Origin of the sequence: Pseudarthrobacter sp. CCNWLW217 (assembly GCF_037203985.1) — a bacterium.
GTDB lineage: Bacteria > Actinomycetota > Actinomycetes > Actinomycetales > Micrococcaceae > Arthrobacter.
This window is the reverse complement of the sequence record NZ_JBBCBT010000006.1, coordinates 55,750-110,720: the sequence shown is the minus strand read 5'-3', so window position 1 is coordinate 110,720 and position 54,971 is coordinate 55,750. Positions and strand designations below refer to the sequence as shown.

Genomic DNA, 54,971 nt, shown 5'->3' with positions numbered 1-54,971 from the left:
GACGCCACGGGATACGAACGGGGCACCATTACTCCGCTGGGCAGCACCAAGGCGTGGCCGGTTTACGCCGACCAGACGATTGCCGGGCGCCGGATCTCCATGGGCGCCGGGCAGCATGGTTTCAGCGCCTTTGTTGACGCCGACGCCCTGACTGCTGCCCTGGGCGCGACCGTCGCGGACATCTCCGATCCCAACCCCATGTAGGTAGCAGCAGATGTCGTTATGAGCCCCCATAACGACATTAGCTGCTACCTAGTTGGGTTTAACGCAGGAAGCCCCGCCCACCGGAGTGGACGGGGCTTCCTGTTGGAAAAGCGAGTGTTACTTGAGGGTAACGGTGGCGCCGGCAGCCTCGAGCTGCTCCTTGGCCTTCTCGGCAGCTTCCTTGGTTGCACCTTCGAGGACAGCCTTCGGAGCACTGTCAACCAGGTCCTTGGCTTCCTTCAGGCCCAGGGAAGTGATGGCGCGAACTTCCTTGATCACTGCGATCTTCTTGTCGCCAGCAGCCTCGAGAACGACGTCGAAGTCGGTCTTCTCTTCGGCTTCTTCAGCAGCAGCGGCGGGGCCGGCAACGGCAACAGCAGCAGCAGTAACTTCGAAGGTCTCTTCGAAGAGCTTGACGAACTCGGAGAGCTCGATGATGGTCAGTTCCTTGAAAGCTTCAATGAGCTCTTCGTTGGTGAGCTTCGCCATGGTGTGGCGTCCTTCCTATAGGTGGTGCTTGGCGGCCAGGGCCGTTGCCTTCACACCGGAGTCTGGTTTGAAAGAGAGTTAGTTCTCTTCGGTGGCTGCGGCCTCGGCCGGAGCTTCGGTCTCTGCTGCTTCTGCGGCCGGGGCTTCTTCAGCGGCGGGCGCTTCGGCTGCTGCCGGTGCACCGTTCTCTTCTTCAAGCTTGAGGCGCAGGGCGTCAATGATGCGTGCAGCAGCGGCAGCAGGAGCCTTGAGGATCCCTGCAACCTTGGCGAGCTGCAGCTCGCGGGACTCGAGTGCTGCCAGGGCAGCAACTTCGCTGGCGTTCAGTGCCTTGCCCTCGAAGTAACCGGTCTTGATAACCAGCTGCTTGTTGGTCTTGGCAAAATCCGTCAGGCTCTTGGCCGCTGCAACTGCGTCACCCTTGATGAACGCGATTGCAGTGGGGCCGGCGAGCTGGCCGTCGAATGCTTCGACACCAGCTTCCTTGGCTGCAATGGCGGTCAGGGTGTTCTTGACGACCGAGAACTTGGTGTCCTGGCCGAGAGAAACACGCAGCTGCTTGAGCTGTGCAACAGTGAGCCCACGGTATTCGGTCAGGACAGCGGCGTTCGATTCCTTGAAATCGTTAGTGATCTCAGCTACTGCTGAAACCTTTGCAGGCGTTGCCATAACCCTCCTTCCGGGGATAGTGCCGGTATTCGACGGTCCCCGCTCAAGGTGAGCTAAAACTAAAAACGCCCCGCGCAGATGCACGGGGCTTGGCTCAAACACAGTTTCACACCGTGGAGCTTTGCTTCGTTCACCTGCGCCGGCCGCCCTACGTTCAGGGTCCTTCGTCCAGAAAACCACTTGATCTCCAGCGCACAAACTACAGAGTTGAGCTGTGTTCAGGAGAGTGGATTTCCAACAACCGACGGTCTTTGGTAGTTCAAGCTTACGGGACGCGGCGTCCCTCTACCAAATCGTGCAAAGCGAAGGCTCAGCTCTTGCTGGCGCCCAACTGCGGGAGTTCCTTTTGCCAGATGCCCGTCACCCCCGCCGTAGTGAACCCCAGCTGCTTGTTGACGGTCAGCAGGTATCTGTTCTCCGGGGCGTTCCAGGTATAAATGACCCTCGCGTCCGGGAACTGCTCGGTGAGGCGTTCCATGTTGGCCACCTTGATCAGCAGCCCCAGCTTATTCCCGCGGTGTTCCTGGAGCACGAGGGTGTCGTCCTGGAACACCACGTCGGCGCGGTGGGCCAGGACGCTGATAGTGGTCAGGCCCACCAAAGCGCCCGTGGCAAGATGCTCAACAGCCGTAACCACCGTCCGGCGACCCTGGGCAATGGTGGCCTCTTCCGCCTCACGCAGGATGCCGCCGTCGAACACCATGTCCTGCTCGACAGGGGTCTGCAGCGATGGGTCAACGTCGGCGCCCGCCTGGTTCTCCAACACGGCCACCGCCTCCAGCCACTCGTCCGGGCAGCGGTCCGTCCAGTGATGCAGGCGGTACCGGCCGTTGTTGGCGGCGTCCGCCTCCGCCTGGAGGTCGGCCACGAGCTTGGTGTCCAGGGGCAGGGCGCAGGAACTGAACTGCTCAATGTGCTGCAGCGTATACCCGGTCTTGCGGGCAAACTCGACTTCGCGGCTCTCCAGTGGAACAAAGCCCTGGCCCGATCCGGGGACCAGCTGGGCTTTCTCGAACTCGTGCAGTGAAGCACCCGGGTGGTTGGTATCCACCAGGATCATGGTCCGGCCCTCAGCCCGCGCCAGGTGTTCGGCGGCGAGCAATAGTTTCCGGCCAACGCCCTGGCGCTGGAATTCGGGCAGGATGTCCAGCGTGAACTCGGCCAGGTCCAGGTTATCGGCCAGTGGAAGGGCGATATCAACGGTACCTACGATCTCACCGTCGACCTTTGCCACCAGGATGATCTGGCGTTCGTAGGGGTCCTCAAGCTCCAGGAGTTTCTCCAGCGGCGCATACGCCAGATCATCAGTGCCCCAGGTCTGCATCCGGACCTTGCGGCCCACCTCGACGGCGGCCAGGAAGTCCGCCGCGTCCGGTGCGTCCAGCGAATCCGGGATCCACAGCTGCTCGATCTTCACGTCGTTTGCCATAAGGGGCATCATCCCAGCCGTTTCTGCCACTCACCTTCATAGCCAGCAGGCTTGAATCCAAGCGAAATATTTATCGCCAGCATATGCTGGTTTTCGCTGGCATTCCACGTAAGGACCGACCGCGCGGCGGGCCAGCGCTGCTGTGCCAGACGCAAGTTCGCGAGCTTGACCAGCATTCCCAAGCGGTGTCCCCGGTGTTCTGCAGACACCAACGTGTCCTGTTGGATGATCGTCGCAGGAACCTCCGGGCGCCAATTCAGGACGGTATAGGCCGCCAGCCTGCCGGATGTGCTGTGCATCGCGGCGGCCACCAGGGCCTGTACACCACTGCGGACCAGCGTTTCTTCCTCTTCCCGTACCCGGGCCGCGTCCCAGTCCTCGGGGCCCCAGTCCAACCCGGCCGTGGGCACATCGGTGCTCAATCGGGCCTTCAGGGCTGAGTATTCAACGACGAACTCCTCCGGACAGGACTCCGTCCAGGTGAGAACCTTGTAGTCCAGTGCGTGGGCGGACGCCTCGGTCTCGAGCATTTCCAGGCGCTCTGCAGGAACGGGTAAGGAGAGCCGGCTGGACCGCTCCACCTGCTCCAGCTCATACCCGGCATCGGCGGCAAAGGCAGTTGAAGCCTCGTCCCGCGGGAGCCCACCTGCGCCTGATTTGGCCGGCAGCAAGGTTCCTGGGCGTTCTGCCAGCTCCAGCGGGATCTCGCAGTAGGCGTCCAGCGACGTCCTGCCCCGCGTCGCCGCAACGGACTCGGCGTACTCCAGCAGGCGCCTTCCCCACCCGCAGCGCCGGTAGGCCGGGGCCACCAGGACATCAATCCCGGCACTGGCCGTGTTCTCCCGCAGGGGCAGCGTGACCGAGCACAGGCCCACCAGCTCTCCGCCGAGCCGTGCGGCAAAGAGGTGCCGTTCCTCGTACTCGTTGCCGCGCCAGAACTCCATGGCCTCGGCTGGAGTAAGGCAGCGGTCAAGGTTGCCCCATTTCTCCTGCTCGTGCGCTTCACGAAGGGCCTGACAGGCACGGAAGTCCGCGGCACCGTCCGGACTTCCCTCTGCAGCCGGGGTGCCGCCGTCGGGCGTTGGCGGGATCTGAACAGCGGTGATGGCCAGGGCGGTCATGCCCCCAGCCTAGCCATCCGCAGGATTTAGTCGAGGGTGCGGGCTTAAGCAAAGAGACCGCCCGGCGCGATGCCGGGCGGTCTCTCTGTGTGCCGGACAGGTCCGGCAGCAGGCGCTGTTGAGGATTAGACCTCGGTCAGGACCTTGGTGACGTTGGGGTCAACGGAGATGCCCGGACCGAACGTGGTGGCCACAGTGGCCTTCTGGATGTAGCGGCCCTTGGAAGCGGACGGCTTCAGGCGAAGCACCTCTTCCAGTGCTGCGGCGTAGTTTTCGGCCAGCTTGATGGCGTCGAACGAAACCTTGCCGATGATGAAGTGCAGGTTCGAGTGCTTGTCGACGCGGAAGTCGATCTTGCCGCCCTTGATGTCGTTGACAGCCTTCGCGACATCCGGGGTGACGGTGCCGGTCTTCGGGTTCGGCATCAGGTTACGGGGACCCAGCACCTTACCAAGACGGCCAACCTTGCCCATAAGGTCAGGGGTGGCTACGGCTGCATCGAAGTCGGTCCAGCCGGCGGCGATCTTTTCGATCAGGTCATCGGAACCAACGAAGTCGGCGCCGGCTGCGATTGCTGCCTCAGCCTTGTCGCCCGTTGCGAAAACGAGGACGCGGGAGACCTTACCGGTGCCGTGGGGCAGGTTGACGGTGCCGCGGACCATCTGGTCAGCCTTGCGGGGGTCAACGCCGAGGCGGAAAGCGACCTCAACGGTGGCGTCGAACTTGGACGGGTTGGTGTCCTTGGCGAGCGTTACTGCCTCGAACGGCGCGTAGAACTTCTCCGCGTCGATCTTGGCGGCTGCTGCCTCATATGCTTTGCTGCGCTTTGCCATGCTGCTTATTTCTCCTTGTGCAGTTGTGGTCTGCGGACCGCGCTGGGCCCTGCCACAGTTGGTGATCCGGCTGGTGTACGCGGATTCCAACATTACGGTTTGTGCCGGTTCTCCGGCAGTGGTGCCGGTTTCCCGGCGATGCTGCCCGCCGTCGTGATCGGTTTCCCGAACCCAACGCCCTGGCAGCGGAAGGGGATTAACCCTCGACGGTGATACCCATGGAGCGGGCGGTGCCGGCGATGATCTTCGCTGCGCCTTCGAGGCTCGTGGCGTTGAGGTCTTCCATCTTGGTGGTGGCGATCTCGTTGACCTGGGCCTGCGTCAGCTTGGCAACCTTGACGGTGTGCGGGGTGGGTGAACCCTTGGCAACGCCTGCAGCCTTCTTGATGAGTTCTGCAGCCGGCGGGGTCTTGGTGATGAACGTGAATGAACGGTCTTCGTAAACCGTGATTTCAACGGGGATGACGTTTCCGCGCTGGGCTTCTGTGGCAGCGTTGTACGCCTTGCAGAATTCCATGATGTTGACACCGTGCTGGCCAAGCGCAGGACCGATCGGCGGAGCCGGGTTAGCGGCACCTGCCTGGATCTGCAGCTTGATGAGGCCGGTGACCTTCTTCTTGGGAGCCAATGTAGGGTCCTTCTCTCAATAATGTCCTGGGACACAGGAGCGTGCCTCAGGTTTTTGGCCGCCATGGCGAGGCGGCCGGCCGTTCCGGACCTGCTAAGCGGGCAGCGCCGGAACGAATTCTGTAGTGGTGCTAGATCTTGGTGACCTGGTTGAACGCCAGGGTGACCGGGGTTTCGCGCTCGAAGATGGAGACGAGCACCACGAGGGTCTGGGATTCCACCTTGATTTCGGAGATCGTGGCCGGAAGGGTCTCGAACGGACCTTCCTTGACGATGACGGATTCGCCAACCTCGAAGTCAACGTCAACCGGGGCGGCAGCGTGCTTGACGGGCTTGCCCTTCTCGGCCTGCTCTTCTTCGAAGACCGGGGCGAGCATGGAGAAGACCTCATCGAGGCGCAGCGGCACGGGGTTGTGGGCGTTGCCCACAAAGCCGGTAACGCCGGGAGTGTGGCGGACGGCGCCCCAGGAGGCGTCCGTCAGGTCCATGCGAACCAGGACGTAGCCGGGGATGCGGACGCGGTTGATGACCTTGCGCTGGGCGTTCTTGATCTCAACGACTTCTTCCATCGGCACCTGGATTTCGAAGATGTAATCTTCCATGTCCAGGGTCTGGATGCGGGTCTCAAGGTTGGCCTTCACGCGGTTTTCGTAACCGGCGTAGGAGTGGATGACGTACCAGTCACCCTCCTGGCGGCGCAGTTTGGCCTTGAATTCCTCGGCGGGATCAACCTCGGCCTTGGCGGCCGCAGCGGCGAGGGCGTCTGCCTCCTCCGATTCGTCGTCGGAGTCGTCGCCGTCAACGTCTGCCTCTGAAGCGTCAGAGTGGTCGTCGGAATCATCAGCGTCGTCAGAATCGGCGAAGTCGGATTCGGACGCAGCGGACTCAACCTCGGACTCTTCACCGGCTCCTGCCGTGACGTCCGCGGACTCTTCCAGCTCAGTCTCGGTTACCTCGAGCTCCTGCTCAGACACTTGGTCTCCTGCTTCCTCATTGCCTAACATGCCTATTTAAATGGCTCAATTCCGCACACTGTCGTGGCTTCCTCCGGTTTACCCGGACCAGACCACGCAGCCTGCGGACGATTCGCCTTAGCGGTCCCCGGGAGCGATCCCGCCGAAGACCCAGCTGACAGCGGTTCCAAAACCGATGTCCAGCAGGCTGACGATGACCATCATGATGGCCACGAACACCAGCACCACCAGTGTGTAATTGATCAGTTCCTTGCGGGTTGGTGCAACAACCTTCTTCAATTCACCGATGACCTGGCGAACGAAAAGTGCAATGCGAGCGAAGAAGTTTGCCTTGGCGGCCTTCTTAGCTGGGCGGCCCTTGGAGCTGCTGGCAGCTGTTTCGGTCACCTGGTCCTCGCTCATCTTTGCAATGTTGGATTACCCGGCCCTGATCAGAACCATGGTTGCTGCGCTTGCTCCGGCTTGTCGCCGGAACAGCTTGCGCAGGGCAGACAGGACTCGAACCTGCAACCTGCGGTTTTGGAGACCGCTGCGCTACCAATTGCGCCACTACCCTATGGATCGAAAACGACCGTTTTGACGGACTTCCGCAGTTTGCACTGGGGCGCACGACATCATCTGTGTTTTCAACACCGGTGAACCAGTCTACGCAACAACTTCGCGTACGTCGAACCAGCCACATTCCGGACGCCCCTTCCGCTGGAATTGTTGATCTGACCTGCAGTCACAAAACCAATCCGGCAACCCGAACGATCCGGTGAACAGCATAGAGTAGATCACGTCGAATTCCACCATTCAGCCACCGAGCTGTAAGCGAAGAACGGACCCGCCATGTCTGCCGCCCGCGTTTCCCAGCGCATTTCCGCCATTGCCGAATCCGCAACCCTGGCCGTTGATGCCAAGGCCAAGGCGCTCAAGGCGGCCGGCCGGCCGGTTATTGGCTTCGGCGCAGGCGAACCTGATTTCCCTACGCCGGACTACATCGTCAAAGCGTCCATCGAAGCCGCTGGCCAGCCCAAGTACCACCGCTACTCCCCCGCCGGCGGCCTTCCTGAACTGAAGAAAGCCATCGCCGAGAAAACCCTCCGCGATTCTGGCTACGCGGTGGACGCGTCCCAGGTGCTGGTGACCAACGGCGGCAAGCAGGCTGTGTACAACACTTTCGCCACGCTGGTTGACCCGGGCGATGAGGTGATTGTCCCCACACCGTTCTGGACCACGTACCCGGAGGCCATCAGGCTCGCCGGCGGTGTCCCCGTTGAGGTCTTTGCGGGTCCGGAGCAGGAATACCTCGTCACCGTGGAGCAGCTTGAGGCCGCTGTCACGGACCGGACCAAGATCTTGTTGTTCGTTTCGCCGTCCAACCCCACGGGTTCGGTCTACTCCCCCGAGCAGGTCGCCGAGATCGGCAAATGGGCCGCTGCCAAGGGGCTGTGGGTGGTCACCGACGAAATCTACGAGCACCTGACCTACGACGGCGTCCCTTTCACCTCCATCGCCACCGCTGCCCCTGAACTGGGCGACAAAGTGGTCATCCTCAACGGTGTGGCAAAGACCTATGCCATGACGGGCTGGCGGGTTGGCTGGATGATCGGCCCGGCCGACGTCATCAAGGCAGCCACCAACCTGCAGTCCCACGCCACGTCCAACGTCTCCAACATCATGCAGATCGCGGCCCTCGCAGCCGTCTCCGGCCCGCTCACCGCCGTCGACGAAATGAAAGTCGCCTTTGACCGCCGCCGCAAGGCGATCGTCGCCGGACTGAACGCCATCGACGGCGTGGAATGCCCGACGCCGAAGGGCGCCTTCTACGTCTACGCGGACGTCCGCGCGCTGCTGGGGAAGGAATTTCCGACGGCGGCAGGCACCGCCACGCCGTCGACCTCCGCTGAACTGGCCGCGCTGATCCTGGACGAGGTCGAGGTGGCGGTGGTGCCGGGTGAGGCATTCGGCCCATCCGGCTACTTGCGCCTCTCCTACGCCTTGGGCGACGAGGACCTGGCGACCGGCGTTGCCCGGCTCCAGGACTTCCTCGGCAAGGCCAAGTAACGCTCCCCGACACCAGATGCGCTATCACTTGTGGTCCCTTATCAAGGCTTACAGGGACCACAAGTGATAGCGCATCTTTGGGTTAGAGGAGGCGGCGTTCGGCGGCCCATTTGGTGAGCTCGTGCCGGCTGGAGAGCTGGAGTTTGCGCAGCACGGCCGATACGTGCGTTTCCACGGTCTTGATGCTGATGAACAGTTCCTTAGCCACTTCCTTGTAGCTGTAGCCACGGGCAATCAGGCGCATGACTTCAAGTTCGCGGGCAGAAAGCCTGTCCAGTTCGTCGTCGGCAATGTCCGCCGGGGCGGTACCAAAGGCGTCCAGCACGAAACCTGCCAGCCGGGGCGAGAACACGGCGTCCCCGCCTGCCACCCGGAACACGGCGTCGGTGATCTCGGCACCGGAGATCGTCTTGGTGACGTACCCCCGCGCTCCCGCCCGGATGACAGCCACCACGTCTTCCGCGGCGTCCGAGACACTGAGGGCAAGGAACTTCGTGGTGCCCAGGAGCGCTGCTGAGCCGGCAATGACTTCACGCCCGCCGCCGCCAAGGCCGCCGGGCAGGTGCACGTCCAGCAGGACCACTTCCGGACGTTCCTGGGCGATCACCGCAATGGCCTGCTCCACTGTGGCGGCCTCACCCACCACCTGGATGCTCGCGTCAAGGTCTGCCTTGAGGCCTGAGCGGAAAATGGCGTGGTCATCCACGATCACTACGCGGACCGGCTGGGCGGGGCGAATGGGTCCGGTCGCCTGTGCGTTGTTCATGATTTCCCTTCCGCGTTGTCCGTTTGGAGCGCCGGCAGGCCGAGCCGCACTTCAGTACCGTCCGGTGTACTGATGATGGAGGCGGTCCCGCCATGGCGCTTCATGCGTCCGATGATCGATTCCCTGACTCCCAGCCTGTCCTCGGGCACATCGTTGAGTTCGAATCCGGGACCACGGTCCTTGACGAAGACTTCGGCACGGCCGTCAGAGACTTCAAGGTACACGGACACAGATCCGCCGCCGTGCCGGGAGGCGTTCAGCATCGCCTCCCGGCTGGCCTGGACGAGGGCCTCGTGGGCTTCGGTCATGGCCGTGTCCCCTACGCTCACCACTTCAACGGCGTTGCCCAGGAAGTCCTCCACCTCGGCCGCCGTTGCCTTGATCCGTTCAGAGAGCTGCCCTGCGTCCCGGCCGGGGTCCTGGAACAGCCAGCCCCGGAGTTCACGCTCCTGGGCCCGGGCGAGGCGGACTACATCGTGTTCGTTGCCGGCCCGGCGCTGGATCAGGGCGAGGGTCTGCAGTACGGAGTCGTGCAGGTGGGCCGCGATCTCTGCGCGTTCGGTTTCGCGGACCCTGCCGGCACGCTCCGATTCCAGGTCCCGCCAAAATTTGAGTGCCCAGGGAAGCAGCACCAGCACCACTCCGCCCAGTACCGCCACCGAAGCAAGCAGCGCCAGCCACGTCTGTTCCCATGATCCTGAACCGGACACCATCACCAGCACGCCGGCCACCACCAAGGCCAATCCTGCTGCCAGCCGTGCCCAGCCACCGGCCTGGTCGGCCTTGGTTTTGTCCAAGAGCCCCGCGCGGCGGGTCTCGTCGAGCTGCATCCAGGCGATGGCAGCGCCTCCCAGCACGGCCGCGGCAGGAATGAGCGTCCCGAGGGGTACGTCGACACCCAGGAGTTGCGCGATCAGGATGCCCGCCACCAGGAGGAGTCCCGCTCCCAGCAGGACCTCCTTGCCGTACCGCATGCTGCGGACCCGGAACCACGGCGGGCGCACAGCCGCACCGTAACCTGTCGTGGCCGGGCCGTAGCCGGGCAAAGGCTGGGCCGACCACGCTGCGCTGTAGGCAGCCGGACCATTGGCAGCGGCGCCGCCCGCGGCGGCGGGGGCGGAAGCTCCGGCATCGTGCGTTCCGCGCGGCGCAGCACCCGTGGCTGAGTGGCCGGCAGGCTGTGCCTGCGCCGTGGTCGGCCGGGCGCTGAAAGCCGGATCAAGACTCACCGCCGGGGCAATGGGCGACGCCGGACGCCTGGCGTTGCGCCGAGCGCTTTCGTCAGCAGTAGGGACCATGATCCAGAGCCACGCGTAGAAGGCCAGTCCGGCACCGCCGGCCAAGGTTGCGAGCGCCATGCCGATCCTGACGGTCTTCACCGGCCAGCCCAGATGCGCCGCGAGGCCGGAGCACACGCCCGCAATGATGCGGTCGCTGCTGCGGACCAGCGGAGGGCGGGTAAAGGCTGTGCTCATGTGTCAATCCAAACACGGATCAGGGTTCCCCGGACCCGATTCGGGCCCGAACCGGGGGTATCTCAGGGACGGCTCAGGGTGTTCCCCAGTAGAGCGGGGCGGCGCCGGACGGCAGGATCGAAGTATGAACTCGCAGACCCCCACCCCAGATGACGAACACCCTACCGAGCCACTCCCGCCCCGCGGAACCGAACACCCTACCGAGCCACTGATGCCTGGGACGGAAAGCACGCAGGATTCGCAGCCCTCCCCGTCACAGGACGCGCCGGAGCAACCACCTTACGGCGAGCAGTCCGGACCCTACGCAGGACCGTACGCCGGCCCCTACCAAGGCCAGCCGTCTGGCCAGTACACCGGCGTCAAACCACCTGCCCAGTCCACCGATTTCTTCCCCTGGATCCGGAGCCACGGCATCCAGCGCGGACGGGACCGCTGGATCGGCGGTGTCTCCAGCGGTATCGCCTACCGGATGGGCATCGACCCCCTGATTGTGCGAGGCATCTTCATCGTCCTCACGCTTTTCGCCGGAATCGGCGTCCTTCTCTACGGCCTCGCGTGGGCGTTCCTCCCCGAACCTGACGGCCGGATCCACGTCCAGGAAGCCGGTGCCGGCCGGTGGTCCACCGGCATGACCGGTGCCTTGATCACCACCGTTGTGGGCCTCACCGGGCTCGGCGGCGGCTTCTGGGGCTGGAGCCGCAACGGCTTCGGCGGATTCGTCTGGACGGTCTTCTGGGTAGGTGGCGCCATCTACCTCATTTACTACCTGACCCAACGCAACAAGGTCCGGAATGGAGCTCCCATGAACGCCACACCGCAGCCGGCCGGCGCCGAAGGGAATGCCGCCTTCGCGGCCGCATACCCCAGCGCCCCGTACACCTCGCCATACTCGACGACGGATACCGGTTCCGGTTCCGCCGGGACCCCTCCCTATACGCCGACACCACCTTCCGGCCCCACCCCGCCCTACGGCAGCGGCGGATTCCCCGGTGGAGGCAACTACGGTGGCGGCAATTATGGCGGCGGTTACCAGCAGCCCCAGGGACCGGCGCACCCGGCAAAGGTCCGTCCCGGCGGCCCAGGTGCACCTGCTGTGGCAATCACCGCCGGAACAGCATTGCTGGTCGGCGGCGGGCTCAAGGCCCTGGACGCCGGCAACGTGATCAACCTCGGCGACTCCGCGAACGCCATCGTCTGGGCCAGCGCCGCAGCGGTCCTCGGCCTGGGCATCCTCCTCGCCGGCCTGCGCGGGAGGACCTCAGGGATCCTCGGCTTCTTTGCCGTGGTTGCGCTGATCATCGGCGGCATCTTCAACGTGGTGGGCAACGGCGACAGGGTCCGCTTCACCCAGGTTGACTGGACACCCACCAGCATTGAACAGGCCAGGGACGGACTCGACGTCACCGCCGGCCGCGGGACTGTTGACCTCACTGACCTGGGCGTGGCTGCCCCACTGACATCCGACGTCGTTGTTCCCCTGGACATCACCGCCAGCAACGTCACTGTGGTTATCCCCGATGACGTCCCCGTGGATGTCAAGGCCGACATGACTATGGGCAACATCCACGACGGCGCCAACGACCGCAGCGGCATCACCACCCGTGAGAGCAGCTACAACACCGACTTGCCCGGCGCCCGCCTGGTGGTCGAGATTGACGGCACCTTCAGCAACGTCACCATCCAGGAAGGAAACTGACATGAGCAACGTTGATCCGGCACCGGATTCATACACCAAGGAAACGCCGACGGCGGAGTCCGCCCGGACAGAACCCGCTGCTCCCGCAACTACCAGGGTGGGAACCGTGGTCTGGGGCCTCGTGGTCCTGGCACTGGCCGTCCTGATCATCATCGCCCAACTGGGAGTCGTTACCCTGAACGGAACCTACGTGCTGATCGGCCTCATGATCGGAGCCGGTGCCGCGTTGGTGGTTGGCGGGCTGCTCTCGGCACGGAAACGTGACAACGAGCCCACAACAGGGAAGTCTTGAACCATGGACAAGTTTTTCAGCATCGTCAGGGGCTTCGGCCTGAAACGCGGTCCCGAGCGCTGGCTGGGCGGCGTGTGCGGAGGAATAGCGGCCAAGCTCAACGTGGATGTGGCCTTTGTCCGGATCGCGTTCCTGGTCTTCTGCCTCCTCCCCGGACCCGCCGTGGTCTTCTACGTCGCGGCGTGGCTCATCCTTCCGGACCAGCGGAATTCCATCCCGCTGCAGACCTTCCTGGACCGCCGGTCCATTAACGGATCCTGACCCTTCCAAACGGGCCCCCGTCCGCGAGCACCCACCATGGGAACTCCGCGGACGGGGGCCTTTTCGGTGCCGGCTGTACGTGCGATTCCTGCACACGCGATTCCCTGCCTGTGTCCACCGGCCGGTGGACACAGGATTCAACCGGCCGGACCTGTTGGCAGCTGGCCCCCGACTGCCACGCTGGAAGCATGAACTCTTCAACCGGCCCGGAGCGGCACTCCCCTGATGCCATCACCGTCCGCGGCCTCAACAAGTCGTACAGGTTGCCCAAAGGCGGCATCCTCACTGCAGTGGACCATCTGGACCTCGCCATCCGGACCGGCGAAACGTACGCCCTCCTAGGTCCGAACGGGGCGGGCAAGTCCACCACGATCGAGATGCTTGAAGGACACCGGAAACCGGACGGCGGCGAGGTGAGCGTCCTGGGCACGCGGCCATGGAAGGCCCACCCAGCTTTCCGCGCCCGGATCGGGATCGTCCTCCAGGAAGCTACCGATTCCGGGGAACTTCGGGTCTCTGAGGCACTGCGGTCCCTGGCTGCCTGTTTCCCCGCGCCCCGCAAGGTGGATGAGGTCATCGAAGCAGTGGGCCTCGGGGGCAAAGGCGGCGTCCGGATCTCCACCCTGTCGGGCGGTCAGCGACGACGCCTTGATGTTGCCCTCGGGATTATCGGCAACCCCGAAGTCCTGTTCCTGGATGAACCCACCACAGGATTCGATCCCGAGGCCCGGAGGCAGTTTTGGGATCTTATCCGCCGGCTGAGCAAGGGTGGCACCACCATTGTGCTCACCACCCATTACCTTGACGAGGCCGAGCAATTGGCGGACCGGATCGGCGTGATAAACCACGGCCGGATGATCGCCGAAGGCAGCCCGGCGGACATCGGAGGCCCCGGCCTCCGCGTGCCGCGGGTCCGTTGGCGGGATGCCTCGGGCCTGCGTGAAGTGGTGACCCAGCACCCCGCGGCGCTGGTCCACTCTCTGTCCGACGGCGGCGCAACCGAGCCGGCGGAGCTCGCCGTCGTCCGTCCCAGCCTCGAGGACATCTATCTCCAACTCATCGGCGCCGCCGATGAGGCCGGGCGTCCGGACCACACCGAACCTTCGCCAGACCAGGCGATACCGCCGGACAAGGCAACACACTCCAGGACAGGAGCCCTCCGATGAGCCACGCATTGCCGGCATCCGCCGGCCCAGTAGCCGGCCGCCCGGCCTGGCGTCCCTCAGTCCTGCGCCTGGGGGTTGGCCGGATCCTGCTGGAGATCAAGCTATTTAACCGGGATGTGCTGTCACTGGTCCTCGTGCTGTTTTTCCCGATCCTGATGATGTCCCTTTTTGGCACAGTGTTCGGTGATGAACCGGTCTTCGGGGCGGATCCGAACGGGCAGGGCGGCATCACCCCGGCGCACTATTACCTGCCAGGCATGCTGGCCCTGAGCACCATCCTCAGCGGCTTCCAGAACCTCAGCAGCTATGTGGCAACCGAGCGTTTCAACGGCACAGTGAAGAGGCTTGCAGGGACTCCGTTGCCGGCCGCCTCCTACTTCATCGGAAAGACGGGCCAGACGCTCTACCTGATCGTGGCCCAGACCGCCCTCCTGCTGCTGGCGGCCACAGTCCTGTTTGACGTGCCGCTCCCCCGGGAGGCAGGGCAGTGGGGCCTCGTGGCGCTGCTGATGGTTCTCGCCACGGCCGCCTGGGCCACCGTGGCGATAGCCTTCACGGCCCTGCCCAAGTCCGCCCAGAGCGCCTCGACGCTCGCGGTCCTGCCGGTACTGCTGCTGTCCTTCACCTCCGGGGTGTACTTCCCGTTCTCCCAGCTTCCGGACTGGCTGCAGTCCATCAGCAATTTCTTCCCCCTGCGGTGGACGGCGAGCGCCTTCCGGTCCGTCTTCCTGCCTGCCGGTTTTGAGGCCGTGGAGCCGGGAGCAACCTACAACCTCCCGCTGACGTTCCTCGTGCTGGGTGTCTGGGTGGCGGCCGGTGCGGTCCTGGCAAGGCTGGCGTTCAAGTGGCCGCCACAGAAGTAACCGGAACAGCGGCGGGAGCGATCTTGGTTGCCCGCCGTCGCGCCGATAGGGTGCACCCATGAGCTATATCAGCGGACGGACCGAGCGGCTGCTGCCCGCCCGCTCGGTATGGACCACTTCCATGCTCTGGTGGCACGCGGGTTTCTACGCCGCTCTGGCCAGCGTGTCCTACTTCGCGCTCTTTGGCGATGGGCGGGATTCAGCGACGCCGCTGGTGATTGGATCGCTGTTGCTGCTGGGCATTGCCTATCCGTTCCTCACCCGCACCAGGGATCTCCGGACGGCACGCCCCACCATTTATGTGGCGCTCCTCGTGACGGTGGTTGTGCTCCTCTCGTTCGTGTACGACGGCGCAGGCGTCCTGCTGTTTGTGGCTTTCCCCCAGGTCTGGATGTTTACAGGCACGCAGCGCCAGGGCGTGGCTGCCACTGCCCTGCTCTGCGTGGGCGTGGCCGTTGGGCAAGTCAGCCGCTGGGGGCTGAGCGGCACGGAGGTCTACGGCATTACGGCCCAGCTGGTGACGTCGTTCGTGGCCAGCTGCATGATTGGACTCTGGATCTCCAAAGTCATCGAACAGAGCGAACAGCGGGCCGAACTGCTGGCCGAACTTGACGCAACACGCCATGAGCTCGACGTTGCCGAGCAGGCACGCGGGGCACTGGCTGAGCGGGAACGGATGGCACGGGAAATCCACGACACCCTGGCACAGGGCTTTACCTCCATCGCCATGCTGTCCGAAGCCGCACAGGCCCAGCTCAGGACACAACCGCAGGATCCAACGGGACTGCTCCGGAGCCTCTCGGCCATCTCCCAGACCGCCCGGGAAAGCCTGGCCGAGGCCCGTGCCCTGGTGGCTTCGGGCGTCCCGTCCGACGTCCAGGGCGGCGACCTGCTGGCCGCACTGCGGCGCCTTCCGGACACCCTGCACCTGGACAGCATGCGGCTCAACGTGGCCCTGCCGGACCGCCTGCCGCCGCTCCCGTCCACGCAGCAGGTTGCCCTCCTTCGGACGGCCCAGGAAGCACTAAACAATGTCCGGAGGCATTCCGGAGCGACAACCGCGGAGCTGGTCGTGGACGTCCCGGCAGGAGATCCACCTTTGCTGCGGCTGACCGTGACGGACAACGGGCACGGATTTGACCCCTCGGCTGACCACGAAGGGTTCGGCCTGAGGTCCATGGCGGCCCGGCTGGCCGAAATCGGCGGCCGGCTGCAGGTGACTTCATCGTCCGGCGGCACCCGGCTGGTGGCAGTCGTCCCGACGGCGGGGCCAGCCGCCCTGGCAAGTGGACCCCGGCGTGATGACGCGGCGGCACAGGCGCCCAGCGACGCGGACCTGCGTCCACGGTCGCACACACCGGGAGCCGGGGCATGAACGCCGCCGGAACGGTCACGGTAGTCCTGGCCGACGACCACCCCGTGGTGCGGAGCGGCCTTGCCGCCCTTCTTGACACCGCTGCCGGCATTGACGTGGTGGCTGACGCCGCCAACGGGCAGGAGGCGGTGGACGCCGTCAGCCGCCTGCGGCCGGACGTTGTGCTGATGGACCTGCGGATGCCCGTCCTGGACGGCGCCGGCGCCACGGAACAGATCCGGGACCGATTCCCCGGCACCAAGGTGCTGGTCCTCACAACGTACGACGACGACTCCGACATCATGCGCGCAGTGGAGTCGGGCGCGGTGGGCTACCTGCTCAAGGACACGCCCGGGGACCGGATCATCGAGGCCGTCCGCGCCGCGGCGCGTGGTGAGACCGTCCTGGCGCCGCCGGTTGCGGCCAGGCTGGTCTCCCGGATGCGGTCCCCGGAACTGCCCCGGCTGACCGCCAGGGAGGTGGAGGTCCTCCGTTGCGTAGCCCAGGGGCTGAGCAACCCCGAGGTGGCCGCGCGGCTGCACATCGCCGAAGCGACGGTTAAGACCCACCTCCTGAGGGTCTTCAACAAACTGGACGTGGACGACAGGACCCGGGCTGTGGTCCTCGCCATGGAGCGGGGCCTTTTGTAACCAGTTTGTGTCGTACCCCACACCGCCCACTAGAATCTAGGGTGAGCTCAGCGTGGCGCTCTGCCTGTAAACCTTCACACCAGGATTTGAGCCGAGACATGAAAATTGGAATTCTTACCAGCGGTGGCGACTGCCCCGGATTGAACGCCGTTATCCGCGGAGCCGTCCTGAAGGGCATCGCCATCCACGGCCACGAATTCGTGGGATTCCTGGACGGCTGGCGCGGCGTCGTTGAAGGCGACATCATCGATATCCCCCGCACCATGGTCCGCGGCATCGCCAAGCAGGGCGGCACCATCCTGGGTACTTCCCGCACCAACCCGTTCGAGAACGGCGGAGGCCCGGAAGTCATCAAGGCCCACATGGACCGGATGGGCATCGATGCAATCATCGCCATCGGCGGTGAGGGAACGCTCGCTGCCGCCAAGCGCCTCACTGACGCCGGACTGAAGATCGTGGGTGTCCCCAAGACTGTCGACAACGACCTCGACGCCACCGACTACACCTTCGGATTTGATACCGCCGTCCAGATCGCCACCGAAGCCATCGACAGGCTGCGCACCACCGGCGAATCGCACCACCGCTGCATGATCGCCGAAGTGATGGGCCGCCACGTAGGGTGGATCGCCCTTCACGCCGGCATGGCAGCCGGTGCGCATGCCATCCTGATCCCGGAGCAGAAGGTCAGTATCGAACAGATCACCGAATGGGTGCAGGAGGCCCACGACCGTGGCCGTGCGCCCCTCGTGGTGGTGGCAGAGGGCTTCGTGCCGGACCACATGGAATCGCCCCACTCCGAACGCGGCCTTGATACCTTCGGACGGCCCCGGCTGGGCGGCATCGCGGACCAACTGGCGCCCGAGCTTGAGGCGCGCACCGGCATCGAGACCCGCGCCACGATCCTCGGCCACATCCAGCGCGGCGGTGTGCCGTCCGCCTTCGACCGCGTCCTGGCCACCCGGCTGGGCATGGCGGCCATCGACTCCGTGGTGGAAGGCTACTGGGGCACCATGGTGGCACTCAAGGGCACCGACATCCAGCACGTCGGCTTCGCCGAAGCGCTGGGCCAGTTGAAGACCGTACCGCAGAACCGCTACGACGAGGCCGCTGTCCTGTTCGGCTGAGCCAAGCGGCACGGACCAGCGCGGACGTACAGTTACCGCCCCCTTTCGACGCGGGGCCGTGACCGTACGTCCGCGCTTCACTGTGCTGGGTAGGCTGGGCACATGACTCTTGACCCCGGATCCGCTGCCATCATCCAGCTCGCGTGGGCCAGGCGCCTAGGGCTCGACGACGACGCGTTCACTGCGTCCCTTGCCTCCGGCGAGCGGATCGTCAGGGCCGACGACTCGGTCCGGACAGTGGAGTTCGTCCGGCTTTTCGGCAGCTCGGCGCTGGTGGGCCCGCAGTGGGTCATTGACGCAGCCGCCGGCATCCCGGACGAGGAAATGGCCCAGCATGTCACGCTGCTGACCCTGACCCGCTCCCATGGAGGCCACGGCCTCGGGGCCGCAGCCCTATTTTTCGCCGACGACCTGCCCCTGAAGCAACCTTCCGAAGATTTGACAGTGTCCCACGGCAACCCGGAGGCGATCGAGCTCGAGGGGCTGTGCCCGCCGGACGATGTCAACGAAGTGGGGCTCTCGGACCTGGAAAACCGGTACACGATCGTCCATGAGGTGGACGGCCGGCGGGTCCCGGTGGCGTGCGGCGCCTACTCGGAGTGGGAGGGCCTGCTGGGCCACCTCGGAGTGCTGGTGGATCCGGAATGGCGGCGCCGGGGGCTCGGGTCGCTGGCTGCCTCCATTGCAGCGCACGAGGCGCTCGCGGCAGGACTCACCGTCCAATGGCGTGCCGAAGTCAGCAACACCGGCTGCGTGGCCCTGGCCCGAAAGCTCGGGCTGTCCACCGGCGGAATCCAGACCAGCGTGCACCTGGGCTGATCCCGGCGCTGCCCGGCAAAGGGCTATGGCCGGCTTGCGCCCTCCGCCGCAGCGCCTGGCGTGTCCGCGGCAGCAGCCTGCGGCGTGCTCCAGCCGTGCACAGCCTTGGGTTTGGCGAAGAACAGGGCCACGGCCGCCCCGACGAGGATCACGGCTGCCGGCAGCAGGATGGACTGGCCCATCGCCGTCGAGAATCCCTCATGGAGGGATTCCGGGAGCCGGCCTGAGAATTCCATGTTGTCCGTCCCGGGTCCCCCGGCAGGAAGTTCCGCCGCGAGGCGCGCCTGGATCAGCACAGCGATGGCCGCGCTGCCCAGCACGGCCCCGATCTGGCGCGTGGTGTTGTAGACGCCCGAGCCCGCACCGGCCTGCCGCGGCGGAAGGTTCCGCGTCGCCGTCGAACTCAAGGGAGCCCAGATGCCGGCGTTGGCGAAACCCAGCACGGCACTGGGCAGGAGGAACAGCAGGACGGGCGTGTCCGGGTGCATCAGGACCGAGTTCCACGCCAAGGCAACGGCCATCAGGACCAAGCCGCCGGACGTGATGTATTTGGGATTGACGCGGTCGATGATCCGGCCAACCACCGGGGCGAGTCCGCCGGAAATCAGCGCCATGGGCACCATCATCAGGGCTGACTGGGTGGGCGTCATGCCCCGGACCATCTGGTAATAGAAGATCAGCGGCAAGCCGAAGGCGGTCACCGTGAACCCCACCGTGGTGATCCCGATGTTCGCCAACGAAAAGTTGCGGTCACGGAACAGGTCCAGCGGCAGGAGCGGCTCACCCTTGTTGTAGCGCTGCCAGGCGATGAAGCCGGCAAGCACCACCAGGCCGGAGATGATCAGGCCCCAGACGCTCACGGGTCCGGCGATGGTACCCCAGTTATAGGTCTCGCCCTCCTGGATGCCGAAGACAAGCAGGAAAAGTCCGACGGCGCTGAGCAGCACGCCGGGAATGTCGAACCGGTGCGGATGGGTACTGAGGGACGGGACGAAGCGCCAGGCGAGGATGAAGCCCACGATCCCGACCGGGACGTTGATGAAGAAGATCCACTCCCAGCCGAGGCTGTCCACGAGGACACCCCCGAGGATGGGGCCTACCAACGTGGCCATGCCGGCGGTGGCTCCCCAGAGCCCCATGGCTGCACCGCGGCGGTCAGGCGGGAAGATCCGGGTGATGACGGCCATGGTCTGCGGCGTCATCATGGCAGCGCCCAGGCCTTGCAGGACGCGGGCAGTAATGAGGGACTGGACATCGCCGGACAGTCCGCACCACAGGGATGCCATCGTGAAGACCACCAGGCCCAGGAGGTACAGCTTCTTGGGGCCGAACCGGTCACCCAGCCTGCCCGTGATCAGCAACGGCACGGCGTAGGCGAGAAGGTAGGCGCTGGTCACCCAGATGACGGCGTTGATGTCCGTTCCCAGCCCCTCCATGATGCTGGGGTTGGCCACCGAGACGATGGTGGTGTCGATCAGGATCATAAAGAACCCGATCACCAGCGACCACAGGGCTGGCCAGGGCCGTGCTACGTTTTCCAAGCGTCAGTTGCCCAGCAGGTCAAGGATCTCCGTGCGGGCGAACATCTGCGCTGCCGCCCGGGCCGACGGCGTGCCGGCGTCGGGATCGGCTCCTGCCTCCAGCAGGACCCGGGCGACGTCCGCGTAACCCTTGAACGCCGCACCGGCCAGCGGCGTCTGGCCGCGGTCATTGGCGGTGTCCGCCTCGGCCCCGTGCTCCAGGATCAGCTGTACTGTGTCCGCATGGCCGTGGTAAGCGGCAAGCATAAGCAGGGAATCCCCGGCGGCGTTGGTCATGGTGGCAGGCGCGCCCGCGCTCAGGTAGCCGCGCAGGAGCCCGGTGTCGCCCTCCCTGGCTGCCTGGAACAGCTTGTGCGCGAGCTCCAGCGTTTCGTCGTCAGGTGCGGCCGGGCCGGGTGCAGTGTTTTCTGTCATGAGCGGGTCCCCCTCAGGAATCCTGTCGGGCGCCCCACTACCTGGCCGGCGTCGGGGGCGACAATCACTTCCTGGGCGGCGGTGTACGGTTCCTCGCCGTCCATTACCGTCAGTATTTCATCGGGGGCAACGGACCGCTTAATGACGGCCAGTGCCACCGGGCCCATTTCATAGTGCTGGGCCACGGAGGTTACCGCGCCTACCTGCCGCTCGCCCAGCAGGACCTGGCTGCCGGGAGCGGGCATGGTGTGCTGCGACCCGTCCAGCTGGAGGAAGACCAGGCGGCGCGGCGGGTGGCCCAGGTTGTGCACGCGGGCGATGGTCTCCTGGCCCTTGTAGCAGCCCTTGGCCAGGTGCACCGCGGTGCGGAGGAGGTCCAGTTCGTGCGGAATGGTCTTGTCATCGGTTTCTGCGCCCAGCCGGGGACGCCAGGCCGCAATGCGGAGGGCTTCTGCTGCCAACACGCCCGCGAGCGGCCGGTCCCCCACCGTCTGCTCCAGCTCAGCGGCTGGCACAAGGTACTCGAACCAAGGGCGTTCCAGGCCGGGGTGCCTGTCTTCGGGAACCACCGCGTAGGAGTAACCGCCGACGCCTACCTGGGGCCAGGGATCCCGCCAGGCCTGCAGGCCTGACCATTCCTGCACTTCCTGCGTGGAGCCGAGTACTGCCCAGTCTGAAGAGACGTCGTTAATTTCTACGCGCAGCATGAACTTCATCCTGTTCAGCCATTCCGCCAGCGGCCCGGCCTCGGCGGCCTCAACGATCAGCCAGGTGGTCCCGCCGTCGTCCACCACCCGGGCGTCAAACTCAATCCGGCCCTGGACGCTCAGCAGGAGCAGTTCGCTTGAGTCCCCGGGCTGCAGGCCCGTGACCTGCTGCGAGGACAGGGTGTTCAGCCAGGACAGCCGGTCCGGGCCACTGACAGTCACCACGCCGCGGTGGGAGAGGTCGACGACGGCGGTGCCGGCTGCGAGGGCGCGCTGCTCGCGCAGGGGCTCACCGTAGTGGGCTGCGACGCCGGCGTCCGCGCCGGCGCCCTCGACGGCACCAGGGCGCGACAGCAGTGGGCTGGGAGTAGTCATACTGGGGCAACGTCCTTTGGTCAGTGAGTATTCCGGTGACGCTAGCGGTATTCCGGGTTTTCGAAATCGAAACGCGTTCCGGCTTTCCATTCTTCAGGAAGGTTGCCGTAGGCGGGAATTCCGCCGGCGTCCTTGAGCATCCGGGCGAAATGTAACAGGTTCCAGGTCATGAATGTTGTGTTCCGGTTGGTGAAGTCGGATTCGGGGCCGCCGGAGCCTTCGTCCAAGTAGCTCGGACCCGGGCCCACCGGACCGATCCAGCCGGCATCCGCCTGTGGCGGGATGGTGAAGCCGATGTGCTGCAGGCTGTAGAGGACGTTCATGGAGCAGTGCTTGATGCCGTCTTCGTTGCCGGTGATGAGGCAGCCACCGACTTTGGGATAGAAGGCCCACTGCCCCTTGCTGTTCAGTTGCCCCGAGTGGGCGTAGAGCCGTTCGATGAGTTTCTTCGTTTGCGAGGAGTTATCGCCCAGCCAGATGGGGCCCGCCACCACCACGATGTCGGCTTCCTGCACCGCAGGGTACAGCTCGGGCCACTCATCAGTGGGCCACCCGTACTCTGTCATGTCCGGGTACACGCCGCTCGCGATGTCATGGTCCACGGTCCGGATGATCCGGGTGCTGACACCCTGCTTTTCCATGATGAGGCGGCTGACGTTGATCAGGCCCTCGGTGTTGGATGTCTGCGGGGATCTTTTCAGCGTGCCATTAAAGAACAGTGCCTTCAGATCGCTGTAATCCGTGGCGTTCTGCTGTGCAGCCATAGTGCTCCCTGTGATTCACTCGCGGGTGAAGCCTAGGAAGCCAAGTGTACTGAGGGCCACGACCCCGCGGGCGTCATGAATAAGTCTCAGGAAACCTTTTTCAGGAAGGCGGAGGCATGCGCCTCAAGCCCCTTGCCCGGCTGCGATGTTCCACCGGTTGCGACGTCCCAGCGCCAGAGGAGGTTCCCGTCCACCAAGCCGAAAATCCGCGTGGCGGCACTGTAGTCCTTGGAGTGGCTGCCGCGCATCACCATGTCGGTAGTGAGCTGGATCTGGGGTCCCTTGATCTGTCCGTAATAGAGTTCGGAGATGCCACCGGGGTGGGCGATCGAGACAGAGATATCGAACCCGCCATCCTTGTTGCGCAGGGCTTCGACCTCGTCGGCGCTCTTGAGGGCCGGAACGATGTCCGCCGGGATCAGGCCCGGGCCGCCGTCGGCGTCGAGTTGCTTGCGCTCCAGTGCCCAAAAGCCTGTCTCAACGGTCAGGGGCCGCAGGCGCGTGCCGTCCTCGGCCGTTAACCAACTCTCCGCCCGGTACTGCAGGTACGGCAGACCGTTGTGCGTGAAGGACACGTGCTGGAAGAAGTGTTCCGAGTCCTCGTCGCCGCTGCCGAGCCGGCCGCTGCCTTCCCACTCACCAATGAGCCAGGAAAGGGGGACGAGTTCGGGGGTCAGATCTGTGGGAATCTCAATCGGCACAGCAATTACCTCGGGAAACGGCTAGCTTGTTGAACGGTCTACTTCTGGCCTTTGAAGAGGCGGTAGACGACGAATCCCGCAAACCAGGCCATGGCGAGGCTGGCGATACCGAGCAGGACGAGGAAGAAGATTTCAAATGCAAGTACGGACATGATGCCATCCTAACGCCTAGTAGATGAGTAGTTTGTCTATGAAGTACGCCAACGAACCCACGGCTGAGACGGGTGCAAGACCCATACTAAGAGCCGCCGGAATGTTAAGTGGAGCGCCCCGGAGTGTGACGAGCCGACGGAAACTGACCAGCACCGCACCCACTACCACCCCGAATACCGCGGCCGGCAGAACGGCGATGTCGGAAAAAACCAGGCCGGCAAGTGGCCCGGCCAGCCCAGCCATCACAATGCCGAGCGGGGCCACAATGCTGTCGGGCCAGCGGATAAGGCCAGCCAACAGGGCAACGGCGGCGCTGATGGCTGCGACCAGCATCATTTCCCGGACACCGTTGAAACGGGCCCCGGCAATCCAGCCCGCACCAAGGCAGGACAGCAGCACGCCGGCGCAGCAGCCCAAGGTGGATTCGAGCCGCTGGGCCTGGCCTGTGCCGCGGATGAGCTGCACCACAAACACGGCCATCATGCCCAGCGCCATGAACGCAGGTGTCCAGTCCAGGAAACCTGGGGCAGGGGCATAAGCTGCCGCGAGCGCCGATCCAACACCAGGCAGCGCAATGACAGCGGCCAGGGTCTTTTTCGCCGGAATACGGAGGAAGTGGGGCCAGCCGACGCCGACAGCGAGCGCCGCAACCACCGCGACAGCGAGCAATGCGTCCGGAGACGTGTACACCCCGGCAATAATGGCGGCCAGCCCGGCCATGCCAAAGGCGCCGATTGTCCACGAGGGCAGCGAACGGACCGGGGCTTGCAGATCCGCGCTCATGCGGGACCTGGCTCTGACGTGCGCGGCTTCAACTCTGCACCCAATTCGCGGCATTCCCATTCTGGCTGGCGACCGGGAGGCGGTTCAGCCCCCGGCAGGGCACAGTGCCCCTGTGTTCAATCCTGCCCTATGTGACCGCGATGTGTCGCAAAACGGACACGGAGGATGGCCCGATCAGTGTCTGTTAAGGGGCGGTTGGGTATACTCAAAGCTCAGCTACGCTTCCTGCTTCGGTTGCCGGCCGGATTTTCGATCGACGGCCCAGACCGCAGCAGTGAGACAGTACCGGCCGGTGAAAACCCGGTTCAGTCGCCCAAAGATGCGCGGACGGCCCTTGGAGGAATAATGTCGCACATCCTGTTATTGACGAACAGCACCGGCTCATCGGTGGACATCCTGCCTGCCCTTGAACTGCTGAACCACCGCGTGCACATTTTGGCCGCCGAACCCACCGCGCTGCTGGAGACTGATCCATGCGACATTGTGCTGCTGGATGCCCGTAAGGACCTGGTAGGTGCCCGTTCGCTGACCCAGCTCCTGAAAGCCACCGGCTTGAGCGCCCCGCTGGTCCTGATCCTGACCGAGGGCGGCATGGCTGCGGTTTCCTCTGCCTGGGCCGTGGACGACATCGTGCTGGACTCCGCCGGGCCCGCCGAGGTGGAGGCCCGCATCAGGCTGTCCGTGGCACGGGCCGTTCCGGACACCGACGACGCCCCCACCGAAATCCGGGCCGCCGGCGTGGTCATCGACGAAGCGAGCTACACGGCCCGCGTCAATGGCGCTCCCCTGAACCTGACTTTCAAGGAATTCGAACTCCTGAAGTACCTTGCACAGCATCCGGGACGCGTGTTCACCCGCCAACAGCTGCTGACCGAGGTCTGGGGTTACGACTACTACGGCGGCACGCGGACCGTCGACGTCCACGTCCGGCGCCTCCGGGCCAAGCTTGGCGCAGACCACGAGAACCTGATCAGCACCGTAAGGAACGTGGGTTACCGGCTTACTCTTGTAAGGCAGCAGGAAGACGAACTCACGGAAGCCTGAACCTGACCCAGTTCCATAACAGAACAGCCCCGGACTACTGTCCAGGGCTGTTCTGTTTTATGAGTCTTCGTTGTGGAGGACATACGGGTCGAACGTATCGAGGCCACCCCACTGGTGGATCCCCCTCGGATCCGGCGTTGTGCTGCTCCCCCGGATCGGATACCGACTATACGGTCAAGCCACGCACCTATCAAATCGGCAGAGCTACGGCCGGGGCGTATAGCCTAGCTTCATGACCCCAGCACATCCGGAGAAATGGCCCGTCCTCGTCGTCAGAGGCAGTGTGGATGACCAGTTACTGAAGGACTTCAGTGGCCTCCTGGCTGCGGCCGAGGAATCCGACGGCAATCCTTCGCTGTCCGAACAGACGGTGGTCACACTCCGCGCCGGCGATTCCGCTGAGCACTCCTTGCTGAGCCTGGCCCTGTACGCTCCGGACGAGGACTCGGATCCCGCAACGGGGCAGGACCTGGCCGGCTTCGCCGTGGTGGTGGAAGAGTCCGACGGCGGCGGGGTGCTGGAGATCGCAGTTCACCCGAGTTACCGCAACCAAGGCGTCGCCGATCGCCTCGTGGGTGCGCTGAAAACAACACGCGGCTTGGACGGCCTGAAGGCCTGGTCCCATGGCAATCACGAGGCAGCGGCGGATCTTGCCGCCCGCTACGGCTTCGGCCCGGTCCGGGAACTGTGGAAGATGCGGCTCGCGACTGCCTCCTCTGATCTTCCCGACGCCGGCCTTCCGGACGGGGTTTCACTGCGTGCTTTTGTGCCGGGTCAGGACGAGGACGCCTGGCTGGCAGCGAACCGTGAGGCATTCGCCCACCACCCTGAGCAGGGCGGAATGACCCGCGCCGACCTGGACGCCAGGATGGCCGAGGACTGGTTTGATCCGGCGGGGTTCCTCCTGGCCGTGGACGGGTCAGGCCGGCTGCTGGGCTACCACTGGACCAAGGTCCACCCCCGCCACGGTGACCACCCGGCGATCGGTGAGGTCTACGTCGTCGGCGTCTCCCCTGCCGCGCAGGGAATGGGACTGGGCAAAGCACTGACGGTGGCAGGCATCCGCCATCTCCAGGTGTTGGGCCTGAACGCCGTCATGCTTTATGTCGACGCCGACAACGCCCCGGCCGTGCGCCTGTACCAAAATCTCGGGTTCACACGGTGGGATATGGACGTGATGTACGCCCCGGTCAAGGCGGGTTAGTCCAATCGACTGACGCACGACTTCCAGCGCCCGAAATCTAGGGGTCCGCGCCGCTGAATGCTTGTAAGGTTGAAACAGAACCGCGCCGGCCGTGAGAGCCAGCATCCAGCGCCAGGTAAGAGGAGACCCCATGAAGCCGGAACCCGCCGGAACAGTCACGTCCGAAGGCGCCGCCGTGCCGGTCCGGGCACGTTTTGGTTCATCCGAAGTTCCGGCATCGCGTGCCACGCAGGACCGGATCGACATCCCGGAGTTCGCCCCCAACCTCGAGCCTGAGGGCGATATCCGGCCCGACCGGTTCCTTGACCGCGAGCTGAGCTGGCTTGCCTTCAACTCCCGGGTGCTGGAACTGGCTGAGGATCCCACGCTCCACCTGCTGGAGCGGGTCAGCTTCCTGTCCATCTTCGCTTCCAACCTGGACGAGTTCTTTATGGTCCGCGTGGCCGGACTGAAACGGCGCATCGCCACAGGACTGGCTGTGCCCTCCCCCGCCGGCCTCAGCCCGGTGGAAGTCCTGGAGAAGATCGGTGAGGAAGCCCACCGGCTGCAGCAGCGCCATGCCCAGGTCTTCGCCGAGCAGATCCGTCCGGCCCTGGCCTACGAGCACATCCACGTGATGCACTGGGATGAACTGGACGACGCCGCAAAGCAGCAACTCAGCGCCATGTTCGCCGAGAAAGTCTTCCCCATCCTGACGCCGCTGGCCGTGGACCCCGCCCACCCGTTCCCCTACATCTCCGGGCTGTCGTTGAACCTGGCCGTAGTGGTGCGAAACCCCGTCAGCGACAAGGAACTCTTCGCCCGCGTCAAGGTCCCTGATCAGCTTCCGCGGCTGATCTCCATCGACGGACCGCGTGCCGGCGCCGTCGCTGGACGTGTTGCCCGGTTCATTGCCCTCGAAGAAGTCATCGCGGTGCACCTGGACAAGCTCTTCGCTGGGATGGAAGTCCTGGAACACCACATCTTCCGGGTCACCCGCAACGAAGACGTGGAAGTGGAAGAGGATGACGCCGAAAACCTCCTTCAGGCGCTGGAGAAGGAACTGCTGCGCCGCAGGTTCGGCCCGCCCGTCCGCCTCGAAGTCACGCACGACATTAACCCCAACATCCGTGCCCTGCTGATCCGCGAGCTCGGTGTGGAAGAGTCCGAGGTCTACTCAGTCCCCGCGCCGCTGGACCTCCGCGGACTGTCCGTCATCGCCGGCATAGACCGGGCGGACCTGCACTACCCCAAGCATGTGCCGCACACGTCCCGGTACCTCAACGAGTCCGAGACATCCAAGGCGGCCAACGTTTTCGCTGCCATGCGCCGCCGCGACATCCTGCTCCACCACCCCTACGACTCCTTCTCCACTTCGGTCCAGGCCTTCCTGGAACAGGCGGCCGCGGATCCCAAGGTCCAGGCCATCAAGCAAACCCTGTACCGGACCTCGGGTGACTCGCCCATTGTTGATGCCCTGATCGATGCTGCCGAGGCTGGCAAGCAGGTCCTGGCCCTGGTGGAGATCAAGGCCCGGTTCGATGAGCAGGCAAATATCTCGTGGGCACGGAAGCTGGAGCAGGCCGGCGTCCACGTGGTCTACGGAATCGTGGGCCTCAAAACGCACTGCAAACTGTCACTGGTTGTCCGGCAGGAAGTGGACGGCCTCCGCCGCTACTGCCACATCGGCACCGGCAACTACCACCCGCGGACCGCGCGCTACTACGAGGACCTGGGCCTGCTGACAGCGAATGACCAGGTGGGCGAGGATCTTTCCAAGCTGTTCAACCAGCTTTCCGGCTACGCGCCCAAGTCAACGTTCAAGCGCCTGCTCGTGGCTCCCAGGTCGGTCCGGTCCGGACTCATTGACCGCATCGAAACCGAGATCCGCAACGCCCGCGCCGGACTGTCGGCCCGCGTCCAGATCAAGGTCAACTCCATGGTGGATGAGGCGATCATCGATTCCCTGTACCGCGCTTCTCAGGCAGGGGTGAACGTCGATGTCATTGTCCGCGGCATCTGCTCGCTCCGTCCCGGCGTTCCGGGCCTGAGTGAGAACATCACAGTGCGCTCCGTGCTGGGCCGGTTCCTGGAGCACTCCCGTGTATTCGCGTTCGCGAACGGGGGCGATCCTGTGGTCTACATCGGCTCGGCCGACATGATGCACCGTAACCTGGACCGCAGGGTCGAGGCCCTGGTGCAGCTCGCCAGCCCGGATGACGTCACCTACGTCCTGGACCTGCTGCGCCGGTACATGGACCCGGAGACGGCGAGCTGGCACCTGGACAACCAGGGTGACTGGACCCGGCATCACATCGCCGACGACGGCACCCACCTCGACGACGTCCAGTCCTGGCTGCTTGCATCGAGGCCGCGCCAGCGCTCCTTGAGCCGCCGGTAGGGCAGCGGTGTTGGCAAGCGATACACCGGTAGCAGACCAGACAGACCATCCCGGCGAGCCGGTAGCAGTTACTGCTGCCGGCGCCCTGCCGTGGCGGATCAATAAGGACCGTTTAGAGGTCCTGCTGATCCACCGGCCGCGCTATGACGACTGGTCCTGGCCCAAAGGCAAGATTGACGCCGGCGAGACGATCCCCGAATGTGCCGTCCGCGAGATCCAGGAGGAAATCGGCCTCACCGCCCAGCTGGGCATCCCGCTTCCGCCCATCCACTATCACGTGGCCACGGGCCTGAAAGTGGTCCACTACTGGGCCGTCCAGGTGAACGGGGCAACCCTTCGGCCCGACGGCAAGGAAGTTGACAGTGTTATGTGGTGCGCTCCCGAGAAGGCTGCGGCGCTGCTGTCCAACCCGTCCGACGTCGCTCCGCTTGAGTATCTCCGGGAAGCCCACGAACGCCACGAACTGGCTACCTGGCCACTGATTGTGGTGCGGCATGCCAAAGCCAAGCCGCGTTCATCCTGGTCCAAGGCCGAGGGAGAGCGGCCCTTGGCCGCCACCGGGATCAGGCAGGCGCAGGCCGTGGGGCGCCTGCTGCAGGCCTGGAAGCCGCAACGCGTGGTCAGCAGTCCGTGGCTGCGCTGTGTTGCCACCATCGCGCCGTATGCCAAGGCCGTGGACGCAAAGATCAAGCTGGTGGATGCCCTGACCGAACACCGGCACGCCCGGAACCCGAAGAAAACCGCTGCCGTTGTGTCAACGCTGTTGGACAAACAGCGCGGCGTTGCCGTCTGCACGCACCGGCCTGCACTGCCGACCGTCCTTGACCAGCTGGGAAAAGCGATGCCGGGCCGCCTGCGCGGGCTCCTGCCAACGTCCGATCCCTACCTCGCGCCGGGAGAAATCCTGGTGTTCCACGTTTCACACCACAGCAAGCAGCGGATCGTCGCCGTGGAGCAGTTCAAACCGTTTGACGACTAAAGGCGGGGTGCTGCTCATAACAGCCAGCAATGCCTTCCCGCCGCTGCTGGGACCGCCTGCGTCCTCCGCCACCTGGCAGCCCGGTGCCGTCGTGGGGGCGGCGCTCACCACTGTGGGGGTCGTCATCGCCATTATCCCGGTCAGGGGATTCGCCCGGGTTCCTGCAGCCCCGGCGCAGTCCGTGCCGGAAGGGTCACGGTGAACGCCGGAATCTCCGTGGACCTGCGCTCGGCAACCCCGCCGTATGAGCAGATCCGCTCCCAAATCAGCTCCCTGATCGCCACCGGCGCACTCCCGGTGGGCAGCCGGCTGCCCACGGTCCGGAGCCTTGCCGCGGACCTGGGCATCGCTACGGGGACCGTCGCCAGGGCCTACAAGGAGCTGGAAGCAGCCGGACTCCTAGAGTCCCGACGGCGGAACGGCACCGTTGTGGCGCGCGCGGCACATGGCAGCGCTTCCGGACTGCCAGGCGGCACCGTGCCCGAAGCGGTGACTGCCGCCGTCGACCTCTTGGTCCGTTCGGGCCGGGACGCCCGGCTCAGCGATGAGTTGCTGCTGGACCTGGTCCGCGGAAAGCTGAGGAAGGGCTGACGGCCTCACTGGCTACGGCGTTTTTCGGCCGCGCCGCGATGTCGCCGACGGCCTCGGGCTGCCTCCCCGGTAGACTTTAGCCGTGAGCATCCCAACGCCTTATGAAGACCTCCTGCGCGATGTCATGGCCCATGGCACGCACAAATCCGACCGTACGGGAACGGGCACCACCAGCGTGTTCGGCCGGCAGATCCGCTTCGACCTGGCCACCAGCTTCCCGCTGATCACCACGAAACGCGTCCATTTCAAGTCCGTGGCCGTGGAGCTCCTGTGGTTCCTGCGCGGTGAATCAAACGTGAAGTGGATGCAGGACCAAGGCGTAACTATCTGGAACGAATGGGCCGACGCCGACGGCGAACTCGGACCGGTTTACGGCGTCCAATGGCGCAGCTGGCCCACGCCTGACGGTGGACATATCGACCAGATCGCGGAGCTGGTGGAGAACCTCAAGACGAACCCTGACTCACGCCGGCACATCGTGTCCGCCTGGAACGTCTCGGAACTCAAGGACATGGCCCTGCCGCCGTGCCACGCGTTCTTCCAGTTCTATGTCGCGGACGGCAAGCTCTCATGCCAGCTCTACCAGCGTTCCGCGGATATGTTCCTGGGGGTCCCCTTCAACATTGCCTCCTACGCACTGCTGACCCACATGGTGGCGCAGCAGGCGGGGCTGGGTGTTGGCGAATTTGTCTGGACCGGCGGGGACGTCCACATCTACGAGAACCACATGGACCAGGTCCTCAAGCAACTGGAGCGCGAGCCCTACGAGTACCCGCAGCTGGTCATTACGCGGAAGCCGGCGTCGATTTTTGACTACACGCTGGAGGACTTCGAAGTGGTCGGTTACCAGCACCACCCCACGATCAAGGCTCCGATCGCCGTATGAGCACCGAGAACACCGCAGATCCCCAGGCCTTCACCGAGGAACTCGCCGGCTCCGTCACGGGCGTCGGCCTGGTCTGGGCCCAAACGTCCGGCGGAGTAATCGGCAAGGACGGCGACATGCCGTGGAACCTGCCGGAGGACCTGAAGCACTTCAACCGGCTCACCATGGGACACCCGGTGATCATGGGGCGCAAGACCTGGTTGTCGTTCCCGGATAAGTATCGACCGCTCCCCGGCCGGACCAACATCGTCATTACGCGGCAAAAAGGCTGGGGGGAGTCACCCGAGGCAGAGGGCGCCGTCGTGGTTCCTTCCCTGGATGACGCCCTCCTGGAATCCCAGTTCGTCGACGGCGGCGAGACCGTTTGGATCCTCGGCGGCGGTGAAGTGTTCCGCCAGTCCACCGACCTCGCCAACGTCGCGGTGGTCACCACCATCGATATGGAGGCCGACGGCGACACCTTCGCCCCCGAGCTTGGCGAAACCTGGGAGGCGGCTGCTTCCGTTCCGCCGGACGGCTGGCTCACGGCTGCCAACGGGACTCAATACAGGTTCACCAAATGGGTACGGACGGCGGGCTGAGATGCTGAAGAAACCGGAAACCCTCTTTGTCCTCGGGTATATGCTGCTGCCGCTGCTGGCGCTGCTGTCCGCCATTGTTGGACTGACCATGATCCTGGGCGGCAACAAGATCGCCGGAGCAATCGTGCTGGTGGTGGTGACGCAGGTGTTCGCGTTTGGTGCCTTCTTTGCCTTGCGTGCGCGTAAGGCTGCCGTGCTGGAGGAAAGCGACCGCGGCTGACGCGTTTTGCCGGTGGGCGGATGGGGAGGACAGCCCATCGCGGGCCTTTTGCTCCGCTACTAGAGTTGTGCAGGCAGCCTGACGAATATTTGCTGCAGAGACATTTGGGGGATGATGCCTTGTGGCAGGAAACATGTGGGGCGCCGACGTCGCCGAGCTCCGGACGCTGGCGCAGCAGTTCGGCAAGGCGTCCGACACCCTGCTCCAGCAGTCAACCCTGCTGAGCAACCAGATCAACAACAACCCTTCCTGGAAGGGCCAGGACGCTGCCATGTTCCGTTCCGACTGGAACGGCAGCCACCGTGCGCTGCTCCAGCAAGCGGCTTCCGCGCTCAAGCAGGAGTCCAAGAAACTGCTGGAGAACGCCACCGAGCAGGAGAAGGCGAGCAATGCGGCGCCTGGATCCGGCGGCGGGCCGGGCTCCAGGGGACAAAGCGGAACATCCGGGAACGGCGGAGTTGACTCCGGCGTCGGGCCGTCCCGGGATCCCTATTTTTGGGAGCACGAGGAGGACGACACCTGGTGGGACACCTACGTGGCAAAGCCGTGGGAGGTCTACAAGGTGGTACCGGACACGCTGCGAACGATAAGCCTGCCCCTTCAGGCAGGCACCGAACTTGCCAGCTGGCATAACGCGTTCAACTTCGCCGGCACCACCAACAAGTTCTGGGATACGTTGGACTCGCCACTATTTACCAAGGCAGCCAAGGCCCTGGACAGCGCGGCAGATCTCACCGAAGGCTCGGACAAGGTTTTTTCTGCGCTCAAAAGCGTGAAGACCTTTGGAAACGTCCTTGGCGGCCTCGGCGCAGTCATCGACGCGGGCAGCGCAGTCAACAGCTTCTCCAAGGGTGAGATAGGCGACGGCGTCTGGAGCACGACGAAGGCTGCCTTAGGGGCGGCCGCTCTCTTCCCTGGTCCCCAGCAGCCGTTCCTGATCGCCGCCAACGTAGGGATTGCCGTATGGGAAAACCGGGAAAAAATCGCCGACGGGGCCGAATGGGTGGCCGACAGGGTCAGTGAGGGCGTCACCGCCGTGGCCAAGGATCCGGCCAAGCTTCTTCCCTGGAACTGGTGAAAATTGACTTCGTTAGGAGATATTAAACATGAGTGCTGAGACCATCGAGGGCACCGGCCTTTCGCCAGCTGGCTATGGGATTGCCGAGTTGTTGTACCTACTCGGATGTTATGACACAGCGAGCACGAGGAAATCCGCCGACGCACTGATGCTGCAGTGGCCCTCGAGCAGCGACGACTTGCGTGTTGCGGGAACGTCATCGCTGCTCGCGCGGCAACAGCTCAAAGTCGAGGGCGACGAACTGGTTCCTACAGGACTGGCACTGGCCATAGCCTATGCCCTGGGGAATGCCACGCGCTGGACCAGCGCCTCATTCCTTTCGGATGACGCACCCCAGGCGGCGGTCTTCATTCACGCTCCGGACTTAGCGGCATTCCTCCAGCCACGGGGGCTGGGCGGCTGGTTTGCCCAGGTCCAGATGGCCAGCCACGGTGTCGCGGGGACTTTGGCACAGCTTGCCGCCGAGCACTGCTCCCAAGCCACGAATGCAAAGGTGGTTCTTTCATCGACCGTTGATGGCTCCTCGGCCCGGAACGTCATTCTCCGCGCATCCGGGGACCGTTGGGAAGCCGCAGTCAGCCGTGGTGATGAACGCGCCGTGCCACTGGGCGGGACATTGAGCCTGGCGGAAGTTGAAAGTCTCTTGAACGAACAACTCCTCGGATAGGAACATCGTTGTGAAACCTGACCGTAAAGTCTTCCGTCGACCCGACGGTACGCCATATGATCCAAACCGCTTCAATGTGCGCCAATACGAGGAGCAATACGGTCCGGGCGGAGTCCCGGAAGGGTACTCCATGGCTGCCATAACGCCTGTGCAGAGCCCCGGCTTGATCACGGGAGTCGGCATCTTCCTGATAGCCATGGCCGGGATGATGGTCTATGGGGCGTTCGCGGCTGCTGGTGAGCCCGGCTTGTCCGTCTATGCGGCTATCGTCGCGGCGCTGACCTTAGCCGGTGCCGTCTGGGCCTTCATCATCGCGGGTCGGCGCCGGCGCTGGTTGCGGGAACAATCCAAAGCCCCTGCGGACCCCGCTCTGTGACCGGGAACGTGAACGGCAGACCTGACACAGCCGATGGCCTTGCGGCCTGGCGAGTGCCGCCGTCGTACGTTGCGGCTGAACGTGGCCAGGGCGTGACGTAACCGACTGCGCCCTGCCGGTTCCGAAGTCTAAACTGTACGAATGACTACAGCAGCTACCCCGTCCGTTGGACTTGTCGGTTGGCGTGGCATGGTCGGTTCCGTCCTGATGCAGCGCATGCAGGATGAGGGCGACTTCGCCAACATCAACCCGGTGTTTTTCTCCACCTCAAACGCAGGAGGTGCCGCCCCGTCGTTTGCTGATGGGGCCGGCAAGCTCGAGGACGCGTTTGACGTCGAGACCCTGGCGAAGCTGCCCATTATTGTCACCGCCCAGGGCGGGGACTACACCAAGCGCGTGCACACCGAGCTGCGCGGCCGCGGCTGGGACGGACTCTGGATTGACGCCGCTTCCACCCTGCGGATGAACGACGACTCCATCATCGTGCTGGACCCGATCAACCGCGACGTCATCGACAAGGGCCTGGTCAACGGCACCAGGGACTTCATCGGCGGCAACTGCACTGTGTCGTGCATGCTGATGGGCCTCGGCGGGCTGTTCAAGAACGGCCTCGTCGAATGGGGCACGTCCATGACCTACCAGGCTGCCTCCGGCGGCGGCGCCCGGCACATGCGCGAACTGCTGAGCCAGTTCGGCACGCTCAACGCCGAGGTCAGCTCGGAACTGGACGACCCGGCGTCGGCCATCCTGGAAATCGACCGCAAGGTCCTGGCCCACCAGCGCACCGACATCGACGCCACACAGTTCGGCGTGCCGCTGGCCGGCTCCCTGATCCCTTGGATCGATGCCGACCTCGGCAACGGACAGTCGAAGGAAGAGTGGAAGGCCGGGGTTGAGACCAACAAGATCCTGGGCACCTCGGAAGAGAACCGCGTGATCATGGACGGCCTCTGCATCCGGATCGGTGCCATGCGATCCCACTCCCAAGCGCTCACCCTCAAGCTCCGCGAGGACCTCTCCGTGCCCGAGATCGAGAAGATCGTGGCCGAGGACAACGAGTGGGCCAAGGTCATCCCGAACACCAAGGAAGCCTCCATGGCCAGCCTGACCCCTGTGGCTGCATCCGGAACACTGGACATCCCCGTGGGCCGCATCCGCAAGATGGAAATGGGTCCGCAGTACATCAGCGCCTTCACGGTCGGTGACCAGCTGCTCTGGGGTGCCGCCGAGCCGCTGCGCCGCATGCTCAACATCGCCACCGGGAACCTGTAGCCCGCCCGCTTCCTTCCAGGACACGCAATCGGTCCGGGGACGCCTGAATTCAGGTGTCCCCGGGCCGATTCCGTGTCCTCTGCGCGCTTCAGTGCTCCAGGAAGCTGACGTAGCTTTCGGCGGCCCTCGTGAAGGCGGCCTGCGCGCCGGCGCCGAGCGGCCGGGTTTCGTCAAAGAGTTCAGGTACGACGGCGGCGCTCCTGCTGGTCCCGGCCCGAGCCCACGTGCCGATCACCTCTCCCCCGGCCACGATGGTCTTCTTAAACACGCCGTTGCCGCCCGGGACGATCTTATTCGCGTGCTCCGGCGCCAAGACCAGGCTCCGGTCCTGGTAACCCAGGAGAAACTCGTCAAAGCCGGGCAGCAGGAGGACGGACCGCTGTCCAGGCACGCCGTCGTCAAGCAGCGACGCAGTTTCCGGTGACATCCAGTAGCTGGTATCGCCGAATTCCACCTCGACCAGCTTCGCGCGAACCTGCTCAAACGCGGGCCGCACGTCAGTCAGGGGGATCTGCGTCCACCATGCGAAGTCACGGACGGTGGCTGGACCGTGGCTGCGGAAATAGCGCAGCGCAAACTCGGCGATTCCCTCCTGCCGCTCCAGCTCCCGAGACTTCGGGATCCACTCATCGAAAGCCACCAGCAGCTGCTGGTTTCCGGCCAGCGGACCCTGCACAAGCCAGCCGTGGCGGCACAGCGTCCCCAGGATGTGGATCCCCCGCTGGCCAGTGGTGGGCTGCCCGGCCGCCTCAAACACTGCGAAGAGTTCAGTCCTGCTCAGGGAACCGCCTCCCGCGACGCGCTCCAGGGCAACGTCGCGGCATTTCTCGATGTCGGCCCAGGTGATGTCAAGCTCCCGGTGCCTGCCGGCGATGCTGCGCGTGAGCCGATCGGCGGTGAGGCCCAGCATCCAGCGCAGATCCTCAGGTGCCACCAGGTGAAGCGTTCCCCGCATGGGCCAGGAACGAACCACAGAGCCCTCGTCCAGGGCTGCCCGGACGTCCGCCAGTCCGGAGCCCGGTACACGGCAGCCGACAGCCCACAGCGCCGCCTGAAAGTCCTGGGCCTGGGAGGCCGTCATCCAGCGGACAGCCTCCGGGACCGAGCCCAGGCCGGGCCCCAGCAGTCCTTGGGACGCCAGCCGGAGCCGGCCCAGGAGCTTGCGGCTTACACGTTTCGATGCCGTTCCTGCCATGACCTCATCCTAGGTTGTTGACGAACTCCCCAACATGGTTGAAAACCTGGGCCTGGGCCGCCAGGGCGGGCAGCAAGGGTCCTCGGCCCTACGGCGTGGCCGCTAGGGTAGAACCATGACTTTGGGGAGTTTGTGGCTGTTGTTCGCGCGCGAAACAAAAGGATGGATGGTGGGAGGGACCGTTTCGGTCCTCGCCGGTGTGGCGGTGGGACTGCCTGCAGTCACCGGGTTCCTGGCAAACGGGGAATCAGAACTTTCGCTGCTGCTGTCCTCCTTGGCGTTCAGCCTCGGTGGCGGCTACGCCGTCCTGTTTCCCGGTATTCGCGTGGGCCACAGTACCCTCCGCATTCTCCGCGACTGGAAGCAGCACCCCCTCAGCGGAAAGATCCTCTGGATCCTGTCCCACGCCGTTGCGGTCACCGGCCTCGTAACCTGCATCCTCGCCGGCGGTGGAAATCCGTCGCTCCCGGGGCTCCTGATCTGGCTGTTTATGGGCCCCTACCTCGCCCTGACCGGCTGGGCCACAGCCGTGCTCGGCATGGCGGCGAACGTCCGGCGCGCTGACAGTGAGGCTGGCCAGCGCGACGCCGCTGCGCGGGCGGCCGGGGCTAAAGCGACAGACCGATAAGCAGCGGTTCGGGGTGCAGCTCAATGCCAAAGCGTTCGACGACGCCGGCCCGCACCTCGCGTGCGACGGCCACCATGTCCGCGGCGCTGGCGGAGCCGCGGTTGGTGATGGCCAGCGTGTGCTTGGTGGACAGCGAGGCCCGTCCGCCGGACACACTGCCTTCCTCCAGCCCGTAGCCTTTTCCAAAGCCCGCGTGGTCGATGAGCCAGGCCGCCGACAATTTCACCAGGCCGTCGGACCCGGCCGGGTACCGCGGCGCGGAATCGGGCAGCCGTGCGGCCATGTCCGCCGGGACGATCGGGTTGGTAAAGAACGAGCCTGTGGAATAGGTATCGCGGTCTGCGGGGTCCAGCACCATACCCTTGGAGGCGCGCAGCCGGAGCACCTCCCGGCGGACTTCGTTGGCATAGGCACGTTTGCCGGGCTCCACGCCCAGGGAACGGGCAAGCTCGGCGTACCGGATGGGGGCGCTCATCCGGCCCAGCGGCAGCTGGAACTCGACCGTCAGCACCACGTAGCGGGGCGACCCGTCCACGGTGGTCTGCTTGAAGATTGAATCGCGGTACCCGAACTTCAGCTCCGAGTTGGTGAACGTCTGCACAGCGTTCCGGGTCCGGTCCCAGGTCCGCACGGCGGCGATGGTCTGTGAAACGTCCGAGCCATAGGCCCCCACGTTCTGGACAGGCGTGGCACCGGTGGCACCGGGAATCCCGGCGAGGGCTTCGATCCCGGACCAGGCGTGCAGCACAGCGTGTTCCACGAGGGCGTCCCAGTTGTGGCCGGCCTGCACCACCACAGCGACGCCGCCGCAGGAGTCTTCGGCGTTCACGGTGAAACCCTCCGAAGCGATCCTGACCACGGTTCCGGGGAACCCGTCGTCGGAAATCAGGAGGTTGGAGCCGCCCCCGATGATGAGGACCTGCTCCCCGGCGGCGTCTGCCGTCCGGACGGCGTCGATGATCTCGGCCTCGGTCCGGGCCTGAACAAATTTGCCGGCGGGACCTCCGACGGCGGCCGTGGTCAGGGCGGAGAGCATTGTCTGGGTCACCCATCAACCCTAACGCAGGCGATGCCTACGGAACTTTGCCGGCCACCGGGGAGAGCAGGAAGCTCACCAACCAGCATGACCATCACGGCCAGCAGCGAGTGCAGGATGCCCACGTGCTCGGCGAGCAGGCCCAGCAGCGGCGGCCCGCACAGGAACGCGCCGTAGCCGATGGTGGAAACGACCGAGACCCGGGCGGCTGCCTTGGCGGGGTCGTCAGCGGCGGCGGACATGCCCACCGGGAAGCCCAGCGATGCGCCGAGCCCCCAGATGGCCAGGGCGACAAAGGCAATCCATGGGACCGGGGCGAACACAAACAGCCCGAGTCCAAATACGGCCAGCGCCGCGCACCAGCGCATCACCGGGACGCGGCCAAAGCGGTCCAGGACCAGGGTGCCGGCGAACCGCCCAACGGTCATGAAAGTAACGAAGAGACCATAGCCTGCGGCGCCGGCGGCGTCCGTCTGGCCGTGGCCGTCCGCGAGGGCCAGGGCAACCCAGTCGCCCGCGGCGCCCTCGGCAAGTGCCAGTCCCAGGACCATCACGCCCAGGAGAAGGGTGCGCCGGTCCCGCCAGGCCTGGGCGATCCTGCGCTTGTTGTCCAACGGGGCTTCGGCGGACTCGGCCTGCGTCCCACCGGGCGTGATGATCGGGATCGGCCCCGTGGACGGATCCTCGAAGTTATCGGGTACATATGCCCGCTGCCCCGCCACGGGGGTAACGTCCGCGCGGAACCATCCCGCCGCCGTCGTCACCGAAACAGCCACCACGACGCCGGCCGCCGCCAGGTGCCAGAACACCGGGAGCGAGGCGGCAGCAGCCCAGGCTCCGAGTCCGGCACCGGCCACGGTGCCCAGGCTGAAGGCACCGTGGAGCCGGGGCATGATGTGCCGGCCCACGGCACGTTCCACCGCGGCCCCTTCAACGTTGGAGGCGGTGTTCCAGCTGGCGGTGCCCAGGCCGATGATGGCCAGGCCCACAGCCACAGCGACAGGGGTGGCAAGCACCGACGTCCCGAATCCTGCGATCACCAGGCCAAAGCCCACCATGATGCTTCCGGTCCGGATGGTCCGCTTGGAACCGAGCCGGAGCACAATCAGGCCGGACGCGGAGACCGAAACGAAGGATCCCAACGTCATGCAGAGCAGGAGCAGGCCAATGTTGCCTGGGGTCAGGTCGAGTCCGTCCCGGATTGCCGGAAGCCGCGACACCCAGGACGCGAAGGCCAGGCCGCTGGCCGCGTAGGCCACCACGACGGCGTTGCGCCAGGCGGTGACCTCGGCGGCTGTAGTCGTGGTGGTCAGAGGCTCCTTGGGGTTCAGGAGAGCCTGACCACGGCCTGGGCCTTCATCAGTACCTTCTGGCCGGCCGAGACCACGGTGAGGTCAATGCGGGCGGTGCCGGCATCGGCGTCGAGCTTTCCAATGGCGCCACTGACCTCGATGGTGGCCCCGGGCTCAGCGGTGCCAGTGGTATCCGCGACCAGGACCGGCTTGGTGAAGCGGGTCTGGAAGTCGACGACGGCGGCGGGGTCCCCTGCCCAGTCGGTCACCAACTGGACCGCGGCACCCATCGTGAACATGCCGTGCGCGATGACGCCGGGGAGTTCCACACCGGTGGCGAACGCTTCGTTCCAGTGGATGGGGTTGAAGTCGCCGGACGCGCCGGCGTACTTGACCAGGTCCGTGCGGGTGACCTCGACCGTGCGGCTGCCGATTTCCTGGCCAGCCGTAAGTTCGTTGAAGGTGGGGCTCATGGTTATTGTCCCTCTCCGCGGACGAGGATGGATGAGGTGGTGGTGGCAACGCTTTCACGCGATTCGTCTGCGGCGAGGGCGAAGATTTCCTGGCGGGTGGTGATCATGGCACCGCCACCCATGGCACGGACGCCGTCAACGTGCAGTTCCGCCACCAGACGGTCGCCGGCGAAGATGGGGCGATGGTGGGTGAAGCGCTGGTCGGCGTGGACCACTCGGGAAAAATCAATCCCTGACTCCGGATCCTCGATCAGCTGCGCGTCGGCCCGCTGCGCGATGATGATCGCGAACGTCGGCGGGGCCACCAGGTCGGCGTGGCCCAGGGCCTTGGCTGCGTCGACGTCGAAGTGGGCTGGGTGCGTGGCTTTGACGGCGCGGGCGAACTCGCGGATTTTCTCGCGGCCGACGTCGTATACCTCTGCGGCAGGGTAGCTGCGGCCCTGCAGGTCCGGATTGATGGTCATGGGTTCAAGCCTATCGTTGCCCGGCAGCCGGCGGGGTCTTGCGACGCGCTGATATGATGGATTCATCATTTCATCAAGTCGCTGCGATTCCTCGTTCCTTGGATTGCCGGCTACTCCACACAAGGAGCCTCCCCATGTTGACTCCCGCCCAGGCTCCGCTTTATGAGATCAAAGCCAACCTGTTCAAAGCACTGGCCCACCCGGCCCGGATCCGGATCCTGGAGCTGCTGGCCGCCGCTCCGGAGAACACAGCCGCAGTGAGCTACCTCCTTGCCGAGACCGGTCTGGAGGCCTCCCATCTCTCCCAGCATCTGGCCACGCTGCGCAAGCACAAGGTGGTGACGTCGGCGCGGTCCGCCAACGCCGTGACGTACCGCCTTGCGCACCCGGGAATTTCGAAGCTGCTTGCTGTCGCCCGCACGTTCCTGCTCGACAGCCTCGCTGACTCCAACGAACAACTCCGGCTGGCACAGCAGCTGCCGGATGGCCACCTGTCCGGGGGAAGCGCCCTGTGAGCCACCACCTACGCCTTGGTTCCCGGGGCTTCAGCCGGTTCCTGCCGTCCCGGGCCGACTACACCGGCATCCGGCAGTTCTGGCGGGCGGACCTGCTGGCGGGCATTACCGTGGGCATCGTGGCTTTGCCGCTGGCGCTGGCGTTCGGCGTCAGCTCCGGGGTTGGCGCCGAGGCCGGGCTCATCACGGCGATCGTGGCCGGACTGGTGGCTGCCGTCATGGGCGGATCCCCGGTCCAGGTGTCAGGGCCCACCGGCGCCATGGTCGTGGTCCTCGCCCCGGTGGTGGCCGTCCATGGCACCGGCAGCGTGGCCCTGCTGTCCCTTATGGCGGGACTGTTGGTCTGCATACTGGGAATCAGCGGCCTGGGGCGGGCAGTGGCGTTCATCCCATGGCCCGTAGTGGAAGGCTTCACGCTGGGCATTGCCGCCATCATCTTCCTCCAGCAGGTTCCGCTGGCCACCGGTACATCCGGCATCCCTGGCCACAACACCCTGCTGGCCGCGATCGAGGCGGCGTCCGGGGCAGTGGCGCCCACTGTCCTGCTGACACTCGCGCTCGTGGCGGGTGTCGCCGTCGTGATGGTCCTGGTGCAGAAGCTGTTCCGGGCCCTTCCGGCGAGCCTGCTCGCGGTGCTCCTGGCGACCACGGCGGCCGAACTCCTGCAGTTGGACATCCCGCGGATCGGTCCCTTGCCGCACTCCCTGCCCTCACCCGCGTTCCCTGGCTTTGATCCGGCCTCGCTGGGCAGCCTGGCCATGCCGGCGGTGGCAATCGCGGTCCTGGCCTCGATCGAATCCCTGCTCTCCGCCCGCGTGGCCGCGGGTATGACGGGGCCGGACGGCGCACCAAGCGGTGCCTATAGCCCGGACCGGGAGCTTACGGGCCAGGGCCTGTCTTCCATCGCCGCGGGACTGTTCGGCGGCATGCCGGCTACCGGAGCCATCGCACGAACTGCCGTCAATGTGAGGGCAGGAGCCAAAACCCGGATGGCCGCTGCGGTCCACGCCGTGGTGCTGTTGGGCATTGTCTACCTGGCGTCCGGGATGGTCAGCCGCATCCCGCTGGCAGCCCTGGGCGGGGTCCTGATGGTGACCGCGGCGCGGATGGTGTCCCGGCGAACCGTTGCCGCAATCCTGCGCTCTACGCGACCGGACGCGGCGGTCTTTGTGCTCACGGCTACCGTCACTGTGGCTTTCGACCTGATCGTTGCGATCCAGATAGGCCTGGCCGCGGCTGCGCTCTTCACACTGCGGAAGTTCGCATCGCTGAGCACTGTGCAGCGCGAGGAGATTTCAGGGCCACCAACCGACGGTGATGAGCATATTGCCATCTTCCGGTTGGATGGCGCCATGTTCTTCGGCGCCGCTGAACGCATCCTCCAGGAGATCAGCCAGGTGAAGGACACCCAGGTGGCCATCGTCAGGCTCTCCCAGCTGCGGATGCTCGACGCCACCGGCGCCCACGCCCTAGTCGAAGTCATTTCTGCTTTGGAACTGCGCGGCGTCACGGTTTTGCTCAAGGGGGTCCGACCTGACCATCTGGCCCTGGTGACCAATGTTGGAGTGATCCGTTCGCTCCGGCACCACAAGCACCTGTTCGAAGACCTCCCGTCGGCAGTGGCGCATGCCCGCGACCACGTGCGCAGGAACGCGGCCTACCGCTTGTAGTTCTTCCGGATCGCCTGGCCGCGGACCACGATCCCGGCGACATGCAACAGGAGGCCGAGCCCGATCAGCGGCAGGGAGGCGGTGGCCAGGCCCTGGTTTCCGGACGTGTTGCCGATCAGGTTCAGGACGATTCCGACGCCGATCAGCCCCATAGCGGTGAAGACCATGACCTTGTAGGCGGTGGGCGCGGTGTTCCAGAATTCGTTCAGCACCGTCCAAGTCTACCGAGCACGCTTAGAACAACGATTCCTGCACGGCAGGCACGTCCGAGGCGAAGTCTCCCAGGACGATGGTCCGGGCGGCCAGCCGGCCAAGGTTCACCACGAAGGCAGCGTCCGTTCCGTCCAGCCGGGCCAGGGCGTTCGTACCGCTGAGCGCCGCGATACCGAAGCCGTGCCGGCCGTCGTCGAGCGCGTGCGGGTAGGCGTGCCGGGCGGTGGATGCGCAGAGGCCGGCTGCCTGTGCCGGCCGCACCCATTGTTCCTCCACAATGCTGAAACCCTCGACGGCGACGCCGGCCAGCAGAGTGCGGACCGCGGCCGCGTGGCGGGCGTTGATGGCATCCACGCGGGGCACTGGCAGGGGCTGCACGAGGGCCTCCTCCTTGGCCGCGGAACGGACCTGCTGGGTGAGTCCGGCTTCCGCCGACACCAGGTCCTCGAGAATCCTTACTACCCGACCGTCCTGCGCCCTGGCCACGTACCTGGCTGCCACGGCGCCCTGTTCGGCAAGCCGGTTCCATTTCCTCAGATGGGACGCCGTGCCCACTTTGCTGGCACCGCTGGCGAAGGTGGCAACGTACAGCCAGTGCTGCTGCATGAGGTAAGTCCGCAGTCCCGCCGGGACGCGGCCGCCACGGTGGAAGTCATGGATGAGCCGGGAGTCGTCCAGCACGAAGCACCGCTCGCATTGCTTGCCCCTGGCCGCAGGAGCGTTGGCCGGGCACGGCACGTGGTCGCGCCGGGACACCGAGTGGACCTTGTAGTGCCCCAGGCAGAACCTGGCGCCGGCGGCCACGTGGAAGCCCAGCCTGGAACCCGGGTGGAGGCTGACTTCCCTGAAGGCACCGTATGGCGGCTGGAGGCGCAGAACCGGCCTGCCGCCGTCGTGCTCCTGCTGGGAAGCCGGTTCCCCGTCCCAAAAGACCCCGTGCACCAGATAGCGGGTATCGGTCACGGGGCCTCCTGTCACGGACTGCTGTGGCTAGAGCGCCGGCTGCACGCCGAAGGCTACCGCAAGCTTCATGATCTTCTCGGCGCGGCCCAGGCGGGGCAGGTCCGAGCCGTCCCGGATGACGCGGCCGTTGGCCTCGAAGTCGGACATAAAGTCAGTGGCCCAGGCGACGTCAGACGGCGTGGGGCTGATGACCTCGTTAATGATGGCTGTCTGGTCGATGGCGAGGCAGAGCTTGCCCGTCATGCCCATCATGACGGTGATGGCGGTCTGCTCGCGCAGGATGGGGTGGTTGGTGCCCACCGTGGGTCCGTCAATGGGGCCGGGCAGGTTGCCGACGCGGCTGGCGACCACCAGCTTGGCGCGGGGGTAGGCCATCGCTTCCTGGGTAGCTGCCATGCCGGTGTCGCGGCGGAAGTCACCGGAACCGAAGGCGAGCCGGAAAGCACCCTGTGCCTTGGCGATGTTGTTGGCTTCCTCGATACCCAGGGCGGACTCCACCAGCGGAATGACCGGCGTCTTGCCGTCCATCCGGTGGAAGCTTTCGGTGACCTGGTCCGCGGATTCGGTCTTTGCGAGCATCACGCCGAGGAGCCCCGGGGTGCCGCGCAGGCCTGCGAGGTCGTCGGCCCAGAAAGGGCTGGTGGCATCGTTGATTCGAACCCATGCCTTACCGCCGCCGGAGAGCCAGTCCACCACGTGGCCACGGGCGCGGTCCTTCTGCGACGGGTCCACGGCATCTTCGATGTCGAGGATGATGGAGTCGGCACGCGAGATGGCCGATTGGTCAAAGAGTTCCGTTTTCATGGCATTAACGAGAAGCCACGAACGGGCGATCTCTGCGGGGATATGCCGTTCAGGCCGTACGGTCTCGGTGGCGGTGGTAGACGTCATGTATCTACCGTATCCGCCCGGCAACCGGCTCGCCGCAGAAAACGGCCGGCATGTGAGGATCAATACGAACTAAACCGGATATGACTGGCGCCCGGAGCAACTAGGTAGCACTTGATGTCGTTTTGGGGGCTCAAAACGACATCTGCTGCTACATAGTTGGGCTAGGGGAGGCTGCTGCCCCGCGCCGTGACCCACAGCCCGTACCACTCGGCGCGGGTCATGGCTTCGGCAACCCGGGCAGCGTCCGCGCAGGCGGCGATCCTTGACGGATTCACGGTGCCTATCACAGGCGCGATCCCGGCTGGGTGCTTCATGAGCCAGCCCAACAGGACCGCCTCCCCCGTGGTGTTGTGCTCCCGTGCCAGTTCCCCCACGAGTTCCGCGGTGGCTGCCTCGGCCGTTGTGGGGTCCTCCGGGCCCGCCCCGGTGTACAGCCCGCGGGCCAGCGCACCATAGGCCTGCAGGGTGATGCCTCTTCTGGTGCAGTACTCCAACGTCCCGTGCGGGAAGCTGTAGTCCAGATGCTCCGCGTGGTTCACCAGGACGGTACTCTCCAACCAGGCGCGCTTCAGCAGGCTCATCTCCAGCTGGTTAGCCACCACGGGGACTTCCAGCCGGTCTTCCAACGCCTGGATCTGCGCGCCGGACATGTTGGACACGCCAAGCGCACGCACCTTGCCTTCGGCCAGCAACTGCCCGACGGCGGCAGCCACCTCCGCAACGTCCGTCAGCGGATCGGGGCGGTGCAGCAGGAGCACGTCCACAAAGTCCGTCCGTAGCCTCTTCAGGCTGGCGCCTACCCTCTCCAGGATGGATTCCCTGCTGAGGTCATAATGCCCGGGCAGCCCACGTTCGCTGAGCCGGATCCCGCACTTGGTCTGCAGCCGGATCCGGTCACGCAAGCCGGGTGTAGCCGCGAGGACGTCACCGAACACGGCTTCGGACTTCCCGCGGCGGTAGATATCGGCGTGGTCGAACAGTGTGATCCCGGCAGCAAGGGCTGCGTCGACGGCGGCAGCGGCCTCGTCCACATGACCAGACCCATGGGGTTCGTCGGACCAGCTGCCGCCGAGGCCCATGCATCCATAGATGAGTTCCTGCGCGGACGATGGAACGGTGTGTTCAGTCATTGCTTCACTCTTTCACGGTGCGCGGCAAACGCACAGGTGGCGGGGCCCGGCCGGGCCCCGCCACCTGTGATTGCTATGGGGTTATGTCAGCGCAGCCAGGCGGTGCTGTTGGCGCCCAGCTTGCCGTTCTCCAGCGGCGAGCTGCTGACCAGGACAGTTCCTGCAGGGAGTTCGACGGCGGTGTCCCCGAAGTTGGTGACGGACTGCCAGCCGCCGGGCCGACGGAAGTGCAGGACCTCGGGGTTGCCGGTCTCCACCCACTCCAATTCCTCCGCAGCCTGGAGTTCGCGGCGGAGCTTCAGGGCCGTGCGGTACAGCTCCAGGGTGGAGTTCTCGGTGCCGTCCTGCGCCTCCACCGCGTACTTGCTGAACCAGTCCGGCTGCGGCAGGTGTGATCCACCGTCGCCAAAGCCGAATGAGGTTCCTTCAACCTTCCAGGGAAGCGGCACGCGGCAGCCGTCACGGCCTACCTCAACACCCTTGTTCCGGAAGAAAGAGGGATCCTGGCGTTCGGCGTCGGGAATTTCCGCCACTTCCTGCAGGCCAAGTTCCTCGCCCTGGTAGAGGTAGGCGGATCCGGGGACCGCCAGCATCAGCAGGGTGGCGGCGCGGGCGCGGCGCTCACCGAGCTCCACGTCAAGTTCTTCCTTGGGGCCGCCGGCCAGCAGCCAGTCCTTGCCGTCCTGGCCCTTGGCGTGCTTCTTGCCCGCGGACGCCTTCGGCAGGCCGTAGCGCGTGGCGTGCCGTACGACGTCGTGGTTGGAGAAAACCCAGGTGGACGACGCGCCGGTGGCGGCGGCTTCAGCCAGGTTGTGCGTAATGATTTCGCGGAAGTCCTCGGCGTTGAAGTCGGCCTGGAGCAGGTCGAAGTTGAAGGCCTGGCCCAGGCCTTCCGGGCTGGCGTAGCGGGCGCGGCGCGTGGCGTGCACCCAGGCTTCAGCCACGGCGGTGCGCGGCGGGTTGTATTCGTTGAACACCTCGCGCCACTCGACGTAGATGTCGTGTACGTCGTCGCGGTCCCAGAAGGGGTGCGAGCCGTCGTCGAACCCGTCCGTGCCTGTGTTTGCCGCGCTCAGTTCCAGCTTGGAGAGCAGCGGTTCAGTGAGGTCCTTGGTAAGGGCGTGCGCCACATCCACGCGGAAGCCGTCCACGCCGCGGTCAGACCAGAATCGCAGGGTCTTGAGGAAGTCGTCGCGGACCTCGCGGCTGGACCAGTTCAGGTCCGGCTGCTCCTTGGCGAAGATGTGCATGTACCACTGGCCGGGGCTTCCGTCCGGTTCGGTGATGCGTTCCCAGGCCGGTCCGCCGAACACGGAGTCCCAGTCCGACGGCGGGAACTCGCCGTTGGGGCCCTTGCCGTCGCGGAAGATGTAGCGGTCGCGGGCAGCGGAACCCTTCGGCGAGGCGAGCGCCTCCTTGAACCATTCGTGCCGGTTCGAGGAGTGGTTCGGGACGATGTCGGCGATCAGCTTGATGCCCGCGGCGTGCAGCGCCTTGGCCATCTCGTCGAAGTCCGCCAGGGTGCCCAGCTTGGGGTCCACGTCGCGGTAGTCGTCCACGTCGTAGCCGCCGTCCGCCAGGGCCGACGGGTAGAACGGGCTGAGCCACACGGCGTCGATCCCCAGTTGCTTGAGGTACGGGACCTTGGCCGTGATGCCCTTGATGTCACCCAGGCCGTCGCCGTTGGAATCGGCGAAGCTGCGCGGGTAGATCTGGTAGACCGCGGCCTGGCGCCACCAGTTGGGATCGGCCAGGCGGTCGGAATCGGACAGGGTTGCCAGAGTGGCAGTGGTGGACAAAGGATGATCCTTTTCTCTTGTGTTGTTGGTTCTTGCTGGCTTATTGGTCTGGCTATTTCACGGCCCCGCGCATTACTCCGGACAGTACCCACCGTTGGGCCAGGATGTAAACCACCAGGGTGGGTGCCATGGCCATCAGGTACGACGCGAAGGCGAGGCTGTAGTTGGTGTTGAATTCGCCTTGGAAGAGCATCTGGACCACGGGCAGCGTCTGCAGCGCAGGATCGGCGATCATCATCTGCGGCAGCAGGAAGTCGTTCCACGAACCCAGGAAGGCGAAGATGCCCACGGTGGCGTTCATGGGTGCCAGCAACGGGAAGATGATCTTGCGGAACACCTGCCAGGTGGTGGCCCCGTCCATCCGCGCCGATTCTTCCAGCTCCACGGGAATGGAGCGGACGAAGGCGATGTACAGCAGCGCGTTGAACGAGATTCCGCCCAGCACGTGCAGGAAAACGACGCCGGCCGGGTTGTCCAGGCCAAGGAGGGCCGTCTGCTTGATCAGGGGCAGGATGATGACCGGGAACGGGATGAACATGGCCGAGAGCAGGTACACAAAGGAGCCGCGGAAGAACCTGTGGTTCCAGTTCCGTGCGATCGCATAGGCCACCAGCGAGCTGCAGGCCAGCGAGCCGAGCACGCTGAGGACGGTGACGAAGGCCGTGGACATAAAGGCCCGCGGGAAGTTGGTGGCCACGTACGCGGCGGCGAAGTTTTCCCAGTTCATCGGGTTGGGCCAGGCAAGGCCGGTACCCGTGCCGATCTGCTCCGGGGACTTCAGAGCCATGGCCACCGTGAAGTACAGCGGCAGCAGGACCGTCAGGGAGGCCGCCAGCATGAGGGCAGTGAGCCACCAGTTGACTTTGAAGCCTTCGCGGGCCGACCGGTGGTTCCTGCGGGCCGTTGCCTTCGTTGCGTTGGGTGCGGAGCGGATAAGAGTCGATGAAGTCATTAGAGAGATACCCCCCGGCGCTGGATGAGGCGCAGCTGGATGACGGAGATCAGCAAGGTGATCAGGAAGTAGATGACGGCATTGGCCATCTGGTAGGAGTAGTCGCCGCCCGTGAAGCCGGAGAAGATGCGCATGGCCACTGACTGCGTCGCCATGCCTGGGCCGCCGCCCGTAAGGCCCACGATGATCTCGTACGTGCCCAGGAAACCCTTGAAGCCGAGGATCACATTGATCACCAGGTAACCGAGGATAAGGGGCAGCGTGAGGCTAAGGAACTGGCGGAAGCTGCCAGCCCCGTCCAGGTCAGCGGCTTCATAGACTTCCGAAGGTACGCTCTGGAGGCCGGCGAGGTAGATGATGGTAGCCCCGGGCGCCGCCTGCCACACGGTGACCAGCACGATGGCCACCCAGGCGAGGTTTTCGTTGGCGAGGATGCTTGTGGCCAGCGGCGTGACGCCGAAACGCTCCGCCAGGACCGGAAGGGTGTTCGAGAACAGGTAGTTGAACACAAAGGACACGATCAGGGCGGAGAGCACCATGGGGATGAAGAACACGGTGCGGATGCCGGTGCGCCACTTGATCTTGGCGTTCAGGCCAAGGGCGATGGCCAGTGCCACGACGTTCACCACCACCGTGGTGGTCAGGGCAAAGACGAACGTGAAGATGTACGACTGCAGGACAGCGGGGTCCTTGAAGATGTTGACGTAGTTGGCCAGCCCGATGAACTTCCAGTCTCCGTAGCCGGCGTAATTGGTCAGGCTGAAGAACACGCCCACCAGTGCCGGGAGGGTGATGAAGAAGGCGAACAGTGCCAGGACCGGCACCACCATCCAGTAGTAGGTGGGGTCGGTCCGGCGTTTGGTCCGGACGGTTGGCGCTTCGGCTGAGGCTGAGTCGGTGCGCGGGGACGGGGCTGCCTCGGCCGCCAGGGAAGTTGTGGTCACGGTGGCTCCTGGGATCGGGGTGGGCATCAGACCGCTGTCCGTTCGGCGACACGGCGCCATTCGTCGTCGAGCGCGGAGAGGAACTGGTCGCCGTTCTTGTTGTAGACAAACGACTGAATGTAGTTGTTTACCGGCACTGAGGGCGGGAAGTACGTGACGGCGCCCTGGAAATAGCGGGCTTCCCTGATGGAGTCGTTGAGTCCGCTGATCTGCGGATTCGTCACCGCCGGGGCGTCCTTGAGCGGGGAGAAGGCGGCGTTCTTCTCGTTGTAGGTGTTCACTACGTCCGGCTCCAGCAGGTAGGCGACGAACCGCTGCGCCGCTGCCATGTTCGGGGTGTTCCGCGTAATGGACAGCGCCATATCCACGTTGACCCGTGCCTTGTTCTCCTCCGGGTTGTTGGTGACGGGCAGCGGAAAGGTGCCCAGCCGGATCGCAGGATTGGCGGCCACCAGCTGGGACAGGGCCCACGGACCCTGCAGGTACATGGCTGCTTGTCCCTTGGCGAACGCAGCATTGCCGTCGGCGTAGTTCTTGCTGGCGGCGCCGCCCTGGGAGTAGGACGCCAGCTGCAGCATTTTAGGCATAGCAGGGCCGAAGTTGTTGGTGAATGATTCCGGGGCGGCCGTGCTGATATTGGCGCCAGTGGCATTGAGTTTCGTGAAGAATTCGGCAACGTTCAGTGAGCCGCCGGCTACGTAGTCGAACATGCCCTGCGCAAGGGTCCAGGGGTCCTTGAAGGTCCCGTAAATCGGGGCGACGCCGGCAGCTTTGAAAGTCTCGCAGGCGGCCACGAATTCGTCCCAGGTGGTAGGGACGGCGACGCCGTGGGCCTCGAAGATGTCCCGGTTGTAGATAACTCCGGCGGCAGCAACGGAGAACGGCAGGGCGCTGGTCTCGTTGCCTTTGTACCGGCCCCAGGAGCTGATGAGTTCCTGCATCTCCGGGTTGATGGTGGAGGCTGCGGGGAGGTCGGCGAGGTCGGCGAAGATGCCCTTCTTGACGAAGTCAGCGGTGGCCTTCGCGAAACCGCGGGTCACGACGTCGGGCGGATCGTTCCGCACCAGGCCGGGGACGAAGTTGCCTTCGTTGAAGTCCTGGATCACACGGATGTCCGGGTTCAGCGCTTCGAAGTCCTTGATCACCTGGTTGAAGTAGTCCACCACTTCGGGCTTGTTCTGCATAAAGCGCAGGGTTGTGACGCCGTTGTGCTGGCTGGCGCTGGCGGCGCAGCCGGTCAGGGGAAAGATGGCGGCAGCCCCGGCAAGGCCGACGGCACGGAGAAGGGAACGCCTGCTCAGCAGTGATGCGGGCACGGTGGTGTTCACAGGGCGGCGGCTGACGCGGCGTTGCGGCGGGGCCGGGGCGAGGGCGGGCAGTGCTTCGGGATGCAGTTCACAGTTGCTCCTTTGCAAAAGGCGAAAGTGGAGGGCTGGGAGAGATGCCAGTGGTCGGCGGCCGTCCGGTCCGACTGGTTCCAGCTATTTATTTGGAATCTAAATTTAGTTCCTCAAGTATTATGTGGTGGAAAGCACAGAGAGGTCAACACCATGTCGGAAATCTCCGCGGCAACGCCCCAACTGCTGCGGCGCGTGAGCGCTGGAGCAGTCCTGGATTACCTGCGCGCCTCAGAAGCCGTAACGGTCACGGACGTCATGGAAGCCACCGGGCTCACGCGCGCCACGGCCATTTCGGTGTGTGAGGACCTCATGGAACGGGGCTGGATCCGGGAGCTGGAGAACCAGCGGGCGTTTGGCGGCTACCAGAAGGGCCGGCCGGCACGGCGGTTCGAACTTAACGAACGCGCCGGCTATGTCCTGGGCATGGACGTGGGCATCCGGAAGGCAACGGTGGTGGTGTCCGACCTCCGCGGGAAGGCGCTTGGCAGGGCCAGCCAGCCGTTCGCGGAAGCGGAAATTTCGGCCGAAGAGCGAATCTCGGTGATCGACCGCGCCGCCATGCTGGCGCTGCACAGCGTTGGCGCCTCCCCCGAATCAGTCCTTGCCGTCTGTGCCGGTATTGCGGCCCCGGTGGACCGCAACGGCGACGTGCTGGTGACACAGCACTTTTGGGGACTGTTCGACGTCGGCCTGAAGGCTGCGCTGCGGGACCGGCGGGGATGGACCGTACTGCTCGAGAACGATGCAAACCTTGCCGCCCTCGGCGACCGCTGGCGGGGCGCCGCGGCCGGCGTCGACGACGTAGTGGTCATCCTCGCCAGTGAGCGCTTCGGCTCCGGGGTGATCGACGGCGGGCGGCTGGTGCATGGCCGCGGCGGAGGCGCCGGCGAGCTCGCCTTCCTGGACATGGTGGAGGGAGTGGGAAACACATTCGGCATCGCCTTCCTGGCCAGGGAATGGGCAACCGACGCCCTCGCCGGGAATGCTGAAACTTCGCTTCGCGAACATGCCGCCGACGGTGCAGAAGCTGCGCACGTTTTCGCTGCCGCCGCCGAAGGCGATGCCGTGGCCCTGAAGATCCTCGAACGACTGGCTGACAGGATGGCCCGGGTGATCGGGGCCGTGGCCACGATCATCAACCCCGAACTGGTGGTCATTGGCGGCGCCGTAGCCAAGTCCGCAGGAGTGCTGCTCGACCCGATCGCCGAACGCCTGAAACAGTACACCGCCACTCCCCCACGCCTGGCGGTCTCCCCGCTGGGCGATTCGATCGTCACCGTGGGCGCTGTACGGTGCGCCCTCGATTACGTGGAGAAGAACACCCTGGACCTGAAGCTTATGGCGCGTGCCTCACCCCACCTGCCACCAGCGTCAGCCACGGCTACAAGCTAGGCCTGCGGCTCCAGCGCGGCAGCAATGGGCAGCGTGCCGTCGCGGAATTCGATGGTCCGCCCCGCGGTTTCAGGCAGGTCCAACACGGCAGCGGCCACACTGGCAGTATTGCTGCGCGAGGTTTCCCTGCCGCCCGACCCTGAGGGGTTGACATCGATCCGCCCCGTCCCCGGCTTGTCCGTTAGCGTGCCGGGGCCAAGGATGGTCCAGGCCAGCCCGGTTCCCCGCAAGTACTCGTCCGCCGCCGCCTTCGCTTCTGCGTAGGCGAAGAAGCTGTTTTCCGCCGGGACGCCGTGGTCCGGACCCGCGCCCAGGTAGGACACCATCACATACCGTCCGACGCCGGCCTCCGCCGCAGCGTCCATGGACCGGATGGCCGCATCCCGGTCCACAGCGTAAGTCCGCTCGGGATTTCCGCCGCCCGCCCCGGCTGACCAGACCACGGCGTCATGGCCGGCGAGGCACTCGGCGATCGCCGCCGTCGTCGAACTTTCAACATCCAGGACCGACGGCGTTGCCCCCGTTGCCGCCACGTCAGGCGCGTGATCGGGGTTGCGGATGATCGAGGTGACGCTGTGCCCCTCTTCCGTAAGCAGAGCGGACAGGCGGAGGGCCACTTTGCCGTGGCCACCAATGATTGCGATGCGGGTCATGCCCCCATTCTGCCCTCTCTTGAGCCGGCAACACCTCAGGACAACGTGCGGTAGCGGAGGTAGACCACGCCGTTTCCGAACCTACGCTCTTCAAGGAGTTCCAGCCGCAGGTTCAGCCCGTCCGGCAGGAACCGCTTGCCGCCGCCCACAACCACTGGGTTGAGGAAGACCTGGCATTCGTCCACCAGTCCGGCGTTGAGCGCGGCAGCGGCCAGCGTGGCTCCTCCGATCCCCAGCCTGCCGTCCGTCCCGGCCTTCAGCTCCCGGACCCCGTCGGGGCTGAACGTGGTCTCGATCCTGGTACGGGCTGTGTCAACCGTTGCCAGCGATGTTGAGTAGACAACCTTGTCTGCCGCCCGCCAGATCCGTGCATAATCCTGGATCACCGGCGGATCCTCGGCGCCGCCCATACCCTCCCAGGCTGACATGACCTCGTACATGCGGCGCCCGAACAGGTAGGTGCCGACTTCACGTTCGAGGTCGTTGATGAAGGCATGGACTTCCTCGTCCGGGGCGCTCCAGTCGAAGTTGCCCTGGCGGTCTGCGACGTAGCCGTCCAAAGATGCAATAGAGGAATAGATGAGCTGGCCCATTGGCCCATTCTGCGCCTGGCGGCATCACTTGGGTAGGCGCTGGCGGGATGCGGCGCCGCCCGCTGCGGTGAGGGGTGAACTCTCGGCGCTAAGCCCCGGCCTAAGCGCCGAGAGCTCACCCCTCACTTGATGAAAAACTGTTGCACCATGGTCCAGAGATTGGTGGTGGTCCAGTAGATCAGGACGCCGATCGGAAAGAAGATGCCACCCACGGCGAAAACAAGCGGCAGGACATAAAGGATCATCTTCTGCTGGCGCACGAGGGGATTGTCCGTGGACTCGTCAGGCATGTTCCTGGCCAGGGCCCTTCTCTGGGCGATGACCTGTGAGGCAGTCATAGCCAGGATCATCACAAGAGTGAGTGCCGTGACCGCCGCCGGGTCGCCGCTGACATGAAGCACTGACGCTGAGAGCGGTGCCCCGAAAATGCTCGACTCGCCGAACTGCAACACCTGCTCAGGGTTCATTGCTCCAATACCTTTGGCCTCCCGGGCCGCGGCTGGGATGCCGGCGAGTACTTGGAAGAGCGCGAAGAAGAAGGGCACCTGGATGAGCATCGGCAGGCAAGCGGAGAAGGGGTTGGTCCCATGTTCCTTGTAGAGGGCCATCTGCTCCTGCGCCATCGCCTGCCGGGACAGTTGATCGGTCTTGCCCCTGTACTTGTCCTGCAGCTTCTTCAGTTCCGGCTGCAGGAGCCGCAGCCGGCGCTGGGCGCTGACCTGCCGCAGGAACACGGGAATCAGAGCGACACGGATAATCAGCACGAGGCCAACGATGGACAAAGTCCACGTCCAACCACTCACCGCAGGCATGCCGAGAGAGGTCAGGGCGTCGTGGAGTCCAACCATGGTGGCGGAGACAAACCAATTGAACGGAACCATGATTGTTTCAAAGAAGTCCACTGATATCCCCCTCGCCAAGTGCTGCAAAGCTACGGCGAAAAGCCGCGGTTGTCACGGCCTCTCACCGCGGCCAGCATGGCGCCCTGCCGGGAGACAGAAAAACCCCCGGAATCTCGGGGATTCCGGGGGCTTAGCCTGTAGCGGTGGGGAGGCTCGATCTCCCGACCTCACGATTATGAGTCGTGCAGTAATCACCTTGCTTGGCGTTGATGTGCAATCACTAAGCAGCCATTTAACAGCCACGTGCTCCAGGGCCCGCGACCAGCAGCCACTCAAGAAGTTACAGGCT

The 54,971-nt window shown here is 65.0% G+C and carries 58 protein-coding genes, 1 tRNA gene and 2 pseudogenes (1 of these 61 running past the window's edge); 28 read left to right on the top strand and 33 right to left on the bottom strand.

What is annotated here, in order from left to right:
* Positions 1-204 carry the final stretch of an aminoacyl-tRNA deacylase gene (locus tag V9L18_RS09060; protein ID WP_337346863.1) on the top strand. 300 nt of this gene lie to the left of the window's left edge, so the window shows 204 of its 504 coding nt (coding positions 301-504); its start codon lies beyond the left edge, outside the window; the stop codon is at positions 202-204.
* Between the two features lie 117 nt (positions 205-321).
* Here the strand turns inward: V9L18_RS09060 and rplL are convergent, their stop codons facing one another.
* The 9 genes from rplL to V9L18_RS09015 form a co-directional block, all read right to left on the bottom strand.
* Entirely contained in the window at positions 322-693 is a 372-nt protein-coding gene (gene rplL / locus V9L18_RS09055; RefSeq protein ID WP_011692821.1) for a 50S ribosomal protein L7/L12, read from the bottom strand.
* 78 nt (positions 694-771) lie between these two features.
* Positions 772-1,362 (bottom strand): 50S ribosomal protein L10, encoded by a 591-nt coding sequence (gene rplJ / locus V9L18_RS09050; RefSeq protein WP_028269591.1) that lies wholly within the window; start codon positions 1,360-1,362, stop codon positions 772-774.
* Positions 1,363-1,672: 310 nt separating this feature from the next.
* A complete protein-coding gene (locus V9L18_RS09045) occupies positions 1,673-2,791 on the bottom strand; it encodes a GNAT family N-acetyltransferase (RefSeq protein ID WP_337346862.1) in 1,119 nt (372 codons plus the stop codon).
* Positions 2,792-2,799: 8 nt separating this feature from the next.
* Positions 2,800-3,912, bottom strand: a complete 1,113-nt coding sequence (locus V9L18_RS09040) for a GNAT family N-acetyltransferase (RefSeq protein WP_337346861.1) — start codon at positions 3,910-3,912, stop codon at positions 2,800-2,802.
* 125 nt (positions 3,913-4,037) lie between these two features.
* Complete coding sequence (gene rplA, locus V9L18_RS09035) at positions 4,038-4,745, bottom strand: 50S ribosomal protein L1 (RefSeq protein WP_337346860.1); 708 nt, start codon at positions 4,743-4,745, stop codon at positions 4,038-4,040.
* A 196-nt stretch (positions 4,746-4,941) separates the two neighbouring features.
* Positions 4,942-5,373, bottom strand: a complete 432-nt coding sequence (rplK, locus tag V9L18_RS09030; protein WP_024365990.1) for a 50S ribosomal protein L11 — start codon at positions 5,371-5,373, stop codon at positions 4,942-4,944.
* Positions 5,374-5,503: 130 nt separating this feature from the next.
* The gene (gene nusG / locus V9L18_RS09025) at positions 5,504-6,346 is read right to left on the bottom strand and encodes a transcription termination/antitermination protein NusG (RefSeq protein ID WP_337346859.1); all 843 of its coding nucleotides are present in this window, start codon (positions 6,344-6,346) and stop codon (positions 5,504-5,506) included.
* A 117-nt stretch (positions 6,347-6,463) separates the two neighbouring features.
* Positions 6,464-6,748 (bottom strand): preprotein translocase subunit SecE, encoded by a 285-nt coding sequence (secE, locus tag V9L18_RS09020; protein WP_337346858.1) that lies wholly within the window; start codon positions 6,746-6,748, stop codon positions 6,464-6,466.
* 81 nt (positions 6,749-6,829) lie between these two features.
* Positions 6,830-6,902: transfer RNA gene (locus V9L18_RS09015), tRNA-Trp, on the bottom strand.
* A 275-nt stretch (positions 6,903-7,177) separates the two neighbouring features.
* On the opposite strand from V9L18_RS09015, the gene V9L18_RS09010 reads away from it, so the two are divergent.
* Entirely contained in the window at positions 7,178-8,395 is a 1,218-nt protein-coding gene (locus V9L18_RS09010) for a pyridoxal phosphate-dependent aminotransferase (protein WP_337346857.1), read from the top strand.
* 82 nt (positions 8,396-8,477) lie between these two features.
* Here V9L18_RS09010 and V9L18_RS09005 read toward each other — a convergent pair whose 3' ends face one another.
* Positions 8,478-9,161, bottom strand: a complete 684-nt coding sequence (locus tag V9L18_RS09005; RefSeq protein ID WP_337346856.1) for a response regulator transcription factor — start codon at positions 9,159-9,161, stop codon at positions 8,478-8,480.
* Positions 9,158-10,636: an ATP-binding protein gene (locus tag V9L18_RS09000; RefSeq protein ID WP_337346855.1), complete on the bottom strand. Its 1,479-nt coding sequence runs from the start codon at positions 10,634-10,636 to the stop codon at positions 9,158-9,160. Before V9L18_RS09000 ends, V9L18_RS09005 begins: the two co-directional genes overlap by 4 nt.
* Positions 10,637-10,760: 124 nt before the next feature.
* On the opposite strand from V9L18_RS09000, the gene V9L18_RS08995 reads away from it, so the two are divergent.
* From V9L18_RS08995 to V9L18_RS08955, 9 genes are all read left to right on the top strand, one after another.
* Positions 10,761-12,332 (top strand): PspC domain-containing protein, encoded by a 1,572-nt coding sequence (locus V9L18_RS08995; RefSeq protein ID WP_337346854.1) that lies wholly within the window; start codon positions 10,761-10,763, stop codon positions 12,330-12,332.
* A 1-nt stretch (position 12,333) separates the two neighbouring features.
* On the top strand, positions 12,334-12,624 hold the full coding sequence (locus tag V9L18_RS08990; RefSeq protein WP_337346853.1) for a hypothetical protein: 291 nt from the start codon (positions 12,334-12,336) through the stop codon (positions 12,622-12,624).
* 3 nt (positions 12,625-12,627) lie between these two features.
* Positions 12,628-12,885 carry a PspC domain-containing protein gene (locus V9L18_RS08985; RefSeq protein WP_337346852.1) on the top strand — a complete coding sequence of 86 codons (258 nt, stop codon included), beginning with the start codon at positions 12,628-12,630 and terminating at the stop codon, positions 12,883-12,885.
* Positions 12,886-13,073: 188 nt separating this feature from the next.
* Positions 13,074-14,051: an ABC transporter ATP-binding protein gene (locus V9L18_RS08980; protein WP_337346851.1), complete on the top strand. Its 978-nt coding sequence runs from the start codon at positions 13,074-13,076 to the stop codon at positions 14,049-14,051.
* A complete protein-coding gene (locus V9L18_RS08975) occupies positions 14,048-14,914 on the top strand; it encodes an ABC transporter permease (RefSeq protein ID WP_337346850.1) in 867 nt (288 codons plus the stop codon). The genes V9L18_RS08980 and V9L18_RS08975 overlap by 4 nt, the downstream gene beginning before the upstream one ends.
* 58 nt (positions 14,915-14,972) lie before the next feature.
* A complete protein-coding gene (locus V9L18_RS08970) occupies positions 14,973-16,289 on the top strand; it encodes a sensor histidine kinase (protein WP_337346849.1) in 1,317 nt (438 codons plus the stop codon).
* Positions 16,286-16,918 (top strand): response regulator transcription factor, encoded by a 633-nt coding sequence (locus tag V9L18_RS08965; RefSeq protein WP_337346848.1) that lies wholly within the window; start codon positions 16,286-16,288, stop codon positions 16,916-16,918. Before V9L18_RS08970 ends, V9L18_RS08965 begins: the two co-directional genes overlap by 4 nt.
* A gap of 98 nt (positions 16,919-17,016) precedes the next feature.
* Positions 17,017-18,042, top strand: a complete 1,026-nt coding sequence (locus tag V9L18_RS08960; RefSeq protein ID WP_337346847.1) for an ATP-dependent 6-phosphofructokinase — start codon at positions 17,017-17,019, stop codon at positions 18,040-18,042.
* 102 nt (positions 18,043-18,144) lie between these two features.
* Positions 18,145-18,861 carry a GNAT family N-acetyltransferase gene (locus V9L18_RS08955; RefSeq protein ID WP_337346846.1) on the top strand — a complete coding sequence of 239 codons (717 nt, stop codon included), beginning with the start codon at positions 18,145-18,147 and terminating at the stop codon, positions 18,859-18,861.
* A 23-nt stretch (positions 18,862-18,884) separates the two neighbouring features.
* Here the strand turns inward: V9L18_RS08955 and V9L18_RS08950 are convergent, their stop codons facing one another.
* The 6 genes from V9L18_RS08950 to V9L18_RS08925 form a co-directional block, all read right to left on the bottom strand.
* The gene (locus V9L18_RS08950) at positions 18,885-20,402 is read right to left on the bottom strand and encodes a DHA2 family efflux MFS transporter permease subunit (protein ID WP_337346845.1); all 1,518 of its coding nucleotides are present in this window, start codon (positions 20,400-20,402) and stop codon (positions 18,885-18,887) included.
* 3 nt (positions 20,403-20,405) lie between these two features.
* On the bottom strand, positions 20,406-20,816 hold the full coding sequence (locus V9L18_RS08945) for an ankyrin repeat domain-containing protein (protein ID WP_337346844.1): 411 nt from the start codon (positions 20,814-20,816) through the stop codon (positions 20,406-20,408).
* Positions 20,813-21,898 carry a CAF17-like 4Fe-4S cluster assembly/insertion protein YgfZ gene (gene ygfZ, locus V9L18_RS08940; protein ID WP_337346843.1) on the bottom strand — a complete coding sequence of 362 codons (1,086 nt, stop codon included), beginning with the start codon at positions 21,896-21,898 and terminating at the stop codon, positions 20,813-20,815. Before ygfZ ends, V9L18_RS08945 begins: the two co-directional genes overlap by 4 nt.
* Before the next feature lie 41 nt (positions 21,899-21,939).
* On the bottom strand, positions 21,940-22,662 hold the full coding sequence (locus V9L18_RS08935) for a flavodoxin family protein (protein ID WP_337346842.1): 723 nt from the start codon (positions 22,660-22,662) through the stop codon (positions 21,940-21,942).
* Positions 22,663-22,748: 86 nt separating this feature from the next.
* The gene (locus tag V9L18_RS08930) at positions 22,749-23,363 is read right to left on the bottom strand and encodes an FABP family protein (RefSeq protein ID WP_337346841.1); all 615 of its coding nucleotides are present in this window, start codon (positions 23,361-23,363) and stop codon (positions 22,749-22,751) included.
* Between the two features lie 168 nt (positions 23,364-23,531).
* Complete coding sequence (locus tag V9L18_RS08925) at positions 23,532-24,299, bottom strand: permease (RefSeq protein ID WP_337346840.1); 768 nt, start codon at positions 24,297-24,299, stop codon at positions 23,532-23,534.
* Positions 24,300-24,644: 345 nt separating this feature from the next.
* Between V9L18_RS08925 and V9L18_RS08920 the strand changes: the two genes are divergently transcribed.
* The 13 genes from V9L18_RS08920 (at position 24,645) to asd (ending at position 35,577) form a co-directional block, all read left to right on the top strand.
* Positions 24,645-25,343, top strand: coding sequence for a winged helix-turn-helix transcriptional regulator (locus V9L18_RS08920; protein WP_337346839.1), 699 nt, complete (start codon positions 24,645-24,647; stop codon positions 25,341-25,343).
* Between the two features lie 232 nt (positions 25,344-25,575).
* Positions 25,576-26,547 (top strand): mycothiol synthase, encoded by a 972-nt coding sequence (mshD, locus tag V9L18_RS08915; protein WP_337346838.1) that lies wholly within the window; start codon positions 25,576-25,578, stop codon positions 26,545-26,547.
* Between the two features lie 130 nt (positions 26,548-26,677).
* Positions 26,678-28,927, top strand: coding sequence for an RNA degradosome polyphosphate kinase (locus V9L18_RS08910; RefSeq protein WP_337346837.1), 2,250 nt, complete (start codon positions 26,678-26,680; stop codon positions 28,925-28,927).
* A 10-nt stretch (positions 28,928-28,937) separates the two neighbouring features.
* Positions 28,938-29,906 (top strand): NUDIX hydrolase, encoded by a 969-nt coding sequence (locus V9L18_RS08905; protein ID WP_337346836.1) that lies wholly within the window; start codon positions 28,938-28,940, stop codon positions 29,904-29,906.
* A 7-nt stretch (positions 29,907-29,913) separates the two neighbouring features.
* Positions 29,914-30,108: a hypothetical protein gene (locus tag V9L18_RS08900; RefSeq protein WP_337346835.1), complete on the top strand. Its 195-nt coding sequence runs from the start codon at positions 29,914-29,916 to the stop codon at positions 30,106-30,108.
* Complete coding sequence (locus V9L18_RS08895) at positions 30,105-30,497, top strand: GntR family transcriptional regulator (protein ID WP_337346834.1); 393 nt, start codon at positions 30,105-30,107, stop codon at positions 30,495-30,497. Before V9L18_RS08900 ends, V9L18_RS08895 begins: the two co-directional genes overlap by 4 nt.
* Before the next feature lie 82 nt (positions 30,498-30,579).
* On the top strand, positions 30,580-31,383 hold the full coding sequence (locus tag V9L18_RS08890) for a thymidylate synthase (RefSeq protein ID WP_337346833.1): 804 nt from the start codon (positions 30,580-30,582) through the stop codon (positions 31,381-31,383).
* Positions 31,380-31,964 (top strand): dihydrofolate reductase, encoded by a 585-nt coding sequence (locus V9L18_RS08885; RefSeq protein WP_337346832.1) that lies wholly within the window; start codon positions 31,380-31,382, stop codon positions 31,962-31,964. Before V9L18_RS08890 ends, V9L18_RS08885 begins: the two co-directional genes overlap by 4 nt.
* A gap of 1 nt (position 31,965) precedes the next feature.
* Positions 31,966-32,184 carry an NF038396 family protein gene (locus tag V9L18_RS08880; RefSeq protein WP_108600216.1) on the top strand — a complete coding sequence of 73 codons (219 nt, stop codon included), beginning with the start codon at positions 31,966-31,968 and terminating at the stop codon, positions 32,182-32,184.
* 121 nt (positions 32,185-32,305) lie between these two features.
* Positions 32,306-33,262 carry a hypothetical protein gene (locus tag V9L18_RS08875; protein ID WP_337346831.1) on the top strand — a complete coding sequence of 319 codons (957 nt, stop codon included), beginning with the start codon at positions 32,306-32,308 and terminating at the stop codon, positions 33,260-33,262.
* Positions 33,263-33,290: 28 nt separating this feature from the next.
* Positions 33,291-33,929 (top strand): hypothetical protein, encoded by a 639-nt coding sequence (locus tag V9L18_RS08870; RefSeq protein WP_337346830.1) that lies wholly within the window; start codon positions 33,291-33,293, stop codon positions 33,927-33,929.
* A 130-nt stretch (positions 33,930-34,059) separates the two neighbouring features.
* Positions 34,060-34,305, top strand: coding sequence for a hypothetical protein (locus V9L18_RS08865; protein WP_337346829.1), 246 nt, complete (start codon positions 34,060-34,062; stop codon positions 34,303-34,305).
* Positions 34,306-34,446: 141 nt separating this feature from the next.
* Entirely contained in the window at positions 34,447-35,577 is a 1,131-nt protein-coding gene (gene asd, locus V9L18_RS08860) for an aspartate-semialdehyde dehydrogenase (RefSeq protein ID WP_337346828.1), read from the top strand.
* 88 nt (positions 35,578-35,665) lie between these two features.
* On the opposite strand, the gene V9L18_RS08855 is transcribed toward asd, so the two are convergent.
* The gene (locus tag V9L18_RS08855) at positions 35,666-36,772 is read right to left on the bottom strand and encodes a winged helix DNA-binding domain-containing protein (protein WP_337346827.1); all 1,107 of its coding nucleotides are present in this window, start codon (positions 36,770-36,772) and stop codon (positions 35,666-35,668) included.
* 115 nt (positions 36,773-36,887) lie between these two features.
* Between V9L18_RS08855 and V9L18_RS08850 the strand changes: the two genes are divergently transcribed.
* Positions 36,888-37,400 carry a hypothetical protein gene (locus V9L18_RS08850; RefSeq protein WP_337346826.1) on the top strand — a complete coding sequence of 171 codons (513 nt, stop codon included), beginning with the start codon at positions 36,888-36,890 and terminating at the stop codon, positions 37,398-37,400.
* On the opposite strand, the gene V9L18_RS08845 is transcribed toward V9L18_RS08850, so the two are convergent.
* The 4 genes and pseudogenes from V9L18_RS08845 to V9L18_RS08830 form a co-directional block, all read right to left on the bottom strand.
* Positions 37,381-38,448: a UDP-N-acetylmuramate dehydrogenase gene (locus tag V9L18_RS08845; protein ID WP_337346825.1), complete on the bottom strand. Its 1,068-nt coding sequence runs from the start codon at positions 38,446-38,448 to the stop codon at positions 37,381-37,383. The two genes, V9L18_RS08850 and V9L18_RS08845, sit on opposite strands and share 20 nt — an antisense overlap.
* 25 nt (positions 38,449-38,473) lie before the next feature.
* Positions 38,474-39,749 (bottom strand): annotated as a pseudogene (locus tag V9L18_RS08840) (MFS transporter).
* Positions 39,750-39,763: 14 nt separating this feature from the next.
* The gene (locus V9L18_RS08835; RefSeq protein ID WP_337346824.1) at positions 39,764-40,201 is read right to left on the bottom strand and encodes a MaoC family dehydratase; all 438 of its coding nucleotides are present in this window, start codon (positions 40,199-40,201) and stop codon (positions 39,764-39,766) included.
* 2 nt (positions 40,202-40,203) lie between these two features.
* Positions 40,204-40,665 (bottom strand): FAS1-like dehydratase domain-containing protein, encoded by a 462-nt coding sequence (locus tag V9L18_RS08830; protein WP_337346823.1) that lies wholly within the window; start codon positions 40,663-40,665, stop codon positions 40,204-40,206.
* 134 nt (positions 40,666-40,799) lie between these two features.
* Between V9L18_RS08830 and V9L18_RS08825 the strand changes: the two genes are divergently transcribed.
* On the top strand, positions 40,800-41,180 hold the full coding sequence (locus V9L18_RS08825; protein ID WP_337346822.1) for an ArsR/SmtB family transcription factor: 381 nt from the start codon (positions 40,800-40,802) through the stop codon (positions 41,178-41,180).
* A complete protein-coding gene (locus V9L18_RS08820) occupies positions 41,177-42,850 on the top strand; it encodes a SulP family inorganic anion transporter (protein WP_337346821.1) in 1,674 nt (557 codons plus the stop codon). Before V9L18_RS08825 ends, V9L18_RS08820 begins: the two co-directional genes overlap by 4 nt.
* On the opposite strand, the gene V9L18_RS08815 is transcribed toward V9L18_RS08820, so the two are convergent.
* From V9L18_RS08815 to V9L18_RS08780, 8 genes are all read right to left on the bottom strand, one after another.
* On the bottom strand, positions 42,838-43,062 hold the full coding sequence (locus V9L18_RS08815) for a DUF3188 domain-containing protein (protein ID WP_337346820.1): 225 nt from the start codon (positions 43,060-43,062) through the stop codon (positions 42,838-42,840). The genes V9L18_RS08820 and V9L18_RS08815 overlap by 13 nt on opposite strands.
* Before the next feature lie 22 nt (positions 43,063-43,084).
* A complete protein-coding gene (locus V9L18_RS08810; RefSeq protein ID WP_337346819.1) occupies positions 43,085-44,026 on the bottom strand; it encodes a DUF2797 domain-containing protein in 942 nt (313 codons plus the stop codon).
* A 27-nt stretch (positions 44,027-44,053) separates the two neighbouring features.
* Positions 44,054-44,917, bottom strand: coding sequence for an HpcH/HpaI aldolase/citrate lyase family protein (locus tag V9L18_RS08805; RefSeq protein ID WP_337346818.1), 864 nt, complete (start codon positions 44,915-44,917; stop codon positions 44,054-44,056).
* Between the two features lie 161 nt (positions 44,918-45,078).
* Positions 45,079-46,047, bottom strand: a complete 969-nt coding sequence (locus tag V9L18_RS08800; protein WP_337346817.1) for an aldo/keto reductase — start codon at positions 46,045-46,047, stop codon at positions 45,079-45,081.
* Positions 46,048-46,133: 86 nt separating this feature from the next.
* On the bottom strand, positions 46,134-47,846 hold the full coding sequence (locus V9L18_RS08795) for a glycoside hydrolase family 13 protein (RefSeq protein ID WP_337346816.1): 1,713 nt from the start codon (positions 47,844-47,846) through the stop codon (positions 46,134-46,136).
* Positions 47,847-47,898: 52 nt separating this feature from the next.
* A complete protein-coding gene (locus tag V9L18_RS08790; RefSeq protein ID WP_337346815.1) occupies positions 47,899-48,798 on the bottom strand; it encodes a carbohydrate ABC transporter permease in 900 nt (299 codons plus the stop codon).
* The gene (locus V9L18_RS08785) at positions 48,798-49,742 is read right to left on the bottom strand and encodes a carbohydrate ABC transporter permease (RefSeq protein ID WP_337346814.1); all 945 of its coding nucleotides are present in this window, start codon (positions 49,740-49,742) and stop codon (positions 48,798-48,800) included. Before V9L18_RS08785 ends, V9L18_RS08790 begins: the two co-directional genes overlap by 1 nt.
* 26 nt (positions 49,743-49,768) lie before the next feature.
* Complete coding sequence (locus tag V9L18_RS08780) at positions 49,769-51,070, bottom strand: ABC transporter substrate-binding protein (RefSeq protein WP_337346813.1); 1,302 nt, start codon at positions 51,068-51,070, stop codon at positions 49,769-49,771.
* Positions 51,071-51,292: 222 nt separating this feature from the next.
* On the opposite strand from V9L18_RS08780, the gene V9L18_RS08775 reads away from it, so the two are divergent.
* Entirely contained in the window at positions 51,293-52,534 is a 1,242-nt protein-coding gene (locus tag V9L18_RS08775) for an ROK family transcriptional regulator (RefSeq protein ID WP_337346812.1), read from the top strand.
* Here the strand turns inward: V9L18_RS08775 and V9L18_RS08770 are convergent.
* From V9L18_RS08770 to yidC, 3 genes and pseudogenes are all read right to left on the bottom strand, one after another.
* Positions 52,531-53,187, bottom strand: coding sequence for an SDR family oxidoreductase (locus V9L18_RS08770; RefSeq protein WP_337346811.1), 657 nt, complete (start codon positions 53,185-53,187; stop codon positions 52,531-52,533). The two genes, V9L18_RS08775 and V9L18_RS08770, sit on opposite strands and share 4 nt — an antisense overlap.
* Before the next feature lie 35 nt (positions 53,188-53,222).
* Positions 53,223-53,780, bottom strand: coding sequence for a dihydrofolate reductase family protein (locus V9L18_RS08765; RefSeq protein WP_337346810.1), 558 nt, complete (start codon positions 53,778-53,780; stop codon positions 53,223-53,225).
* Positions 53,781-53,908: 128 nt separating this feature from the next.
* Positions 53,909-54,682: pseudogene (yidC, locus tag V9L18_RS08760) on the bottom strand (membrane protein insertase YidC); the annotation flags it as partial.
* Positions 54,683-54,971: the final 289 nt, after the last annotated feature.

What these genes read in the sequence shown, in the direction of transcription:
- V9L18_RS08885 (WP_337346832.1), top strand. Translation starts at nt 31,380, where the DNA reads ATGAGCACCGAGAACACCGCAGATCCCCAGGCCTTCACCGAGGAACTC.
- V9L18_RS08870 (WP_337346830.1), top strand. Translation starts at nt 33,291, where the DNA reads ATGAGTGCTGAGACCATCGAGGGCACCGGCCTTTCGCCAGCTGGCTAT.
- V9L18_RS08800 (WP_337346817.1), bottom strand. Translation starts at nt 46,047, where the DNA reads ATGACTGAACACACCGTTCCATCGTCCGCGCAGGAACTCATCTATGGA.
- V9L18_RS08850 (WP_337346826.1), top strand. Translation starts at nt 36,888, where the DNA reads ATGACTTTGGGGAGTTTGTGGCTGTTGTTCGCGCGCGAAACAAAAGGA.
- V9L18_RS08985 (WP_337346852.1), top strand. Translation starts at nt 12,628, where the DNA reads ATGGACAAGTTTTTCAGCATCGTCAGGGGCTTCGGCCTGAAACGCGGT.
- V9L18_RS09045 (WP_337346862.1), bottom strand. Translation starts at nt 2,791, where the DNA reads ATGGCAAACGACGTGAAGATCGAGCAGCTGTGGATCCCGGATTCGCTG.
- V9L18_RS08980 (WP_337346851.1), top strand. Translation starts at nt 13,074, where the DNA reads ATGAACTCTTCAACCGGCCCGGAGCGGCACTCCCCTGATGCCATCACC.
- V9L18_RS08865 (WP_337346829.1), top strand. Translation starts at nt 34,060, where the DNA reads ATGGCTGCCATAACGCCTGTGCAGAGCCCCGGCTTGATCACGGGAGTC.
- V9L18_RS08765 (WP_337346810.1), bottom strand. Translation starts at nt 53,780, where the DNA reads ATGGGCCAGCTCATCTATTCCTCTATTGCATCTTTGGACGGCTACGTC.
- V9L18_RS08855 (WP_337346827.1), bottom strand. Translation starts at nt 36,772, where the DNA reads ATGGCAGGAACGGCATCGAAACGTGTAAGCCGCAAGCTCCTGGGCCGG.
- V9L18_RS09000 (WP_337346855.1), bottom strand. Translation starts at nt 10,636, where the DNA reads ATGAGCACAGCCTTTACCCGCCCTCCGCTGGTCCGCAGCAGCGACCGC.
- V9L18_RS08880 (WP_108600216.1), top strand. Translation starts at nt 31,966, where the DNA reads ATGCTGAAGAAACCGGAAACCCTCTTTGTCCTCGGGTATATGCTGCTG.
- V9L18_RS08925 (WP_337346840.1), bottom strand. Translation starts at nt 24,299, where the DNA reads ATGAGCGCGGATCTGCAAGCCCCGGTCCGTTCGCTGCCCTCGTGGACA.
- V9L18_RS08825 (WP_337346822.1), top strand. Translation starts at nt 40,800, where the DNA reads ATGTTGACTCCCGCCCAGGCTCCGCTTTATGAGATCAAAGCCAACCTG.
- ygfZ (WP_337346843.1), bottom strand. Translation starts at nt 21,898, where the DNA reads ATGACTACTCCCAGCCCACTGCTGTCGCGCCCTGGTGCCGTCGAGGGC.
- secE (WP_337346858.1), bottom strand. Translation starts at nt 6,748, where the DNA reads ATGAGCGAGGACCAGGTGACCGAAACAGCTGCCAGCAGCTCCAAGGGC.
- V9L18_RS08965 (WP_337346848.1), top strand. Translation starts at nt 16,286, where the DNA reads ATGAACGCCGCCGGAACGGTCACGGTAGTCCTGGCCGACGACCACCCC.
- V9L18_RS08805 (WP_337346818.1), bottom strand. Translation starts at nt 44,917, where the DNA reads ATGACGTCTACCACCGCCACCGAGACCGTACGGCCTGAACGGCATATC.
- V9L18_RS09040 (WP_337346861.1), bottom strand. Translation starts at nt 3,912, where the DNA reads ATGACCGCCCTGGCCATCACCGCTGTTCAGATCCCGCCAACGCCCGAC.
- V9L18_RS08970 (WP_337346849.1), top strand. Translation starts at nt 14,973, where the DNA reads ATGAGCTATATCAGCGGACGGACCGAGCGGCTGCTGCCCGCCCGCTCG.
- mshD (WP_337346838.1), top strand. Translation starts at nt 25,576, where the DNA reads ATGACCCCAGCACATCCGGAGAAATGGCCCGTCCTCGTCGTCAGAGGC.
- V9L18_RS08935 (WP_337346842.1), bottom strand. Translation starts at nt 22,662, where the DNA reads ATGGCTGCACAGCAGAACGCCACGGATTACAGCGATCTGAAGGCACTG.
- V9L18_RS09010 (WP_337346857.1), top strand. Translation starts at nt 7,178, where the DNA reads ATGTCTGCCGCCCGCGTTTCCCAGCGCATTTCCGCCATTGCCGAATCC.
- V9L18_RS09005 (WP_337346856.1), bottom strand. Translation starts at nt 9,161, where the DNA reads ATGAACAACGCACAGGCGACCGGACCCATTCGCCCCGCCCAGCCGGTC.
- V9L18_RS08775 (WP_337346812.1), top strand. Translation starts at nt 51,293, where the DNA reads ATGTCGGAAATCTCCGCGGCAACGCCCCAACTGCTGCGGCGCGTGAGC.
- rplA (WP_337346860.1), bottom strand. Translation starts at nt 4,745, where the DNA reads ATGGCAAAGCGCAGCAAAGCATATGAGGCAGCAGCCGCCAAGATCGAC.
- V9L18_RS08960 (WP_337346847.1), top strand. Translation starts at nt 17,017, where the DNA reads ATGAAAATTGGAATTCTTACCAGCGGTGGCGACTGCCCCGGATTGAAC.
- V9L18_RS08790 (WP_337346815.1), bottom strand. Translation starts at nt 48,798, where the DNA reads ATGACTTCATCGACTCTTATCCGCTCCGCACCCAACGCAACGAAGGCA.
- V9L18_RS08975 (WP_337346850.1), top strand. Translation starts at nt 14,048, where the DNA reads ATGAGCCACGCATTGCCGGCATCCGCCGGCCCAGTAGCCGGCCGCCCG.
- asd (WP_337346828.1), top strand. Translation starts at nt 34,447, where the DNA reads ATGACTACAGCAGCTACCCCGTCCGTTGGACTTGTCGGTTGGCGTGGC.
- rplJ (WP_028269591.1), bottom strand. Translation starts at nt 1,362, where the DNA reads ATGGCAACGCCTGCAAAGGTTTCAGCAGTAGCTGAGATCACTAACGAT.
- V9L18_RS08770 (WP_337346811.1), bottom strand. Translation starts at nt 53,187, where the DNA reads ATGACCCGCATCGCAATCATTGGTGGCCACGGCAAAGTGGCCCTCCGC.
- rplL (WP_011692821.1), bottom strand. Translation starts at nt 693, where the DNA reads ATGGCGAAGCTCACCAACGAAGAGCTCATTGAAGCTTTCAAGGAACTG.
- V9L18_RS08920 (WP_337346839.1), top strand. Translation starts at nt 24,645, where the DNA reads ATGTCGCACATCCTGTTATTGACGAACAGCACCGGCTCATCGGTGGAC.
- V9L18_RS08945 (WP_337346844.1), bottom strand. Translation starts at nt 20,816, where the DNA reads ATGACAGAAAACACTGCACCCGGCCCGGCCGCACCTGACGACGAAACG.
- V9L18_RS08955 (WP_337346846.1), top strand. Translation starts at nt 18,145, where the DNA reads ATGACTCTTGACCCCGGATCCGCTGCCATCATCCAGCTCGCGTGGGCC.
- V9L18_RS08910 (WP_337346837.1), top strand. Translation starts at nt 26,678, where the DNA reads ATGAAGCCGGAACCCGCCGGAACAGTCACGTCCGAAGGCGCCGCCGTG.
- V9L18_RS08835 (WP_337346824.1), bottom strand. Translation starts at nt 40,201, where the DNA reads ATGAGCCCCACCTTCAACGAACTTACGGCTGGCCAGGAAATCGGCAGC.
- V9L18_RS08995 (WP_337346854.1), top strand. Translation starts at nt 10,761, where the DNA reads ATGAACTCGCAGACCCCCACCCCAGATGACGAACACCCTACCGAGCCA.
- V9L18_RS08830 (WP_337346823.1), bottom strand. Translation starts at nt 40,665, where the DNA reads ATGACCATCAATCCGGACCTGCAGGGCCGCAGCTACCCTGCCGCAGAG.
- V9L18_RS08990 (WP_337346853.1), top strand. Translation starts at nt 12,334, where the DNA reads ATGAGCAACGTTGATCCGGCACCGGATTCATACACCAAGGAAACGCCG.